Origin of the sequence: Streptomyces sp. NPDC005263 (assembly GCF_042872365.1) — a bacterium.
GTDB lineage: Bacteria > Actinomycetota > Actinomycetes > Streptomycetales > Streptomycetaceae > Streptomyces.
Genome location: NZ_JBIAKJ010000009.1, coordinates 226,548 through 284,218, shown reverse-complemented (window position 1 = coordinate 284,218; position 57,671 = coordinate 226,548). Strand labels below are relative to the sequence as shown.

The 57,671-nt window shown below is 71.1% G+C and carries 47 protein-coding genes, 2 pseudogenes and 1 riboswitch (2 of these 50 cut by a window edge); of the genes and pseudogenes, 24 read left to right on the top strand and 25 right to left on the bottom strand.

All coding sequences use genetic code 11. From position 1 onward, the window contains the following. Both ACFYRY_RS34135 and ACFYRY_RS34130 read right to left on the bottom strand, forming a co-directional pair. Positions 1 to 641, bottom strand: the 5' portion of a protein-coding gene (locus ACFYRY_RS34135) for an ABC transporter permease (protein WP_389154584.1). 1,927 nt of this gene lie to the left of the window's left edge; 641 of the gene's 2,568 nt are visible here — the first part of the coding sequence; the start codon lies at positions 639 to 641; its stop codon lies beyond the left edge, outside the window. 4 nt (positions 642 to 645) lie between these two features. After that, positions 646 to 1,479, bottom strand: coding sequence for an ABC transporter ATP-binding protein (locus ACFYRY_RS34130; RefSeq protein WP_389154581.1), 834 nt, complete (start codon positions 1,477 to 1,479; stop codon positions 646 to 648). Between the two features lie 251 nt (positions 1,480 to 1,730). Between ACFYRY_RS34130 and ACFYRY_RS34125 the strand changes: the two genes are divergently transcribed. Beyond that, entirely contained in the window at positions 1,731 to 1,955 is a 225-nt protein-coding gene (locus ACFYRY_RS34125) for an antitoxin (RefSeq protein WP_356770380.1), read from the top strand. Beyond that, the gene (locus ACFYRY_RS34120; protein ID WP_389154578.1) at positions 1,952 to 2,326 is read left to right on the top strand and encodes a fic family toxin-antitoxin system, toxin component; all 375 of its coding nucleotides are present in this window, start codon (positions 1,952 to 1,954) and stop codon (positions 2,324 to 2,326) included. Before ACFYRY_RS34125 ends, ACFYRY_RS34120 begins: the two co-directional genes overlap by 4 nt. Here ACFYRY_RS34120 and ACFYRY_RS34115 read toward each other — a convergent pair whose 3' ends face one another. The 4 genes from ACFYRY_RS34115 to bioB all read right to left on the bottom strand — a co-directional run bounded on the left by ACFYRY_RS34115 (position 2,327) and on the right by bioB (position 6,537). Continuing rightward, complete coding sequence (locus ACFYRY_RS34115) at positions 2,327 to 3,034, bottom strand: class I SAM-dependent methyltransferase (RefSeq protein WP_389154575.1); 708 nt, start codon at positions 3,032 to 3,034, stop codon at positions 2,327 to 2,329. It lies immediately after the preceding gene. 180 nt (positions 3,035 to 3,214) lie between these two features. Further along, the gene (bioD, locus tag ACFYRY_RS34110; protein ID WP_389154573.1) at positions 3,215 to 3,931 is read right to left on the bottom strand and encodes a dethiobiotin synthase; all 717 of its coding nucleotides are present in this window, start codon (positions 3,929 to 3,931) and stop codon (positions 3,215 to 3,217) included. 109 nt (positions 3,932 to 4,040) lie between these two features. Further along, complete coding sequence (locus ACFYRY_RS34105) at positions 4,041 to 5,345, bottom strand: adenosylmethionine--8-amino-7-oxononanoate transaminase (protein WP_389154570.1); 1,305 nt, start codon at positions 5,343 to 5,345, stop codon at positions 4,041 to 4,043. Further along, complete coding sequence (gene bioB / locus ACFYRY_RS34100; protein ID WP_389154567.1) at positions 5,338 to 6,537, bottom strand: biotin synthase BioB; 1,200 nt, start codon at positions 6,535 to 6,537, stop codon at positions 5,338 to 5,340. Before bioB ends, ACFYRY_RS34105 begins: the two co-directional genes overlap by 8 nt. A 208-nt stretch (positions 6,538 to 6,745) precedes the next feature. Here bioB and ACFYRY_RS34095 point away from each other — a divergent pair, with 208 nt between their 5' ends. Further along, the gene (locus tag ACFYRY_RS34095) at positions 6,746 to 7,873 is read left to right on the top strand and encodes an 8-amino-7-oxononanoate synthase (RefSeq protein WP_389154564.1); all 1,128 of its coding nucleotides are present in this window, start codon (positions 6,746 to 6,748) and stop codon (positions 7,871 to 7,873) included. Positions 7,874 to 7,923: 50 nt separating this feature from the next. Here the strand turns inward: ACFYRY_RS34095 and ACFYRY_RS34090 are convergent, their stop codons facing one another. Together ACFYRY_RS34090 and ACFYRY_RS34085 are read right to left on the bottom strand one after the other, a co-directional pair. After that, positions 7,924 to 8,151, bottom strand: a complete 228-nt coding sequence (locus ACFYRY_RS34090; RefSeq protein ID WP_389154561.1) for a DUF397 domain-containing protein — start codon at positions 8,149 to 8,151, stop codon at positions 7,924 to 7,926. A gap of 9 nt (positions 8,152 to 8,160) precedes the next feature. Further along, positions 8,161 to 9,021, bottom strand: coding sequence for a helix-turn-helix domain-containing protein (locus ACFYRY_RS34085; RefSeq protein ID WP_389154558.1), 861 nt, complete (start codon positions 9,019 to 9,021; stop codon positions 8,161 to 8,163). A gap of 213 nt (positions 9,022 to 9,234) precedes the next feature. Here ACFYRY_RS34085 and ACFYRY_RS34080 point away from each other — a divergent pair, with 213 nt between their 5' ends. Next, complete coding sequence (locus ACFYRY_RS34080) at positions 9,235 to 9,693, top strand: ATP-binding protein (protein ID WP_389154555.1); 459 nt, start codon at positions 9,235 to 9,237, stop codon at positions 9,691 to 9,693. Between the two features lie 69 nt (positions 9,694 to 9,762). Here the strand turns inward: ACFYRY_RS34080 and ACFYRY_RS34075 are convergent, their stop codons facing one another. The 6 genes and pseudogenes from ACFYRY_RS34075 to ACFYRY_RS34050 form a co-directional block, all read right to left on the bottom strand. Beyond that, positions 9,763 to 10,236, bottom strand: coding sequence for a C40 family peptidase (locus ACFYRY_RS34075; protein ID WP_389154552.1), 474 nt, complete (start codon positions 10,234 to 10,236; stop codon positions 9,763 to 9,765). Between the two features lie 3 nt (positions 10,237 to 10,239). Further along, positions 10,240 to 10,431, bottom strand: a riboswitch (cyclic di-AMP (ydaO/yuaA leader). Positions 10,432 to 10,796: 365 nt separating this feature from the next. Then, on the bottom strand, positions 10,797 to 11,102 hold the full coding sequence (locus tag ACFYRY_RS34070) for a hypothetical protein (protein WP_389154550.1): 306 nt from the start codon (positions 11,100 to 11,102) through the stop codon (positions 10,797 to 10,799). Positions 11,103 to 11,108: 6 nt separating this feature from the next. Then, entirely contained in the window at positions 11,109 to 11,744 is a 636-nt protein-coding gene (locus ACFYRY_RS34065; RefSeq protein ID WP_389154548.1) for an ATP-dependent Clp protease proteolytic subunit, read from the bottom strand. Between the two features lie 428 nt (positions 11,745 to 12,172). Beyond that, the gene (locus ACFYRY_RS34060; protein ID WP_389154545.1) at positions 12,173 to 12,799 is read right to left on the bottom strand and encodes a hypothetical protein; all 627 of its coding nucleotides are present in this window, start codon (positions 12,797 to 12,799) and stop codon (positions 12,173 to 12,175) included. A 16-nt stretch (positions 12,800 to 12,815) separates the two neighbouring features. Further along, the gene (locus ACFYRY_RS34055) at positions 12,816 to 13,598 is read right to left on the bottom strand and encodes a hypothetical protein (RefSeq protein WP_389154542.1); all 783 of its coding nucleotides are present in this window, start codon (positions 13,596 to 13,598) and stop codon (positions 12,816 to 12,818) included. A gap of 83 nt (positions 13,599 to 13,681) precedes the next feature. Beyond that, a pseudogene (locus ACFYRY_RS34050) lies at positions 13,682 to 13,864 on the bottom strand (transposase); the annotation flags it as partial. A 593-nt stretch (positions 13,865 to 14,457) separates the two neighbouring features. Between ACFYRY_RS34050 and ACFYRY_RS34045 the strand changes: the two are divergent. The 4 genes from ACFYRY_RS34045 (at position 14,458) to ACFYRY_RS34030 (ending at position 20,661) form a co-directional block, all read left to right on the top strand. After that, complete coding sequence (locus ACFYRY_RS34045) at positions 14,458 to 16,071, top strand: MBL fold metallo-hydrolase (protein ID WP_389154539.1); 1,614 nt, start codon at positions 14,458 to 14,460, stop codon at positions 16,069 to 16,071. Between the two features lie 59 nt (positions 16,072 to 16,130). Further along, positions 16,131 to 16,934: a thioesterase II family protein gene (locus ACFYRY_RS34040; RefSeq protein WP_389154536.1), complete on the top strand. Its 804-nt coding sequence runs from the start codon at positions 16,131 to 16,133 to the stop codon at positions 16,932 to 16,934. Positions 16,935 to 17,119: 185 nt separating this feature from the next. Beyond that, positions 17,120 to 18,916, top strand: a complete 1,797-nt coding sequence (locus tag ACFYRY_RS34035) for an amino acid adenylation domain-containing protein (RefSeq protein ID WP_389154533.1) — start codon at positions 17,120 to 17,122, stop codon at positions 18,914 to 18,916. A 23-nt stretch (positions 18,917 to 18,939) separates the two neighbouring features. After that, a complete protein-coding gene (locus ACFYRY_RS34030) occupies positions 18,940 to 20,661 on the top strand; it encodes an NAD(P)/FAD-dependent oxidoreductase (protein WP_389154530.1) in 1,722 nt (573 codons plus the stop codon). Positions 20,662 to 20,720: 59 nt separating this feature from the next. On the opposite strand, the gene ACFYRY_RS34025 is transcribed toward ACFYRY_RS34030, so the two are convergent. Then, positions 20,721 to 22,034, bottom strand: coding sequence for a cation:proton antiporter (locus ACFYRY_RS34025; protein WP_389154527.1), 1,314 nt, complete (start codon positions 22,032 to 22,034; stop codon positions 20,721 to 20,723). 473 nt (positions 22,035 to 22,507) lie between these two features. Between ACFYRY_RS34025 and rsgA the strand changes: the two genes are divergently transcribed. Further along, positions 22,508 to 23,581 carry a ribosome small subunit-dependent GTPase A gene (rsgA, locus tag ACFYRY_RS34020; RefSeq protein WP_389154525.1) on the top strand — a complete coding sequence of 358 codons (1,074 nt, stop codon included), beginning with the start codon at positions 22,508 to 22,510 and terminating at the stop codon, positions 23,579 to 23,581. Positions 23,582 to 23,760: 179 nt separating this feature from the next. Further along, entirely contained in the window at positions 23,761 to 26,220 is a 2,460-nt protein-coding gene (locus ACFYRY_RS34015) for an amino acid adenylation domain-containing protein (protein ID WP_389154522.1), read from the top strand. A gap of 34 nt (positions 26,221 to 26,254) precedes the next feature. Here ACFYRY_RS34015 and gntD read toward each other — a convergent pair whose 3' ends face one another. From gntD to ACFYRY_RS34000, 3 genes are read right to left on the bottom strand one after another with little or no spacing between them, the layout of a single operon-like run. Continuing rightward, on the bottom strand, positions 26,255 to 27,298 hold the full coding sequence (gene gntD, locus ACFYRY_RS34010; RefSeq protein WP_389154519.1) for a guanitoxin biosynthesis L-enduracididine beta-hydroxylase GntD: 1,044 nt from the start codon (positions 27,296 to 27,298) through the stop codon (positions 26,255 to 26,257). A gap of 42 nt (positions 27,299 to 27,340) precedes the next feature. Beyond that, on the bottom strand, positions 27,341 to 28,975 hold the full coding sequence (locus ACFYRY_RS34005; RefSeq protein ID WP_389154516.1) for a condensation domain-containing protein: 1,635 nt from the start codon (positions 28,973 to 28,975) through the stop codon (positions 27,341 to 27,343). Positions 28,976 to 29,007: 32 nt separating this feature from the next. After that, complete coding sequence (locus ACFYRY_RS34000) at positions 29,008 to 36,108, bottom strand: amino acid adenylation domain-containing protein (protein WP_389154513.1); 7,101 nt, start codon at positions 36,106 to 36,108, stop codon at positions 29,008 to 29,010. A 196-nt stretch (positions 36,109 to 36,304) separates the two neighbouring features. Here ACFYRY_RS34000 and ACFYRY_RS33995 point away from each other — a divergent pair, with 196 nt between their 5' ends. Next, a complete protein-coding gene (locus ACFYRY_RS33995) occupies positions 36,305 to 37,141 on the top strand; it encodes a putative nonproteinogenic amino acid hydroxylase (protein ID WP_389154510.1) in 837 nt (278 codons plus the stop codon). On the opposite strand, the gene ACFYRY_RS33990 is transcribed toward ACFYRY_RS33995, so the two are convergent. The 5 genes from ACFYRY_RS33990 to ACFYRY_RS33970 form a co-directional block, all read right to left on the bottom strand. Next, positions 37,117 to 38,718, bottom strand: a complete 1,602-nt coding sequence (locus ACFYRY_RS33990) for an amino acid adenylation domain-containing protein (protein WP_389154507.1) — start codon at positions 38,716 to 38,718, stop codon at positions 37,117 to 37,119. The genes ACFYRY_RS33995 and ACFYRY_RS33990 overlap by 25 nt on opposite strands. Beyond that, entirely contained in the window at positions 38,715 to 39,803 is a 1,089-nt protein-coding gene (locus ACFYRY_RS33985) for an ornithine cyclodeaminase family protein (protein WP_389154504.1), read from the bottom strand. Before ACFYRY_RS33985 ends, ACFYRY_RS33990 begins: the two co-directional genes overlap by 4 nt. Positions 39,804 to 39,819: 16 nt before the next feature. Next, positions 39,820 to 41,613 (bottom strand): ABC transporter ATP-binding protein, encoded by a 1,794-nt coding sequence (locus ACFYRY_RS33980; RefSeq protein WP_389154501.1) that lies wholly within the window; start codon positions 41,611 to 41,613, stop codon positions 39,820 to 39,822. 49 nt (positions 41,614 to 41,662) lie between these two features. Further along, entirely contained in the window at positions 41,663 to 43,354 is a 1,692-nt protein-coding gene (locus ACFYRY_RS33975; protein ID WP_389154498.1) for an ABC transporter transmembrane domain-containing protein, read from the bottom strand. 117 nt (positions 43,355 to 43,471) lie between these two features. After that, positions 43,472 to 44,230 carry a thioesterase II family protein gene (locus ACFYRY_RS33970; RefSeq protein WP_389154496.1) on the bottom strand — a complete coding sequence of 253 codons (759 nt, stop codon included), beginning with the start codon at positions 44,228 to 44,230 and terminating at the stop codon, positions 43,472 to 43,474. A 600-nt stretch (positions 44,231 to 44,830) separates the two neighbouring features. On the opposite strand from ACFYRY_RS33970, the gene ACFYRY_RS33965 reads away from it, so the two are divergent. From ACFYRY_RS33965 to ACFYRY_RS33950, 4 genes are read left to right on the top strand one after another with little or no spacing between them, the layout of a single operon-like run. Beyond that, positions 44,831 to 45,625 (top strand): SDR family NAD(P)-dependent oxidoreductase, encoded by a 795-nt coding sequence (locus ACFYRY_RS33965; protein WP_389154493.1) that lies wholly within the window; start codon positions 44,831 to 44,833, stop codon positions 45,623 to 45,625. A 25-nt stretch (positions 45,626 to 45,650) separates the two neighbouring features. Then, the gene (locus ACFYRY_RS33960; protein ID WP_389154490.1) at positions 45,651 to 46,127 is read left to right on the top strand and encodes a GNAT family N-acetyltransferase; all 477 of its coding nucleotides are present in this window, start codon (positions 45,651 to 45,653) and stop codon (positions 46,125 to 46,127) included. A 58-nt stretch (positions 46,128 to 46,185) separates the two neighbouring features. After that, positions 46,186 to 47,889 carry a carbamoyltransferase N-terminal domain-containing protein gene (locus ACFYRY_RS33955; protein WP_389154488.1) on the top strand — a complete coding sequence of 568 codons (1,704 nt, stop codon included), beginning with the start codon at positions 46,186 to 46,188 and terminating at the stop codon, positions 47,887 to 47,889. Further along, positions 47,886 to 48,518: a hypothetical protein gene (locus tag ACFYRY_RS33950; RefSeq protein ID WP_389154485.1), complete on the top strand. Its 633-nt coding sequence runs from the start codon at positions 47,886 to 47,888 to the stop codon at positions 48,516 to 48,518. The genes ACFYRY_RS33955 and ACFYRY_RS33950 overlap by 4 nt, the downstream gene beginning before the upstream one ends. A gap of 81 nt (positions 48,519 to 48,599) precedes the next feature. Here ACFYRY_RS33950 and ACFYRY_RS33945 read toward each other — a convergent pair whose 3' ends face one another. Together ACFYRY_RS33945 and ACFYRY_RS33940 are read right to left on the bottom strand one after the other, a co-directional pair. Further along, entirely contained in the window at positions 48,600 to 49,391 is a 792-nt protein-coding gene (locus tag ACFYRY_RS33945; protein WP_389154482.1) for a methyltransferase, read from the bottom strand. Positions 49,392 to 49,709: 318 nt separating this feature from the next. Continuing rightward, positions 49,710 to 49,882 (bottom strand): annotated as a pseudogene (locus ACFYRY_RS33940) (IS1380 family transposase); the annotation flags it as partial. Between the two features lie 99 nt (positions 49,883 to 49,981). On the opposite strand from ACFYRY_RS33940, the gene ACFYRY_RS33935 reads away from it, so the two are divergent. The 9 genes from ACFYRY_RS33935 to ACFYRY_RS33895 all read left to right on the top strand — a co-directional run. Then, positions 49,982 to 50,407 carry a hypothetical protein gene (locus tag ACFYRY_RS33935; RefSeq protein ID WP_389154479.1) on the top strand — a complete coding sequence of 142 codons (426 nt, stop codon included), beginning with the start codon at positions 49,982 to 49,984 and terminating at the stop codon, positions 50,405 to 50,407. Between the two features lie 665 nt (positions 50,408 to 51,072). Further along, complete coding sequence (locus ACFYRY_RS33930; protein WP_389154476.1) at positions 51,073 to 51,351, top strand: type II toxin-antitoxin system Phd/YefM family antitoxin; 279 nt, start codon at positions 51,073 to 51,075, stop codon at positions 51,349 to 51,351. Between the two features lie 489 nt (positions 51,352 to 51,840). After that, positions 51,841 to 52,143 carry an urease subunit gamma gene (locus tag ACFYRY_RS33925; protein WP_389154474.1) on the top strand — a complete coding sequence of 101 codons (303 nt, stop codon included), beginning with the start codon at positions 51,841 to 51,843 and terminating at the stop codon, positions 52,141 to 52,143. Positions 52,144 to 52,157: 14 nt separating this feature from the next. Continuing rightward, the gene (locus ACFYRY_RS33920) at positions 52,158 to 52,469 is read left to right on the top strand and encodes an urease subunit beta (RefSeq protein WP_389154471.1); all 312 of its coding nucleotides are present in this window, start codon (positions 52,158 to 52,160) and stop codon (positions 52,467 to 52,469) included. Beyond that, positions 52,462 to 54,183, top strand: a complete 1,722-nt coding sequence (locus ACFYRY_RS33915; protein ID WP_389154468.1) for an urease subunit alpha — start codon at positions 52,462 to 52,464, stop codon at positions 54,181 to 54,183. The genes ACFYRY_RS33920 and ACFYRY_RS33915 overlap by 8 nt, the downstream gene beginning before the upstream one ends. A 12-nt stretch (positions 54,184 to 54,195) precedes the next feature. Then, positions 54,196 to 54,870 carry an urease accessory protein UreF gene (locus ACFYRY_RS33910; RefSeq protein WP_389154466.1) on the top strand — a complete coding sequence of 225 codons (675 nt, stop codon included), beginning with the start codon at positions 54,196 to 54,198 and terminating at the stop codon, positions 54,868 to 54,870. Between the two features lie 120 nt (positions 54,871 to 54,990). Continuing rightward, the gene (gene ureG / locus ACFYRY_RS33905; protein ID WP_389154463.1) at positions 54,991 to 55,668 is read left to right on the top strand and encodes an urease accessory protein UreG; all 678 of its coding nucleotides are present in this window, start codon (positions 54,991 to 54,993) and stop codon (positions 55,666 to 55,668) included. Beyond that, positions 55,665 to 56,435, top strand: coding sequence for an urease accessory protein UreD (locus tag ACFYRY_RS33900; protein ID WP_389154891.1), 771 nt, complete (start codon positions 55,665 to 55,667; stop codon positions 56,433 to 56,435). The genes ureG and ACFYRY_RS33900 overlap by 4 nt, the downstream gene beginning before the upstream one ends. Before the next feature lie 128 nt (positions 56,436 to 56,563). After that, on the top strand, positions 56,564 to 57,671 hold the 5' portion of the coding sequence (locus ACFYRY_RS33895; protein WP_389154460.1) for an alpha/beta hydrolase. 497 nt of this gene lie beyond the right edge of the window; 1,108 of the gene's 1,605 nt are visible here — the first part of the coding sequence; the start codon lies at positions 56,564 to 56,566; the stop codon falls past the right edge of the window.

Here is a 57,671-nt window from a genome sequence, read left to right as displayed (position 1 = left end):
ATGCTCGTGGCGGCCTTCGGGTCACCGAGCAGCTTCGTCTGCGCGGTCGGGGTGTCGAGGAAGACCAGCGCGGCGCCGGGGTTGGTGGTGGTGAAGGTGGCGATCCCGACGACCTTGACCTTGAACGAACCCGGTCCCGCGATCACGGTGAGCGTGTCCCCGATCCGCACGCCCTTGCGGTCGGCGGACTCCGAGTCGAGCAGTGCCTCGGCCGGCCCTCGCGGCGCGTGGCCGGAGGTGAGCTCGACGGGGCTGCGCTGGTCGGGGCTCCAGTCGGTGCCGATGGTGGGGGCGCCGGTGGTCGGTCCGACGGACTCGTTCTCGCTGTCCACGACGGTGATGTTCTGCACCTCGGCGTCCGCGCGCGCCGCGGCCACCCCGTCGACCTGGGCCACCCGCCGCGCGAGCGCCGCCGGCAGGGTGGCCGTCATGCCGGACGGCACCGCCTCGTCGAGGTTCTCCTTCGGACTGACGGTGACGTCGGGCGCGGTCGAGGCGAAGAGCCGGTCGAAGGTCCGGCTGAGCGTGTCGGAGAAGATCAGACTGCCCGCGACGAACGCCACGGACAGGACGACGGCCAGCGCCGAGAGCAGCAGGCGCCCCTTGTGGGCGAGGAAGCTGCGGAGCGTCGCCTTCAGCACGAGGTCAGGCCTCCTTGTGGAAGGGATCCTGGCCCTCGGCCTCGGGGGCCGGGTCGAACGGGGCGCGGGTCACGTCGAAGCGCTTCATGCGTTCCAGGACCGCGTCCGCCGTCGGATGCTCCGTCTCGTCGACGATCCGTCCGTCCGCCAGGAAGAGCACCAGGTCGGAGTGGGCGGCCGCCCCCGGGTCGTGGGTGACCATCACCACCGTCTGCCCGAGCTGGTCCACCGCCTCGCGCAGGAACCCGAGGACCTCCAGCCCCGCCCGCGAGTCCAGGTTGCCGGTCGGTTCGTCCGCGAAGATCAGCTCGGGCCGGGAGGCCAGCGCCCGCGCGCACGCGACCCGCTGCTGCTGGCCGCCGGAGAGCTGGGACGGCCGATGCCGCAGCCGGTCGCGCAGCCCGAGCGTGTCGATGACCTGGTCGAGCCACTTCTCGTCGGGTTTCTTGCCCGCGATGTCCATGGGCAGGGTGATGTTCTCGGCCGCGTTCAGCGTCGGGATGAGATTGAACGACTGGAACATGAATCCGATCCGGTCCCGGCGCAGCCGGGTCAGCTCGCGGTCCCTCAGCCCCGTGATCTCGGTGTCGCCGAGCCACACCTGTCCGGCCGACACGGTGTCGAGCCCCGCCAGGCAGTGCATCAGCGTGGACTTCCCGGAGCCCGACGGCCCCATGACCGCCGTGAACCGGCCACGCGCGATGTCCACGTCCACCGAGTCCAGGGCCAGCACCGTCGTCTCGCCCGATCCGTACGCCTTGGTCAGACCGCGGGCACGGGCCGCGACCCCGTCGGCCGACGCCCGGCCCGGTACATGCTGAGCAGCAGGGGTGGACAAGACTGCCTCCTCGCTTCTGGACGTGGACTCTGCTTCAGGGTGACTGTGAGGTGGGACTTTCCCGGCGCTTTCGGGACGTACGACGTGTTCGTCCGGCCGAGCCTAATGTGACCCGGCCCACAGTCGGTATCCCCCGTGGGTCCCGGGTGTTCTCCACCCCAGGTCGGGCCCCTGGTATCGGTGTAAGGGGCACTCTCCACCTCTGGGGGGAGCACTTGCCGGTGCTAGCGATTCGGCGCTAGCTTCTGAGTATGGCGAAGACCCAGCTGAACGTGCGCGTGGACGAGGGCACGGCCCGCGCGGCCCGTGAGCGTGCCCTGGCCCGTGGCCTGAGCGTCAACCGCTACATCGAGGAACTGGTCAAACAGGACACCGGCGAGGTGGGCCACACCTTCGTGGAAGCCGCCGCCGACTTCATGAAGCAGTACGAGTCCGTCTTCGCCGAGGAGTTCGGCTCGGAGCGCGAGGGCCGTTGAGCGATCTGAGCATCGACCTCGCCTGGCTCCTGATGCTCGCCGAGCAGAAGACGCCGGGGGACCCCCAGGTCACCGACTGGGGCGCCCTCGTCGCCGCCGTGGCGCGCCACGAGGCCGAGATCTTCGAGGTCCCGGTCTACGACAGCCCGCACGCGCGTGCCGCCGCGCTGCTCCAACTCCTCATTCACGTCCCCGCGTTGGAGCGCTCCAACGCCCTCTTCGCGGTCGCGGTCGCCTACGCCTACCTGGTGGCCGGCGGACTCAAGGTCACGACCTCACCCGAGCGGGTCCGCGACCTCGCCCGGCTGGTCAAGGGCGGGGAGGCCTCGGTCCACGAGATCGCGGACGAACTGCGCCGGTGGACCCGCTGATCACCGCCCGTCGGCGGGCGCCTCGGTCGCCGGACGCCACGCGGTGCCCAGCACGCAGTACGACACGGGCAGCCTCGGACCGTTCTCCGGCATCGACATCCGCCGGTAGGGGCCGAGTTCGAACCCGGCGTCGCGCAGCGCGGCGACCGGGTCGCGGGCCAGATGACAGCCGCCGCTCAGCGCCGGCCACACCGTGCGGTCGAGCGCCCGCTGGGTGAACCGCATGGCCGGCCCGCCGCCCCTGCCGTGCTCGAAGAACCGCACCTCGCCACCGGGTCGCAGCACCCGGCGCGTCTCCGCGAGGGCACGTGGCAGATCCCGGACACTGCACAGCACCAGCGAGATCACCACCGCGTCGAAGGCCTCGCTCTTGACCGGCAGCGCCTCCGCCGTGCCCGGCACCACGTCGACGGGCATCTCGCAGCGCCGGGCGGACTCCACCGCCAACCGTCGCAGCAGGCGCTCCGGTTCGATCGCCACGACCTCCGAGACGGCGCGCGGATAGTGCGCGAAGTTCAGGCCGTTGCCCGCGCCGATCTCGATCACCCGCCCCGACAGCCCGGCGAGCATCCGCGCGCGGATCCGGCCCATGCCCATCCTGGTCTCGGCGCTCACACTGGCCCGGGCGTAGTACCGGGCGAACAGCGGGTGGTGGACGGGATCCGGGGACACCTTGCCGGAGCCGGTGGGCCGAAGCTGTGGCGGCATGGCGACCTCCCTCGCGAGCGGGCCTCACCACGATTCTCCCCCGGACGGGCCCGCCGCACCCCCGCGCCACCCGGAGCGACCGCCGATCGCCCGGACGGGCCACCGAGGGCTGCCCTCCACGCACGCACCTGACGCCGCGCGGCCACCCTTCGGGCGACGACGGGAACGGTCAGACAGGACCTACGGAGCCTCACGCCCCCCAAACGCCTCCGCGTCCCAGGTGCCGTCCAGCCGCGGCGCCAGCCACCCCGGCGCCGCCGCGCGGAAGTCGGCGGGGGTGAGGCCGCCGGCCCCGGCGGGCAGGGCGCCGAGCAGGGGTGCGCCGGACACCTCCGGCAGGTCCGCCAGATTGCAGCGCGCGGCCAGATCAGGCACCTCGGGCCAGCTGCCGATCACGAGTCCGGCCAGCTCGAGGCCGCGCCCCCGGAGCTCACGTGCCGTCAGTTCCGAGGTGTTCAGCGTGCCCAGGCCCGCCGACACCACCACCAGCACCGGCGCCGCCAGCAGCTCGGCCGCGTCGGCCAGCGTCCCGCCCGCCGCGTCGAACCGGACGAGCAGCCCGCCCGCCCCCTCGACCAGCACCAGATCGTGCTCGGTGGCCAGCTTGGCGGCGGCCTCGGCGATGTCCTGCGGGCGCACCGGAGCCCGCCCGGCCCGGCGGGCCGCCGTCGCGGGCGCCAACGGGTCGGGATACCGGGCGAGTTCGGCCGACGTGACGGTACCCGCGAGCCGGGTCACCTCCTCGGCGTCTCCCGGTTCGCCCGGCCGTAGGCCCGTCTGCGCGGCCTTCAGCACGGCCACCGACCGCCCGGCCGCGAGACCCGCCGCGGCGACGGCGGCGGTCGTGACCGTCTTGCCGATCTCCGTACCCGTGCCCGTGATCACCAGGACCGGCATGCCATCACTCCCACTCACCCGTGCCGTTCAACGCACCCATCCCACGTCCGCGGCTCAACGCGCCCACGCCACCCGCACCACACCAGGCCCCCACGCCACGCAACCCCGTTCACCCCTCTCGCGCCGCCGCGCACACCGCCCGAGCGATCCGAGCCAGGTCCGCGTCGCCCGTGACGTACGGCGGCATCGTGTAGACGAGGTCGCGGAACGGGCGCAGCCACACGCCCTCACGCACGGCGGCCGCCGTGGCCGCCGCCATGTCGACGGCGTGGTCGAGCTGGACGACACCGATCGCGCCGAGGACCCGGACGTCCTTCACCCCCGGCAGCTCGGACGCCGCGGCCAGCTGGTCCCGCAGCCCCGCCTCGATCCGTTTGACCTCCGACAGCCAGTCCTGGCCCAGCAGGAGCTCGATGGAGGCGCAGGCGACGGAGGCCGCCAGCGGGTTGCCCATGAAGGTGGGGCCGTGGGCGAGCACCGGGACCTCGCCGCGCGAGATGCCCTCGGCCACCCGCGCGGTGCACAGCGTCGCCGCCAGCGTCAGATAGCCGCCGGTCAGCGCCTTGCCCACGCACATCACATCCGGAGTGACCGCCGCGTGCTCCGCCGCGAACAGCGCGCCCGTGCGCCCGAACCCGGTCGCGATCTCGTCGAACACCAGCAGTACGTCGTGCGCGTCGCACGACTCGCGCAGCACCCGCAGATACGCGGGGGAGTGGAACCGCATCCCCCCGGCGCCCTGCACCACCGGCTCGACGATCACCGCGGCCAGCTCGTCGGCGTGACGCGCGATCGTGGAGCGCAGCAGCTCGGCGTACGACTCCTCGTATGCGGCGGGCGGCGCGTCCACGAAGACCTGCCGGGGCAGCACCCCGCTCCACAGCTCGTGCATCCCGCCCTCGGGATCGCACACCGACATCGGCTGCCAGGTGTCGCCGTGGTAGCCACCGCGCCAGGTCAACAGCCGTCGCTTCGCGGGGCGGCCGAGCGAGCGCCAGTACTGCAGGCACATCTTGACCGCGACCTCGACCGACACCGAACCGGAGTCGGCGAGGAAGACATGCTCCAGACCGTCGGGCGACATGTCGACAAGGAGCTTGGCCAGTCGTACGGCGGGCTCGTGGGTGAGCCCGCCGAACATCACATGGCTCATCCGCCCGAGCTGCGCACGCGCGGCCTCGTTCAGCACAGGGTGGTTGTAGCCGTGGATCGCCGACCACCAGGACGACATCCCGTCGACGACCTCGGCATCCGCTCCGTCGGCCGCCCGGATGCGCAGTCGCACCCCGCTCGCCGACTCCACGACGAGCGGTTCCTGCCGCCCGGGCATGGGGCCGTACGGATGCCAGACGTGTCGCCGGTCCAGCTCCAGCAGCTCCGGCACGGTCAGCCCGGCCACCGGCAGGTCAGGCATTGGGCGCGAGGTCCGTTCCGGCACCACGACGGCGTACGGCGACCAGATCCGTCCGGGGCTCGCCCGAGGTGGCCGCGGGGGCGGTACCGCACACTCCGCCGCCTCCGTGCGAGCCGCAGCCCGCCTCCTCGTGGGACCCGCACCCGGCGCCGTCGGTGTCGTGCGACCCGCAGCCGCCCCGGGCCGTCACCCGGTGCTCGGGGAGGGTGACCTGGTCGGCGCCCTCCACCTCGAAGCCGGCGTCCGCGATCATCTCCAGGTCGGCCTTGCCCGCCTGACCCTCGGTGGTGAGGTAGTCGCCGAGGAAGATCGAGTTGGCCAGGTTGAGAGCGAGCGGCTGCATGGTGCGCAGATGGACCTCGCGGCCGCCGGCGATGCGGACCTCGACGTCCGGGCAGACGAACCGGACCATGGCCAGGATCCTGAGGCAGCGCTGCGGGGAGAGGTTCCACTCCTTGGCCAGCGGGGTGCCCTCGACCGGGATCAGGAAGTTGACCGGAACCGAGTCCGGGTCCAGCTCGCGCAGCGAGAACACCACGTCCACCAGGTCCTCGTCCGACTCGCCCATACCGGCGATCAGACCCGAGCAGGCCGACAGGCCGGCCGCGTGCGCCTTGGTGACCGTGTCCACCCGATCGGCATAGGTGTGGGTGGTCGTGATGTCCCCGTACGTCGCCTCGGACGTGTTCAGGTTGTGGTTGTAGGCGTCGGCGCCCGCCTCACGCAGCCGCTCCGCCTGACCGTCGGAGAGCAGCCCGAGACAGGCGCACACCTCGACGCCCTCGTTCTGTTCCTTGATGGTCCTGATGGTGCCCGCGACCCGCTCCACGTCCCGGTCGGTGGGCCCGCGGCCGGACGCCACCAGGCACACCCGTTTGGCGCCTCCCGCCAACCCGGCCGCGGCCGCCTCGGAGGCCTGATCGGGCTTGAGCCAGGTGTACTTGAGGATGCCGGCGGTGGAGCCGAGCCGCTGGGAACAGTAGGAGCAGTCCTCCGGGCACAGGCCCGACTTCAGGTTGACGAGGTAGTTGAGTTTCACCCGTCGGCCGAACCAGTGCCGGCGTACCTTGCCGGCCGCGGCCACCACATCGAGCAGGTCGTCGTCGGAAGTGGCGAGGACGGCGAGTGCCTCCTCGCGGCTCGGCACCTCGCGCCGCAGCCCCTTTTCCACCAGCGTGTTCAGCAGGTCCATGAAAGCCGATCCTGTCCTAAGGAGCCGTCCGGGGCCAAGGAGAGTTCGCACAACGAAGGCGCTCGGCGGTGTGGGTATCGCCACATAGGGGGTGCCCGGTTGTCCCGCTAGTGTCTGTGCACTGCCTACAAATACGGTCTGTGCACTGGCCTGCCCAGCACTGCCCTGCACCGCACTGCCTACACAAGCCAAAAGCCCTGGAGGACCGATGGCGTTCGGCTGGATCGACGAGGAGGCGGACCGGCGCCGCCGCGCCGGGCTCGTACGGACGCTGCGGCCCCGCCCCGCCGACTCGCCGGTCCTCGACCTCGCGAGCAACGACTACCTGGGCCTGGCCCGTCATCCGGAGGTCACCGAGGGCGCGGCCCGGGCCGCCCGGACCTGGGGCGGCGGCGCGACCGGCTCCCGGCTGGTCACCGGGACCACCGCGCTCCACGCCGAACTGGAACGCGAGCTGGCCGACCACTGCGGCTTCGAGGCAGCCCTCGTCTTCTCGTCGGGCTACGCCGCGAACCTGGCCGCGGTCACCGCGCTGGCCCCGCACGGCTCGCTGATCGTCTCCGACGCGGGCAACCACGCCTCGTTGATCGACGGTTGCCGGCTGGCCCGGGGTACCACCCAGGTCGTCGGGCACGCGGACCCGGACGCCGTGGGCAAGGCCCTGCGCACGCACGAGGGCCCCGCGGTGGTGGTGTCCGACACGGTCTTCTCGGTGGACGGCGACGCGGCCCCGCTGGCCGCCCTGGCCGCGGCGTGCCGGGAGCGCGGCGCGGGGCTGGTGGTCGACGACGCCCATGGACTCGGCGTCCTGGGCGACGGCGGCCGCGGCGCCCCGCACGCGGCCGGTCTCGCGGGCGCCGACGACGTCGTCGTGACGGTCACGCTGTCCAAGTCGCTCGGCAGCCAGGGCGGCGCCGTGCTCGGCCCCGCCCGAGTGATCGACCACCTGGTCAACGCGGCCCGGACGTTCATCTTCGACACCGGCCTCGCCCCCGCGGCGACCGGCGCGGCCCTGGCGGCGCTGCGGCTGCTGCGCCGGGAGGCGCACCGGGCGGCGCGGGCACGCGAGGTCGCGGGTGAACTGCACGCACGCCTGACCGCCGCGGGGCTTGAGGCGGTACGCCCGGACGCCGCGGTGGTCTCGGTGCGCGCGCCGTCCCCGGAGACGGCGGTCGGCTGGGCGGCCGACTGCCGTACCGCCGGGCTGGCCGTGGGCTGCTTCCGACCTCCTTCCGTGCCCGACGGCATCTCACGGCTGAGACTGACCGCCCGCGCGGACCTCTCCGCGGGGCAGATAGAACGCGCTGTACGGGTGATCGACGAGACACGACCATGAGTCGGCGTGACACGGCCGTGCGCCGCGCCCCGATGGACGGGGCGGTCTGATCAGGACTGGATCGCGGCCGTGAATCCCGCCCAGCTCCCGGGGGAGAAGAGCAGCGCGGGTCCGGCCGGGTCCTTGGAATCGCGTACGGCGAGCAGACCGGCCCAGCGGCCGGTCTGCGGCCGGGCCGTCTCGACGCAGTTGTTCGCTCCGGTGCTGTAGCTGCTGCGCAGCCACCGCACGTCGGGCAGATCGGTAGTGGAAGGTACGTGCCGAGGCAGTGCGGTCATGGTGCCTCCTTACGCGCCGTCACCTATCGCGGCGATGTAATCCAACGAGTCCTCGGGCGAAAGGGCGTGGAACTGAAGGGCGTTGAAGGCCTCGGTGTAGGCCTGAAGGTCTTCTTTCCCCTCGAGATAGAGGCTACTCGTCAAGTGGTCGAGAACAGCCACATCCAGATCAGATGTGCTCGAAAATGAGAAGATAACGAAAGGCCCGGTGACACCGATGTGAGCTCCGGCCGCGAACGGAAGGACCTGCAACCGCACTTGGGGCAGTCGCGCCGCCTCCAGGAGGCGCTCCAGCTGCCGCTCCATCACCTCGGGGCCGCCCACCTCGCGCCGTAGCACCGCCTCGTCCAGCACGGCGTCCAGCTCCAGCGGCGGTTGCGATCGCAGCACGTCCTGCCTGGCCAACCGCACCTCCACCAGGGCGTCCACCCGCTCCTCGTCCAGCCCGTCGACCGCCGCCCTGGTCACCGCCCGGGCGTACTCCGCCGTCTGCAACAGACCCGGCACCACCGAGGTCTCCAGCGTGCGCATCGCGCTCGCCTGCGACTCCAGGCTGATGAAGTCCCGGTAGGTGGGCGGCAGCACCCCGCGGTACGCGTGCCACCAGTGATGCCGCCCCGCGCTGTCGTCGGACCCCGCCAACACCAGCAGCAACTCCCGTAGTTGGGCGTCCCGCACCCCGTAGGCGTCCAGCAGTAATCGCACGTCGGCCGGTTTCACCCCACTGGCGCCGGTCTCGATCCGGCTCACCTTCGACTGGTGCCAGCCCACCAACCGGGCCGCCTCACCACTCGTGAGCCCGGTACCGCCGCGCAGGGAACGCAGTTCCGCCCCCAGTTTCCGGCGGCGCACCGCAGGACCGTGCTGCATGGGTTACTCCTTACTCCGACCGAGGCACCCAAATATGCTCTGTCGTCATAGAGTTCACCGCTTCGAGCGACAGATATATGCATTACTTGGCCGATCGCCTCCCGTGACCGCCGCGGTAATGGCAGTCTGGCGACGAAGCACCAGTCCGGGACCGTACTCGAACCATCCGCTCCGTGTCGGACTGCGGGCCCCTGGGAAAGGGACGACGTCGCCATGGCAGACCATCTGGAAGCATCCATCACTCTGCCGAGCGTTCCCGCCTCGGTCTCCGCGGCCCGCACCTATGTGCTCAGCACCCTGGCGGAGTGGGGACTCGCGGCGGACACCGACATCGCCGACAGCATCCGGCTGATCGTCTCCGAACTCACCACCAACGCCGTACAGCACACCTTCGGACAGTCACCCACCTTCACGGTGGACCTCGAGCTCGACCGAGACGAACACCTGCGCATCGGTGTCACCGACAGCCACCCGCGATTCCCCAAACGACTGCCGGCCGCCGTCCAGCAGGACAACGGCCGGGGCATGGTGATCATCCGTTGGCTGGCCGCCGAGTGCGGCGGCAAACTGAGAGTCAGACCCACCCGAGAGGGCGGCAAGACGGTCTCCATCGAACTGCCGTGGTCCGTTCCGGCCGCGCCGGTATCGGCGGCGGGACAACAGGAGCCGTAGCGGACCCCTGTCGCGGGACGGACGCGCGGGGCGACGGCGGGTCAGCTCGCCGTCGCCCCGCGCGGAAGGTCACTTGACCCGGCCGTACCAGACGCTCTTCGTCCAGATCTTCTGCAGCTTGACGACGTCCCCGGTCTTCGGGGAGTGCCAGAGCTTGCCCTTCCCGGCGTAGATGCCGACGTGGTACACGTTCGAGCCCGAGTGGAAGAAGACCAGGTCTCCCGCCTTGCGGCTCTTGGAGGAGATGTGGCGCGTCTTGTTGTACTGCTGGGCGGCCGTGCGGGGCAGTTTCTTGCCGGCCTTCTTGAACGAGTACATCGTCAGCCCGGAGCAGTCGAACCTCTTCGGCCCGGTCGCCCCGTACTTGTACGGGGAGCCCTTCTTGGAGGCCGCGACCTGAAGTGCCTTCGTCGCCGGTGTGGCGGCCGCGGCGTCGGAGGCGACCCCCGGGACCACGATCGAACCGCCGACGGCGGCGATGGCGAAGGCCGAGGCCGTACCGGCCCGGACCATGAGCGACGGGACACGATTGAGCGCAGTCATGCGCAACCCTTCGTCAGCCGCCTGTGAAGGATGACCTGTCGGATTCGGGCTGACAAAGTTGCCCGGCCGCTGACGCGGCTTCACCCCAAGGGCTGCTCGACCCGGCGCCTCCTGTACGGAGACGGCCGTTCCGGCGACCCGTCGTGCTTGGGTCCTCCACTCCTGCCGATCCACTCCTGTCGACCGGTCATCCGAGCGGCGGCAGGACTCGGCGCCCGCCCGGATCGCCCCGCCGCTGTGGCGGGGTCTTGTCGTCAGTCAGGGATCTTGGCTCACGGATGTCCGAAAAACCCAATGGAACCGGGGGTTTGTGTTGTTACTCACCACTCACCCGTTCGGGTGGACACCCTCCTGTTCGATGAACTGTCGAGGGGCCCAAGGGGGCCCGGACCAGCATCGGAACGTCCTATTTCGTTCCCCGGCTACGCGCGTTGCGCAACCGGAACGGGACGATAAAAGCAGCTGTGTCTAGTCCGAACAGCGGTACCCCGTTTGGTCCGTTTCGGCTCCGGCCCGGACGCTCGGCGGTTCGCGCCGCGTCCGGACCGGCTGGGAGAGCGTCAACTGTCGGAGCGCGGCGGCACGGTGACGCGGGCCGTGCGACGCTCCCCGTCCAGCACGCGCAACGCACGCGCCAGCGTGTCGGCGTGCAGTTCGGTCTCGCCCCGACGGTGCATCAGCTCCAGCGCGTCCCGCAGGGCGGCCGCCTTGCCGACCAGTGCCTGCGCGGCACGCAGTCCTTGGTACGTGTCCCCGTGCTGTGCCGGATTGATCCGGCCGAGCAGGTCGACCACGTCGAGGTAACGGTCGATCACCTCACCCTCGGCGCGGGTGAGGGCGGGCAGCGGAGGCAGATCGGGCAGCATCGCGGCTCACCTCGCGCCGGGTGCCGGACGCGAGGCCTTGCGGCTCGGGACGAGCCGGTCCACCAGCCCGTACTCCACGGCTTCCTGGGCGGTGAGGATCTTGTCCCGCTCGATGTCCGCGTGCACCTGCTCCGCGGTCCGCCCGGTGTGCCGGACGAGCAGCTCCTCCATGCGGCTGCGTACCCGCGTCAACTCGTCCGCCTGGATGGCCAGATCGCTGGCCTGCCCCTGGACCGGCTCGATGATCGCGGGCTGGTGGATCACCATCCGCGCGCCCGGCAGCGCGGAGCGCTTGCCCGGCGTGCCCGCGGCGAGCAGCACCGCGGCCGACGAGCCGGCCTGGCCCAGGCAGAACGTCTCCACGTCGCACGTGACGTACTGCAACGTGTCGTAGATCGCCGACATCGCGGTGAACGAGCCGCCGGGGGAGTTGATGTACAGCGAGATGTCCCGGTCCGGGTCCTGGTGTTCGAGGTACATCAACTGGGCCATCACGTCGTTCGCCGAGATGTCGTCGATCGGCGTCCCCAGGAAGACGATCCGCCCCTCCAGGAGCTTCGAGTACGGGTCCATCGTCCGGTACCCGGAGCTGGTGCGTTCGGTGAACTCGGGCAGGACGTGGCGGGCGGACGGTCGGGTCATCGGTACCCCTCCTTCGGCGTCTGTAAAGAATGTACAGGACGTACGTGACGTTATGATGGGGACGGATTCTAGTGATCAAGGTAAATGCCCAGCTCAGAGGCGCTTTTTTGCTCCTTGTGGGGATCGTGTCTCACATTCCTGTCACTGATTGCCGGGGGGCGTCGTCGCCCTCACCTCCGGGACCTCCCCGGTTGTCCCCCCCCGATGTCGCTGGCCACCCTGATCTGCGAGCTTGTCGCGACTCGCCGCGGTAGGAGTGTCCGTCAATGAATGTGGGCGGCCCGGCTCTTCACCGTCGTGCGTCAGTCGACCAACTGGATCCGCAAGGAAGGCCTCCAGAGGGCCGATTGGAATGCCTGAGCCTTAACGGGCCCGTTGCTGCATGGTGGTCGTCGGAGATCGGGTGGGTACCCCCGATCCTGAGAGCCCTACCGTGCCCCCGGTGGCAGCACGACGAGCGTCGGCACACGACGCTGCAGCCACGGTGTTCTCCGATCGTTTCCCCGCCGCAGAGGCCTCCGCTCCGGCCGCCGAGCCGACTGTGGTGCTTCGGGCTCGCGCCGTCTCTCCTGGCGCGGCGCCCCCCAGGGACCAGGCAAGGGGGAAAGATCGCGCAGCGGATCGTCCCCCACACCCTGCGGCCTGATGCGCTGCGCGGAGATCTCGTCGAGCTCGGGGATGCGTTTCGTGCTTATCAGCAGCGCACGGAACCTGACCTCTTGCTTCTCGCCACACTGCACGAGCGCAAGGCCCGCGCTTTCGCCCAGTGGGCCGACGTCGTAGGAGCAGGCCAGCGCGGCCATCCGCTTGCGGCAGTTCTTCTCCTCGGACGCGAGGCGAGTGCGGAAGACGCCCCGTCCGCGCTTCTTGCCCGCCGCCGTTTTCGCGGTGTCCGGCCGCAGCGCGTCCGGTCTCATCACGATGCCTTTGGCGTCGGCGGAGAGCACCAGCAGCACCTCACTCGTGGACGGCACCCGGGTGCGCGCCGTAGAGAAGGCGGCCACGTCCACCGCGGCGGCCCTGACCAGTTCCTTCAGCTGCCGCTTGCCGGCCACCTGCCCGCACCGCGCTCTATGGCCCGGTGCGCGTCGTCGTAGGAGCCGCGAGCCGCCTCGAGAACCGCCAGGCGGCGAAGGCCGAGGCTGTGCCGGGTGAGCGGGAGCGCCAGGGCGTCATCGGCCGGGTAGATGTTCGGCTTCCCCGAGCCCTGAAGGCCAGGCGGCGCACGGTGACCGGGCCCACCACCGTGGCCAGGGCCCGCCCGTGGCCCCGTTCGACGCGCGACCGCCCGGCCGCCACCGCAGCGGCGGCATGATCGGCTTCCTCCCACAGGGCACGCAGGTCGAGGTGGTCCTGCAGCAACCGCCGCATCAGCTGTCTGTCGCGCTCGGTGAGCAGGTCTTCCAACTCGTCGTGGGTGAGCCGGCCCGCCCCCAGGGAGCCGAGCTCTCCGGTTAACTCCTCAAAGAGATCGTCGCGCGGGCAAAGGGGCCAGCTGCCAGAGCAGAGGCTCTTCTTCCGGGCGCATCGATTGGTCGCACTTTTGATGCCCGCCTGCCACGGCCGCACCGTCAGCACCCCGATCGGCGAGCCGGCGGCGGCCCCGGACTCCTGCCCGACCTGAGCCGACGATTCTCCCGCATCAGCGCCTTCGACCGGGGCCGGGCCGAAGATCTCCGTGACCGTCTCCCGAGTGATCACAAGACGCGACAGCGTCGCTTCCTCGTACTCGATCGCCTGCGTCAACTCGACGACCTGACACCGCAGTTCCTCGATCCGTGCACGGGATGCGGCCTCCCGCGCGTCCAGTTCCTCGAACAATGAACCCATCGCCGCCCCCAAGGTCGTGGCCACACCGTAGAAGCAGCATTCCCAAGACCGCAGCTCCAGCGCCGAACTCCCAGCTCACCCCCTCCCTACAGAAGAGCCGCACCCAATCCGGATCCGAAGCCCAGCCCTTGGGTCAGGTACTCCCACTGGATGCCGGTGTGCAGCAGGAACAGGATCCCGCACAGCGCCTGCCGGTCCGGGACCCGCGGTCTGCCCTCGACTCGTTTCGGACCTGGCTTGGACAACAACGGCTCGATGAGCGACCAGAGTTCGTCCGAGACGATCCACAGCCGTGACTCCCTCTTCCCCACGACAAGACCAACGGGCAAAAACCAGGCCGACAGTCACATGATCATCAAGGACGCCGTCGTCGACACCGTCAGCTCACGGGCCCGTGTCAGGCCGCGCCGCACGGCGGGCGACGGACGGCTTGCGGGGCCGTACCTGTAGGTGAGGCGGCCGAAGTGGCCCAGTCAAGCACGAGCGCGCGGCCCCGCCCCATGTAATCCATGTCACTATGCGTTCACTTTGGATCACTCGGGGGATCGTAGTTAGAGATGCATCAGCGCGTGATCGATTCCCAACTGGGCGCCAAAAGTGCCGGATTGATGAAACTGGGCACTGTGATAGACATGAACGGAGCTGCGAAGCAGAAGGCTGACCCAACCGCATACAGGGCACCCCACCGCCACTGACTCGGTGACCCGTCTCCTTCGAACCGGGTGACACCACCGTTTCGACCCCTGGTGACACGACCGTCTCAACCGGGGCCAGGACGGGCACCCCGAGCCTTGCCCCCCTCCTCGACGACAGGCGCGCGCACGCACGCCCATGCCGCGAACCATCCCCACCCACCGACATCATCGACAGTGAGGGAAGCAACGTGCCGGCACACCAGAAGCTCTACCTCCGCCCGTCCGTGGTCGCCCAGCCCCTGCTGCACCGCTGGTACGCGTGGCCCTATCTCCTGGCTCCCCACACCGGTGCGCTCAATCTGCGGGACCGTCTTCTGCCCATCGTGGACAGCTACTTGAAGGCCCCGCACATCCATGACTCGGTCACCGCGGACCCTCACCGCTACGGCGCCCCGTTCCTCGACCCTCAGGGCGCCGGCCAGGACGAGGTCCAGGCCGCCCGCGAAACCATGGCTAAGGACGGCCGGGCCAAGCTCCAGCTCGCCGACGACATCGACCAACTCCGGTCCCTGCTGCGGGAGAAGGCGCTCGGAGGAGCGATGGAGCCCCTCTACCCCCAGGTCCCGGCATCGCTCCGCGGCCGCGTCGAGCTCGTCTACGACACTGCCCACCGGCCGACCTTCCGGTTCTTCGAGTCGCTGATGTACTCGTCGCCGGCCTTCGAGCGGCACGGGCAGTGCGTGTCCCTGATCGCCGCGCCGAAACCCCAGCCGTTCGTGTACAGCAGCCCCGTGCTGCCCAGCGCCGACCGCTTGGACATCGACGTACCGTTCGACTCCCCGCTGTGGGACGAGCTGTTCGCGGCGCGCCTCGCCCCCGTCGACGTCCCGGACCTGGCGGAGCGCCTCGGCATCGACGACGCCGATCTCCCCGCCTTCACCGCCCTGTTCCACGCGACCCCGCCGCCGGCCCACACCCCGCCCCCGGCCGGAGACGTCCGGGTGCGCTACCTCAACCACGCCTCCGTGCTCATCGAGACGGGCAGCACCTCCGTGCTCCTGGACCCGCTCATCGGGTACACCGAGGACGGGCACGAGCACTTCACGATCGAGGACCTTCCGCAGCGCATCGACACCGTTGTCATCAGCCACTTCCACTCGGACCACTTCTCGCTGGAGACGCTGCTCCAACTGCGCACCCGCATCGGCACGATCCTCGTCCCGCGCGCCTCCGGCGGCTCGCTCGCGGATCCCAGCCTCAAGACCATGCTCGAAGCGCTCGGCTTCCCGAACGTCCAGGAGCTCGCCGAGATGGACACCCGCGCAGCGGGCGAAGTCGAGGTGACCGCCCTCCCCTTCGTCGGCGAACACGCCGACCTCGACATCCGCACCAAGATGGTCCCGCTCGTCCGGGCGGGCGGCCGCAGGTTCCTCTTCGCGACCGACATCACACCGCTCGAACCCGCCCTCTACGACAACGTCCCCGGGCTGACCGAGACACCGCTCGACGCCCTCTTCATCGGCCTTGAGTGCGTCGGAGCACCCCTGGGCTGGCTGTACGGGCCGCTGCTGGAGGGGAAGCTCTCCCGCGAGCACAACAAGGGCCGCCGGCTCAAGGGCAGCGACGCCGCGCAGGCCGACCAGCTCGCCCGGCAGCTCAACGCTCGCCACGTCTACGCCTACGCCATGGGCCTGGAACCTTGGCTCAAGCACCTCACCGGCTCCGAGTACGAGGCGGACGCCGAGCCGGTCCAGCAGGCCGCAGTCCTCAGCGGGCTCACTGCCGAACGCGGCGTCACCTCCGAGCTCCTGCGTGACCGGGCCGAGCGCACCTGGCCCACGGTCGCCCCGACGGACCAGTAGGCGCCGAGCGGTACCCCGTCTCGCTGTGCCCGTCGTAGAACCTTTTGGGTGGTGCGTACATGCAGAGCAACGCCGGGCAGGGCGGCGCGCCGCTGCGCCGCTTCGGTCCGCCGCCTTCGCCTCCGGTCGGTCCGCCGGCCCCGCCTCCGACGTCGACTCCGGATCCGGGCACGGCCGATGCCGACCGTGCCACGCTGGTCTGCTTCCCGTGCGCGGGCGGGGGAGCGACCGGCTTCGCGCCCTGGCGGCGCCTGCTGCCCGAACACCTCGCCCTCTACGGCCACGTGGGCCCCGGCCGTGAGGAGCGCGGCGGAGAGGCGCCGCTGTCATCCGTGGACGAGCTGATCGCCGACGTACTGCCGGGTGTCCTCGCGCTCCCGGACCCGCTGGTCCTGGTCGGACACAGCTTCGGGGCCGCCCTGGCCTACGAACTGACGCACCGTCTGACACTGTCCGGGCGACCGCCGCTGCACCTCGTCGTCCTCGCGGCGGTCGCGCCGGGGGTGACGGCCCTGGAGCCGCCCGGCGACGACCACGAGATCGAACTGCTCTGGAAGCGGCTCGGCGCGAGCACCGCGGGCCTGAGCCGGCCCGGTTTTCGCGAGTGGCTCTTCCCGGTGCTGCGCGCGGACTTCACCGCGCAGGCGGCCTACCGTCCGCCGTCCGCGCGCTCGCACGTCACCACCGCGGTCACGGTGATGTACGGCGACGAGGACCCGGTGGTGACAGCCGACGAGGCGGCGAGCTGGCGGGCGCTGTGCGCGGGGCCGTTCGAGGTCGTGTCCGTGCCGGGGGGCCACTTCTTTCCGCAGACGGCACGGGCCGAAACGACCGGCGCACTCCTCCGATCCCTGGAACGTTAGGCCGCACGACCGCCGAACCGGTCTTTCGTGGCCGGGTGTTTCGGCATACGTCCGGCCCCGAAATGACAAACCGGCCTAGTTCGCCGCGGCGGCTACAGAAGCGCTAATTGGCCCCCTTGATCACCCGATCGGCGGCGGCTAGGCTACTCGAACTGAGGATTCAAGTTAATTCTGCAGGGGGATGTTTGTCGACGAACCGAGACGACCCGAAGACCCTGACTTCCCTTTTCGAGGAACGCGTACGAGCGGCCCCTGAAAGTGTCGCCCTGGAATTCGAAGACGAGTTATTGGCCTACGGCGAACTCAATCGCAAGGCCAACAAACTGGCCCACCACCTGCGCGACAACTGCGGAATACGCCCCGACGACCGGGTTGCAATCCTGGTCAGGCGCCCGCCGGACATGATTGTCGCCATGCTCGCCGCCCTCAAGGCCGGGGGCGCCTATGTCCCCCTGGACCCCGACAATCCGCCCGGTGTGACCCAGCGGATCATTGAGGACGTGGCACCCGCAGCCATGGTGATCGAGTCATCTACGGCCGCGGGCGCGGTGTTCTTCGGCGGCGAACTGTTCGTGCTCGACGTCATGGGCCCGGGTCTGGCCACACCGGAGTCCGACCCGGCGCCGGTGGCCACGCCCACCGACCTCGCGTACGTGGTGTACACGTCGGGCACCACCGGAGCCCCCAAGGGCATCGCCGTCGAGCACCGTTCGATCGTCAACACGTTGACCTGGCGCAACGCCTACTACGGATTCGGCCACGACGACGTGACCCTGGCGATGCCGCGGCCGTCGTTCGACAGCGCCGTCGCGGACACTTTCTGCGCCCTCACGTCCGGCGCACGCCTGCTCCTGCCGCGCTGGGACCGGATCACCGACCGGTCGTACCTCACCGGCCTGATGGAACACCGTGGTGTCTCCCACTTCCTGATCACACCCGCGCTGTACCGGCGCCTCCTGGGCGGGATGGCGGCGCAGCGGCTGAAATCCCTGCGCAGCGTCACGATCGCCGGAGAATGGTTCACGACGAAGGTGATCCAGGAACACTTCCTGCGGCTTCCGGACGTGCTTCTGTTCAACGAGTACGGCCCCGCGGAGAACGCCGTCTGCTCCACCGTGCACGCCCTCGCGGCCACCGACAAGAGCGTGCTCATCGGCAAGCCGATCGACAACACTGAGGCATTCGTCCTGGACGAGGACGGCGCTCCCGTGGCACCCGGCGGGATCGGCGAACTCCATCTCGCTGGAGTGGGCCTGGCCCGCGGCTACCTGGGCAACCCGGAGCTGACCGCGGAACGGTTCTTCACGCCGGCCACGGAGCCGGCCGCGGGCAAGCGCCTCTACCGCACCGGGGACATCGTCCGGCAGTTCGAGGGCGGTGACCTGCAGTTCGTCGAGCGGCGGGACGGGCAGGTCAAGATCCGTGGCCGCCGCGTGGAGCTGGGCCATGTGGTCCAGGTCCTCTCGAAGGAGGACGGGGTCCGCCACGTCCACCTCCTGCGCCGAGACTCGGATGCCGGCACACCGCTCCTGATCGCCTTCGTGGAGGGTCCCGCGGCCCATGACGTCGACCGGCTGCGGGCGTTCGCCCAGGACAATCTGCCCGGGTACATGGTGCCTTCGGCGGTCATCCCGGTCGACTACCTGCCGCTCACCGCTCACGGCAAGGTCGACGAGGTGGCGCTGGGCGTCCGCTACGGGGAGTTCGTCGGCCGCACCGGCCCCGGTTCCGAGCCCGCGACGCGGGTGGAAACCGTCGTCCTGGAGATCTGGCAGAAGCTCTTCGCCCCCCACGGCATCGGCCTCGACGACGACTTCTTCGACCTCGGCGGCGACTCCCTCAGCGTGATGGACCTCGTCGCCGGAGTCGAGGAGCGGCTCGGCGTCCAGCTGGACAACTCGGCTGTCTACACGGACCGGACCATCCGGAGTCTGGCCCGAACCATCGAGAACCGACACAGCGACAAGGCGGGTACATGTTGAGCGGAAAACGCGGTACAGGATCCATGTTCACCGGTGTCGACTACGACGTGGTCGTCGCGGGCGGCGGACTGGCCGGGCTCTGCCTGGCCAAGCAGCTCAAGGACGCGCACCCATCGCTCTCGGTCCTCGTGTGCGAGCGCGAGCGCTCGCCGATCCCGCTGTCGGCGTTCAAGGTCGGCGAGTCGTCCGTCGAGGTGGGCGCGTACTACTTCGACACCGTCATCGGCCTGCGCGACTACCTCGACGAACACCAACTGGAGAAGCTGGGCCTGCGGTACTTCTACGGGGACGGCGAAGGGCTGCACCAGGAGACGGAGTTAGGCGTCAACCGGTTCCTGCCCGCGAAGTCCTACCAGCTCAACCGCGGCTCCCTGGAGGAGCACCTCAGGGTGGTGGCCGAGGACGCCGGAGCCGTCCTGGAGCAGGGCGTCAAGGTCCTCGACATCGAACTCGGCGAGCAGGACACACCGCACCGGGTCACCTACCAGTCCGACGGCGAGGGCGAGCCCACCACTGTCACCTGCCGCTGGGCGGTCGACGCGACCGGGCGGCACCGGCTGCTGCAGCGCAAGCTCGGCCTGACCAAGCGCTATCCCAGGCCGCACAACTCGGTCTGGTTCCGCCTCGAGGGCCGCCTCGACACCGACGAGGCGGTCGGCGCCGAGCACACCGACTGGCACGACCGGATCACCGAGCCGCGCTGGCACTCCACCAACCACTTCATGTTCAAGGGCGGTTGGGTCTGGGCGATCCCGCTGGCCCCCGACCACACCAGCGTGGGCATCGTCGTCTCCGACGACCTGCACCCCGTGACGAAGTTCAACCGCATCGAGAAGGCCATCGACTTCGTGGTCGAGCGGGTCCCGGGCTTCGCCCCGGCCATCCGTGAGCTGCCCGTCCTGGACTTCCGTGTGCTGAAGAACTACAGCCACTCCTCGCACCAGGTGTTCTCGCAGGCCCGCTGGGCGTGCGTCGGCGACGCCGGAGTCTTCGCCGACCCGTACTACTCGGTCGGCTCCAACCTGATCGGCTACGCGAACAGCTTCGTGACCGAGATGGTCGGACGCGACGCGAAGGGCGCCTTCGACGAGGGCTTCGTGCGCTACGCCAACCGCTGGTTCCTCTCGCTCGCCGAGGGGCTCACCAACAACATCCAAGGCTCGTACGTCTTCCACGACAACGCCGTGATCATGTCGCTGAAGACGATCTGGGACTACTACGTCGGATGGTCCTTCTCCGACCCGCAGTTCTACGGGAAGACCTTCCTGGACGAGTCGGCGAGTACGACGCTCAGCTCCCTCGGGGCGCACGCGATCGCGACCCAGGGCAACATCATGAACCTCTTCCAGAGCTGGGCCCGCACCTACCGCGGTGTCTTCGAGTTCGACTACATCGACTACTTCGACGACGTGCCGACACTCGCCCGGCTCTTCGTGCAGAACCTGCCTGGCGCCGCAACGCCCGACTACGGCACGGTCCTCACGAGCGTGCGCGAGGGCCTGGAGCGCATCGAGGAACTGGCCCACGTCATCTTCTACCTCGCGCTGGAGGACGCCCTGCCCGAGCGTCTGGAGGAGGTCAGGGCCCGCGGCTGGCTCAACGTCGCGGTGCTGAGCCTCGAGCCGGAGCGCTGGGAGAAGGACGGCCTCTTCGCGCCGAAGAGCCGCCCGCGCCTGGACCAGGTCAAGGCCCTGGAGGAGGAGATGCGGGCGCTGTACCGCACTCCATCGTCTGCGAAGGGCTGACGCACAGCAGGAACGGCGGAGGCGGACATCCCCTTCGCCCTGTTGTGCTGCCCCGCAGGTCAGGCTGGCTTGTGGCCGGCGCCCACGGTCATCTCGGCGTCGCCCGGGGCGCCGCCGGCGTCCTGGCTCCCGGCTGTGTCGTCCTTCTTCCAGACGCGTTGCACCAGGACCAGCAACGGCTGGGTCAGGAGCGTGGTGGTGATGGCCATCAGCACCAGCACGGTGTAGAGCGGACCGCTCAACAGACCGGCCTCGTAACCCGCGTTGAGAGCGATCAGCTCGGTCAGGCCCCGGGTGCTGAGCAGGACCCCGATCGTCATCGACGTCCGGTTGTCCAGCTTGGACATCCGGGCCGCCAGCGCGCTGGGCACCACCTTGACGAAGACCGCGAGCACCGTGACCGCCATGAGGACGGCGATCGCGGTGCCGTCCAGGGATCCGACGGAGACGCTCCGGCCCGAGATCACGAAGAAGAACGGCAACAGCAGGGACCCGATGCCGTCCAGCGAGCGCACCAGGTCCGGGCTGAGCGTGCCGTCCGGCTCCCGCGGCGTCACTACCCCGGCGAGCAGCGCGCCGAAGATGACGTGCAGTCCGAGGGCGCTGGTCGCCCAGGCCGCGGCGAACGCGAACCCGACCAGTACCGAGAGGCGGGCCGCCGAGGACACGCCGGGCGAGCGCATGAGCAGGCGCAGCAGCAGACGCGCGGGCCAGACCATCACCACGACCAGCACGGCGAGCAGGACCAGACGCACCGAGAGCGACATGCCCGGGCCGTCGCTGTCGTCCATGACGGTGCCCAGCAGGACCGACCAGCCCACCACGTCGATCAGACCGGCGGACGACACGGCGACGACGCCGGGCACGGTACCGGCCAGGCCGTTCTCCCGCACCACGACGATCAGCACCGGAACGGCCGTGATGGACAGGGAGACGGCGAGGAAGACCACCGAGCGCGCCGACATGTCCTCGGGGAGCCCGAGCTCGTGCAGGGTCCCGCGGAAGAGCATCGCGGCGCCCGCGCCCACCACCATCGGCACCAGGAAGCCCGCCATCGCGACGGACAGCGTGGACCGGGAGCGGCCGTGCAGCAGGCCCAGATCCAGCTCGTAGCCGACGAAGTAGAGGAAGAGGACGAGCGACAACTGGCCCAGGGCGGTCAGCATCGGTGCGATCTCGGCCGGGAAGAGGGTGTTGCCAACGGAGGACGGGAGTTGGGACAGCAGGCTCGGCCCCAGGGCAATTCCGACTATCAACTGGCCTATTATGGAGGGTTGTCCGAGTTTACGTGCCAGCATGCCCGCCCCGTGGGCGGCCGCCAGGATCACGGCAATCGCGCCCATGAGATGGGTGATGGTCTCGTCCGGGCTCACAGAAATCCCCCTGATATCGGTTTACGCAGGAGTGGAGTTGAGTCGGGATCGTGGGACGGGACGCCCGGTGGTCGTTGGTGGGATCGGGACGTTCGCACTGATGTGGGTGATTGCCCTCGGCTGGATGGAACTCGACGCGCGTGCAACGGGAATGGCGCACACTCTATCCGAGGATGATCTCCGATGGCGGGAACTTGCCCTCTTTAACGAGAAGTTCAAGCCGTTCACCATTGAGTGTGTTGCGGGTCGCTCGGGCCTGTCGTAGCGTCGACGGCATTACATGTCTGGTGCGTCGGAGTCGGACAAGGCCGGGGCGGCCATTTGCCGCCACCGCCATTGCGGCGTCCCTGCAAAGTAGCCCACCCCTCCGTCTCCTTGTCCAGCCGCCGATGCAATCCCGACTTGCGTCCACCCGGCCAAGAACGCCTCCCGAAGGGCTCATCGCGTTGCGTCACTCATCTTCTTCGGCCGAAGTGAACTACCCGCGGCCGCTGGAGGCCTACGGATGGTCCCCTGAGCTCGACGACCACTTCACGTCCGTGGCGGACGCCTCGTGGGTGCCGGGCCGGGTCGTCCGCGTCGACCGCGGCCGCTGCGACGTCATGATCGCCGACGGCGACTCCGAGGTGACCGTGGTGCACGCCGACACCGGTCCGGTGTCGGACCCCGACCCGATGAAAATGCCCTGTACGGGCGACTGGGCGGCAGTCTCGGTCAGCGCAGCCGGCACCTATGTCCAGGCGCTGATGCCGCGGCGCACGGCCATGGTCCGCTCCAGTGCCTCCCAACGCTCTGAGGGCCAGGTACTCGCCTCCAACGTCGACACCGTGGGCGTCGTCGTGCCGCTCGACACCGAGCCGGACCTCGGCAGGATCGAGCGGTTCCTCGCCCTCGCCTGGGAGAGCGGCGCCCAGCCCCTGATGATCCTCACCAAGTCCGACCTCGCGGAGAACGCGGAAGCCGTCCGCGAGACGGTCGAGCAGGCATCGCCCGGAGTGGACGTGCTGGTCGTCAGCGCCACCACCGACGACGGGATGGACATCCTCTCGGCACTCCTGACCGGGACGAGCGTCCTGGTCGGCCAGTCGGGCGCCGGCAAGTCCACCATCGCCAACGTGCTGCTCGGCCGGTCCGCGATGGAGACCCGGCAGACCCGCCGCGATGGCAAGGGCCGCCATACCACGACCACCCGCGAGCTGATGCCGCTGCCCGGCGGCGGCGTGCTCATCGACACCCCCGGTATCCGCGGCGTCGGCATGTATGACGCCACCGACGGTCTGCAGCAGACGTTCTCGGAGATCGAGGCGCTCGCCGAGGAGTGCCGGTTCCGCGACTGCGAGCACGTCGCCGAGCCCGGCTGCGCGGTGATCGCGGCCACCGAGGACGGCCTGCTGCCCCAGCGACGCCTGGACAGCTACCGCAAACTGCTCCGCGAGAACGAGTGGATCGCCTCGCGCAGCGACGCGCGCCTGCGTCAGGACCGCCTCAAGGCACTGAAGGCGCATGGCAAGGAAGGCATGGCCAACATGAATGCCAAGCGCGCCTGACGCGAGGCAGGAACCCGCGTGCCGTCCCGGTGAGGGGGGCGCCCGCACGCGCCCGGCGCGGCATCCACAGCCGATCACGGCGGACGCGTCACGAGACCCATGGCGGCGCGCCGTGCGCCGAACGCCGCCGTGTCGACAGGCAGTTGTCTTGATCGATCCCAGAGCAAGGGAATGCGCCAGTGACATCTGACTTTGCTGTGCCCGCCACCACGATCCGCCCGCGACGCCGGGGCGCCCCGCAGCCCGCGCGGGCCCATGCCAGGCTCCCGCTGACCGCCGGTGCGGCCGACGGCCTCGCCAGGGTGTCCGGCGGACGCCCCCTGGAGGAACTGGTCGCCCTCACCGCGGCAAGCACGGTCGTGGTTGGTTCGGCGGAACACACCGACGAGCCCGCGGTGGCCGTGTCGGGACCGGCCGGCCCGGTGCTGTGCGGCGTCGGCCTGACCGCGCTGCCCACCGTCGCGCACCTGGTCCGCGCCGTGGACGCCGCGCTGCGCTCGGCGTCCACCCCGGCCGACGTGACGGCGGCCCTCGGCGGAGTCCTTCTGGTCCGCTCCGCCCGGGTCGGCGAGACCCCCGCCGAGCAGGCGCCCGAGCGGGACACCATTGAACTGACCCTGACCGCGCCCGCCGCCGACGGCAGCCGTGAACTCGTTGCCGAAGCCGGCCCGGAGCGCGCCGAGGCATGGTTCCTGGAGATCCTGCTGCGGTCCGTCTCCCAGACGCTGACCGGTTTCACCGAGCCGCACGGCGCCGTCGCGGAACTGGCACCGGCCGCTCCCGACGACATCGCGACGGCGATCGGATTCGGCCGCAGGACCTTCGTGCCGGTCGGCGTCACCACGACGCTCACCGCGCCGATCGAGGAGGCCGTCCGCGCGCATGCGGACCGCCCGGCGGTCGTCGCGGGTTCCGACACCCTCACGTACCGGGCGTTCTGGCAGGCCACCCAGGCGGTGGCCGCCCGGCTGCACGCGTCCGGCATCGGCCGGGGCGACCGGGTCGCGGTACTCACCGGCAAATCGGTCCACGCCGTATGCGCGATCACCGGCACGCTGCTCGCCGGCGCGGCCTACGTGCCGCTCGACCCCCGCTCTCCGGCGCCTCGGCTCGCCGAGATCCTCGACGACGCCGCGTGCTCGGCGGTGCTCGCCGCACCCGAGCTGCGCGCGATGCTGCCCGCCGGACTCACCGCCCCGGTCGTCGACATCGGCGCCGCGGCCGACTCCCAGGCCGACGCCACCGTGCCGGCGACGACCAGGCCGCGCCCGGACGATCTCGCGTACGTCGTCTACACGTCGGGTTCGACCGGCAAGCCCAAGGGGGTGGAGGTCCGGCACCGTGCCATCGCGAGCTATGTGCACTGGAAGGTGGGCAACCACCGGTTCGACGCCGACACCCGCCTGCTGCAGTTGCCGTCGCTGGCCTTCGACAGCTCGGTGGCCGACCTCTTCCCGGTGCTCGCCTCCGGCGGCCGACTCGTTCTCGCGGACACCCACAAGCTGCTGCCGCGACAGCTCGCCGAGCTGGCCGAGCAGCACCGCGTCACCCATCTGACGACCGTCCCCAGCCTGTACCGGGTGCTCCTGGACGACCTCGCGGGCGCCGCCGGCTCGCTCCACGCCATCACCGTCGCGGGCGAGGCCACCACGGCCGACCTGGTGCGGCGTCACCACGAGAGGCTGCCCGGCGTCCGGCTCATCAACGAGTACGGCCCGACCGAGAGCTCGGTGGGCGCCACCGCCTTCGACCACGGCACGGACGCGGGCCCCGGCCTGCCCATCGGCCACGTCATCGGCAACACCGTCGCCACCGTGACCGGCGCCGACGGCCGCGCCCTGCCGGTCGGCTTCGTCGGGGAGCTGAGGCTGGCGGGCCATGGCCTGGCCGACGGATACCGCAACCGTCCGGAGCTGACCGCCGAAGCGTTCGTCGCCGACTCCGAGGCGCCCGGCGGGCGCAGCTACCGCACCGGCGACCTGGTCTGGTGGCGGCCGGACGGCATGCTTGAGTTCGCCGGCCGGGCCGACGACCAGGTGAAGATCCGTGGCCACCGGGTGGAGCCGGGCGAGGTGGAGAGCGTGCTGGCGCTGCTGCCGGGGGTCTCGCAGGCGGCGGTCGCCGTGGTGCCGGGCCCCGACGGCGCCCCGTCGCTCGCGGCTTGGCTGACCGTCCTGGACACCACGGTGGAGGAGATCAGGGCCGGTGCCGTCGCCGCGCTGCCGCCCGCGATGGTGCCCAGCTCCCTCACCCTGATCGACGACCTGCCCCGGATGGTCAGCGGGAAGATCGACAGGGGAGCGCTGGTCCGGCTCGCTGGGACGGCGGTGCCCGCGCAGCGGTACGCCGAGCCGGTCACCGGATCCCCGGCAGGGACACCCGCCCCGGCGGCGTCCGGCGGCGACGAGGTGACGGCGACGGTCGCGGCCATCTTCGAGGAGGTCCTCGCCGCCGGGCCCGTCGGTCCTGACGCCGACTTCTTCGACGAGGGCGGCCACAGCCTGCTCGCCATCTCCGTCCTGGACGCCATCGAGAAGCAGCTGGGGGCCGGTGTGAACCTCGACGACTTCTTCCGTACGCCCACGATCCGCGAGGTCACCGAGCTGGTCCGCAAAGCCGCGCCGGTCCCGCAGGAGTAACCCGCTGTGGACCGCGCACGGCGGTGGCGGCCCGCTAGCCGATGAGGCGGGAGCTGGGGGACCGGCGCATGGCACCGGACTTGCGCAGGTCGTGGGTGACGTTGACGCGCTTCAGCCAGCGGTCCGTCCCGTCGTAGCGCGCCTCGAAGGCGGTACGGCTGTGAACCACCCGGTGGTTGTTCATGAAGACGCAACTGCCCGGCTCCAGCGCGCAGTCGGTGAGGTGGGCGTCCAGCAGCTCGGCGGCGGCCGCGAAGGCCCGCACGGCCTCGGCGTCCTCCGGCGGCGCCGACATGTGCGTCGCGTCGAAGCACAGCAGCGGACGGGACCGCGAGCCGGACAGCACCGGCACCAGGCCGAGACCGCCGACGAGCCGCGCGATGTTCTCGAACACCAGCCGGTCCTCTTCGGTGCGCACGGTGTTGTTCTCCGGCAGGTGCGAGGTGTCGGGGACGATGCGGAAGCGGCTCTGGAACAGCACGTCGACGACGTCGTCGGGCAGCATCGAGAAGTCCGCCTCGGCCACGGTCACCGGCACGGAGTCCGGGTTGCGCAGCGACGACAGCAGGATGTAGTCGGCGCGGTAGGGGTGGAAGGCGTCCTCGGTGTGCAGGGTCAGCGGCGTCCTGCTGCCGGTGCCGAGCAGCGCGCGCTCGTACTCGCGTATCGGGAAGACGTCGTTGACCAGGTGCCCGTCCTGCTGGGTGGCCCAGCCGAACGGCTCGCCGAGCAGCGAACCGTAGAGCAGGACGAGGATCTCCTCGGGCAGCTCGTGGTGGATCCGCCGCTCGTCCTTCCAGTGCGCGGGGGTCGCGCCGATACGCTCGTCGTCCACGAGGTGCCCGCTGACCGTGCAGAAGCCGCAGGCCTGGTCCAGTGAGAAGGCGCGCAGGAACCGCCGGACCCGTTCGGGCAGGTCGCCGGTGTGCAACGGCAGGTCCTGCAGCAGCCGTTCGTCATCGGCCGCGGGATACTTCTCGGCCAGGCGCAGGGTCAGTTCGGACACCTGCCGGGCCTCGTCCTCGGTCAGCCGCAGCTCGGTCACGGTCCCGGTATCAGGGGTGATGGACGTGGTCATGGTCGTTCTCCTCTGGTGCGGGGCTCGGGTGCCGGGGCCGGATCAGGCGTCGAACTGGAAGCCGCTGAAGGTCTGTTGCGTGGGCTCCGCCTCGAGCACGGGCTCCGCGGGGTCCCGCAGCAGGCGTGCCACCTCGTCGACGAGTCGCTGGACCATCCGCTCCGCCGTGTCGGGGGCGTAGCGCAGGGTGTCGTATTGGAGCACCAGCCGCATCCCGTCCGCGTGCTCCACGAACTGGAACGACAGCTCGAACATGCCGACGCGCAGCGGCGTCGGCCCACCGCTCAGGGTGATGCCGTCCGGCGGACGCGGGCCGGTGTCGATGTGCGGGTACAGCGCCACCCAGACGTCGAAGAACGGCGGGCGCCCGGGGGACCGGGGCGGGTCGAGCGCCGCCACGAGGGTGTCGAAGGCCACCTCGCTGTGGTCCACCGCGTCCATGGTGCGCTGCGCGACGTGGCGGACCAGGTCGTCCGCGGACATCCCGTCCCGGACGTCGAGCCGCAGCGGGACCGTCGCGACGTGGAAGCCGACCGCGTCCTCGGCGCCGAGCAGCGCCCTGCGATCCACGGGCGTGCCCAGACAGATGTCCGTGCTGCCGGTGATATCGGCCAGGGTGCGCGCGACGGCGGCGGTCAGCGGCGCGAAGGGACCCGCGTGATGTTGTCTGCCCAGGTGCGTCAGCCGGCGCAGGATGTCCGGGCCGATCTCCCGGGCGGCGATGGCGGTGGTCGCGCCGGCCGGTTCGACGCGCGGTCCGCGCACCGGCAGGGGCAGCGGCGCCGGGGGCGGCAGGAGGACACCCTGCCAGTGGGCGAGCGCGACCTCGGGATCCCTGGGCCGGACCGCGGACGGTCCCTGCGGCACCGCGTCGCCGCGCCGCAGGACGCCCGAGGACGACGGGTCCGCGTAGGCCGTCACGAGCTGCCTCGCGAGGATCTCCAGGCTGCGTCCGTCGCACACCAGGTGGTCCGCGAGCAGCAGCAGCAACCAGCGTTCCCCGGTGCGCAGGAACAGCGTGGCCCGGATGAGCGGGCCCGTCGCCGGGTCGAACCCCACCGCGATCCGGTCGTCGACCAGCGCGTCGAACCGGGCCTCGCTCAGCTGCCGCGCGCCCAGGTCCACCACCTCCAAGGGTGGCTCGTCGTCGGTGAGCACCGCCCGCGGCTCGCCCCGGGCCTCGACGAAACGCGTCCGCAGCGCCGGATGACGCCGGGCCAGGGTGGCCAGCGCGGCCGCCAGCCGGTCGGGGTCGACGAGGCCCTCGCCGTGCAGCAGGCAGGGCACCGTGTACGCGCCGAAGTCGCCCTCGCCGCGCTGCCGTTCGAGCCACAGCCAGCGCGTGCCGTCGGCGACCGGGGTACCGGGCAGCGAGGAGTCGGGCGTCGGGGCGTCCCGCGGCGCGGCTGCGGGCCGCTGCACGGGAGCGGAGGTCCCCGCCGCGTCGGGGGAGAGTTCCGCCAGCCGGGCGGCGAGGAGCTCCGGGGTGCCCGCCTCGAAGACGTCCCGCACGCGGACGCGTACGCCGAAGGACTCCTCCGCGGAGACGGCGAGGGCCAGCGCGGACAGGCTGTGCCCGCCGGCCAGGAAGAAGTCGGTGTCCGGGGTGACGTGGTCGAGTTCGAGCGCCTCGGCGAACAGCGTGCACAGGCGCCGCGTCGGGTCCAGGTCAGCCACGGCGGCCCCGTCCCGGGCCCATGCGGGCGATGTCAGAAGTCATAGTGTGTGTCGCTCCAAACAGGGCCGGGTGCCGACGGGTTCGGGCTCGCGGACGGTGGCGGGGGGCCGGGCGGCGACGCGGCGCGGCCGGTGGTCAGAGCACGTAGCGCGTCGACGACGTGATCGGCGTAGCCGCCTGCCTCCGCAGCGTCGAGCAAGTGGTCGTCGTAGGTGAGGTCGAGGTGCAGGTCGTCGCCCTTGATACGGGCGTACAGCCACAGGTCGCTGGTGGCGGGCAGATGGTCGGCCAGCAGGTCCTCGACGATCTGGCTCTCGGCGCGCAGGCCCGCGTTCTCCCAGCTCACCCCCAGGTTGAGCAGCAGGCTGCGGCCCGGGGCGGCGCGCAGGGCGAGCCGCTCGGCCAGCACGTCGAAGGGCAGTCGGGAGTGCTCGTACGCCTCGACGATCCCGCTCTGCACCCGGGGGAGGAGATCCTTGCCGGTCATCGTGTCGTCGAAGGTGATCCGCAGTGGCACCGCGTTGACCAGGTAGCCGATCAGCGCGTCGGCCTCGGGCCGGTGCCGCAGGCCTGCGGCGAAGCCGATGACGAGGTCGGTGGCCCGGGTGTGCTGGTGCAGCGTGACCGAGAACGCGGTCACGACCTGCGCGAACGGCGTGGCGGTGGCCGCGCCGAGCAGGGCCGCGGGCACGGACCGGTGGACCAGCCCTGTCCGGCCGCGGCGGCTGCGTCGGCGGGCGGGGTCCACGGGGTCGGGGCCGTCGGTGACGCCGCGCAGCCGCTCCCGCCAGAACGCCACCTCGCGCTCGGCCTCGGGCCCGGCCAGCCACTCCTGCTCCTCGCGGATCCACTCCTGGTAGGTGTAGGCCAGCGGGGGCAGTGCGGGCGGCGCGCCCGCCATGACCTGGTCGTACGCGGTGAACAGGTCGCGCAGCAGCACGTCGACGCTCGCGCCGTCGTAGATCAGGTGGTGGGCCGTGACGGTGAGCAGATCACCGCCGGCGGGCCCCGCGAGCAGCCGCACCTCGAACAGTGGAGCCCGCGTCAGGTCGAAGCCGACCTGCCGGGCGTCCCGCAGCGCGGCGGCCACCTCCGGGCCCGCGGGGTCCGCGCCGGGCAGGTCCACGACGACCAGCGGGGGCCCCGCCGGCAACCGGTCGAGGACGGTCAGCTCCGCCTCCGCACCCCGGGGCAGGACCTGGGCCCGCAGCATGTCCTGCCGCGAGACGACGGCCACGAGGGCGGTGTGCAGCGCGTCGGCGTCGATCCGGCAGCCCAGCCGTACGAGGTCGGAGATGAGGAAGGTGTCCGACCCCGCCCAGCGCGAGGTCAGCCAGACGCGGCGCTGCGCGTGCGACAGCGGCAGGAACCCGCTCGGCGGGGGCGTGCCGACGGCCGGGCGTCGCGCGGCGGCGCTGCTCGCCGGCCGGTCGGCCCGCCTGGTCCGCTCGGCCAGCGCCGCGGTGAGCGTGGCCACGGTCTGGTACGTGAAGACGGTGGCCACCTTGACGCCGAGGGCGTGCGCGATGCGCGCGGCGGCCAGACTGTGGCCGCCCAGCTCGAACAGGTTCGCGTCCGGGTCGGTGACCGGACGTTCGAGCACCTGCGCCCACACCTTGGCGACGGGCCGCTCGGCCGCCGTGAAGGGACGTGCCGGGGCCGGGGAGTCGACGCCGGCCAGCGCCTCCTCGGGAGAGGGCAGCGCCCGCCGGTCGAGCTTGCCGCCCGCGGCCACGGGAAGCGCGGACAGGTACACGAACGCCGCGGGCATCATGTACGCGGGCAGCCGTCCGGTCAGGTGCCCGCGCAGCGCCGCCCGGTCCGCCTCGCCCACCACGTAGGCGACGAGCCGGTGTTCGCCGTCCGGCCCCGGTGCGGGAAGTACGGCGGCCGTGCGCAGGCCGGGGTGTTCGGCGAGGACCGCGGCCACCTCGCCCGGCTCGACCCGGTTGCCCCGGATCTTGAGCTGGTCGTCGGTGCGCCCCAGGAACTCCAGGCGCCCGTCGGGCAGTCGGCGGGCGCGGTCGCCGGTCCGGTAGGTGCGTTCTCCGGGCCGGACCCGGCTGGACACGAAGCGGGCCGCGGTCAGCTCCGCGTCGCCCAGGTACCCGCGGGCCAGGCCCGCCCCGCCGACGCAGAGTTCACCCGGGGCGCCGAGCGGCACCAGCTCGCCGTGCGCGTCGACCAGGTCCACCCACTTGCCGGGCAGCGGACGACCGATCGACGCGTCGCCGGACGCCGTGTCCGGCGCACCGGGCGCGGGCGCGGGGACCACCTGCTCCACAGTGGTCAGCACGCTGTCCTCGGCGGGACCGTACTCGTTGAACAGCTGCACACCGGGCAGGAGATCGGCGTGCCGGGCGGCCAGTGCGCGGGTCACCCGCTCGCCGCCGAGTACGACTTCGCGGACCGCGCGGAACGCCGGTCCAACCTCGTCGAGCAGCACCTGGTAGAGGCTCGGCACGAGCAGCACGTGCCGGATCGGGTGCCGGCGGATGGCCGCGGCGACGTCGGCCGGGGTGAGCAGTTCGTCGCGGGAGACGATCACCATGGGCGCGCCCGACCCGAGCGCGCTGAACACGTCGACGATGCCCGCGTCGGCATGGATCGGGTCGACCTGGAGGACGGCGCCCTCGGCGTCCAGTCCGTAGTGACCGATGCGGAACAGCACGGAGTTGACGATGCTGCCGTGCTCCACCATCACGCCCTTCGGCGTTCCGGTGGAGCCGGAGGTGTAGACGACGTACGCGAGGTCGGCGGGGCCCGTGGTGGGCGGCTCCGCGTCTGATTCCGGGGCCGGCTCCGGCGTGCCCCCGTCGCCGAGGACTACCGCGGGCAGGCCCGCGTCCGCCGCCGTGCCGGTGAATCGCGCCGACGTCACGGCGGCCACCGAGCCGCTGTCGCCGAGCACGGCCGCAAGCCGGGTCGGCGACTGCTGCGGATCGAGGGGCAGAAACGCCGAACCCGTCTTGAGCACGGCCAGCAGCGCCACCGGCATCCACTCGGAGCGGTCGCAGAGCACCGCGACGACGCGGTCGGGCCCGGTCGGCGCTGCGGTCGCGATCCGGGTGGCCAGGGCGTCGGCCCGGCGGTCGAGCTCGCGGTAGGTCAGGACGCGGTCCCCGCAGACGACGGCCCGGCCACCGGGCGCGCGCCGCACCTGGGCGAGAACGACGTCGAGCAGGGTGCCCGCCGGGTGCGGGGCGGGCAGAGCCGGCCCGGTGCCCGCCGCGATGAGCGCGTCGCGCTGGTCGGCGGGCAGCGCCGGGACCGTGCCGACGGGTGCCGACGTGTCGGCCACGAGGGCGGTCAGGAGGTGGACGAACTGTCCGGCGATCCGCTCCGCGGTCGCCGCGTCGAAGACGTCCTCGCGACATGTGACGGCCACCTCGATCGGGCGGCCGGGGCCGGGCTCGGTGAAACTGAGGGAGAGGTCGAAGCCTTCCGCGCCGCTGTCCAGCCGGATGTGCTCGGCCGCCGGGCCCTCCTCGGTGCCCAGCGGGTCGATGCCGGAGACGGCGGCCTCGACCAGCACGTCGAACAGTGGGTTTCGCCCGGTGATCCGCTCGAGGCCCAGCGTCTCCACGAGGTTCTCGAAGGGGAACTCCTCGTGGGCACGGACCTCTCGGGCGTGCCCGGCTACCGCCGCCACCAGGTCGGCGAAACCGCGCTCGGGGTCGACCGCGGTGCGCAGCGCCACCGTGTTGACGAACAGCCCGACCGAGTCCGCCAGTTCGGGCCGGTCGCGGCCCGAAACGACGGTGCCGAGCACCACGTCGTCGGCTCCGCTCCAGCGCAGCAGCAGGACCCGGACGGCGGCCACCATCGCCGTGAAGGAGGTGGTGCCGAGGTCTCGGCACAGGTGCTGTACGGCCCGGCTGGTGTCCGCGCCGACCGTGCGGCGGACCGTGCACGCGGCCGAACTGCGTTCCGCGGGACGGGCGCGGTCCAGCGGCAGGTCCGTGCCGGGCGCGTCTTCCAGGGTGCGCCGCCAGAACGTGATGGTCTCCGGGGCGTCCGGGAGGCCGTGCCGCGCGAGGGTGTACGCGCCGTACTGCGTGGGTTCCGGCAGTTCACGGGTGCCCTTCAGGAACCGCTGGAGGTCGCGCAGGATCACGGCGAACGACCAGCCGTCGCAGACGCTGTGATGGACGGAGAGGAGGAGCGTGCCGCCGGAGCCGGAGCCCTCACCCGTGGCTGCGTCGTCGGCGAGCCAGTGGGCGCGCAGCAAGGGGCCTTCGGCGGGGTCGAAGACGTGGCGCTGCTCCGCCGCGGCGATCCGCCGCAGAGTTGCGTCCGTGCCCTCGGGCCCGACCCGGTGGATCTGGAGTTCGGGCCGGGCCCGGTCGGGCGTGCGCACGACCTGCCGCAGACCGTCGGGTTCCGCGCGGAACACGGTGCGCAGGGCCTGGTGGCGCCGGACCACCTGCTCGAGCGCGGTCGTGACGTCGGCCGCCGTGGGGGAGCCGGGCAGCCGGAAGGCCTCCACCATGTTGTACGGGCGCAGCTCACCGCCCTCGTACTGTTCGAGGAACCACATCCGGCGCTGGGCGTTGGACGCGTGGACCGGGTCCGGGGTCTCGGGCCAGGGGGCCTGCCCGGCGGGGGCGGTCGGCCCGTCGGCCGCGGCGCGGCGCAGCAGAGCGCACAGCCCCTCGGGGGTACGGGCGGTGAACACGTCGCGGACGGTGATCTCACCGCCGCCGTCTGCGGCCCGGCCGAGCCGGCCCGCGAGGACGGCGGCGGTGAGGCTGTGGCCGCCCGCGGCGAAGAGGTCCTCGTCCCCGGCGCGCGGCGGTGCGCCCAGCACGTCGGCCCAGATGCGGGCGACGGTCCGACCGGTCGCGTCGGTCGGCTGCCAGCCCTGTCCGTCCCGGCCCACAAGGTGCGCGAGGAGGGCAACGCGGTCGACCTTGCCGTGCAGGGTGACGGGCAGTTCGTCCAGGCGCAGGATGCGGCCCGGGACCATGTACTCGGGCAGTCCGAGCTGCAACTGGCCGCGCACGTCGTCCGGTTCGGTGCCTTCGTCCGAGGTGTAGACGGCCGCGAGCGCGGGCGGCCCCGAGGTGTCGGTGAGGGGCAGGACCGTGGCGGCGACGACGCCGGGCACCGCGCTGAGGGCGGCTTCCACCTCGCCGAGTTCGACCCGGTTGCCGTGGATCTGGATCTGGTTGTCGCGGCGGCCGAGGAAGACCAGCTCGCCCTGGTGGTTCCAGCGGCCGAAGTCGCCGGTGCGGAAGGCCCGGACGCCGGGGTGCGCGGGCAGTTCGCAGAACCGGCCGGGTCCGGTCGGTTCGTCGTCGAGATAGCCGCGGGCCACGCCGGGGCTCAGTATGTGGATTTCGCCGGGGACGCCGGGCGGCGCGTGGTCCCCGTGCGGGGTCAGGACGAGAACGCCGAAGCCATCCGAGGGCCTGCCGACCGGGACCGTGGTCAGCTCGGGGAAGGCGGATCCGGGGCAGGTGAAGGTGGTCGCCTCGATGGTGGCCTCGGTGGGCCCGTACAGGTTGGCGAAGGTGCCCACGCGCAGCCGGTCCGCGAGCCGGGGAAGCAGCCCCGCCGGGATCTCGTCGCCGCCGAGCAGCAGGATGCGCACGTCCTCGGCGGCGCCCGCGGGCAGCCCCTCGGCCATCACGGCGAGCAGGGAGGGCACGCAGTTGAGGACGTTCACGCGCAGGCGCCGCGTCGTGGCCCAGAACTGCACGGGCGAGAGCGCCTGCGGGGAGCCCATGGGCACGACGCAGCCGCCGGCCGCGATGGTGGTGAACACCTGGTACGTCAAGGCGTCCGAGGTCACCGCCGAGAGCAGGGCGCACCGGACGTCCTCGTCGAACCCGACGAGGCGCCCCGAGGCGAGCGCCTTGTACGCGAGTTGGCGGTGGGTGAGGGCGACGGGGCGGGGGAGCCCGGTGGATCCGGAGGTGAAGAAGAGGATCGCCTCGTCGTCGGGGCCGGGCGCGGTCGTGACGACGTCGGCCGCGTCGGGGGCGGCGGCGAGCGTCTGCGGGGAGAGCACCGGGAGGTCCACGTCACCGGGGAGTTCGGCAGACGCGGAGATGACGCACGAGGCCCCGCTCAGGCGCAGTTGACGGGCGACCCGCACCGGCGGGTGCGACGGGTCGAGGGGGACGAACGAGGCGCCCGTGCGTAGCACCGCCAGGATGGCAAGGACCAGGTCCGGTCCCTTGGGCAGCAGCAGCGCGACCCGATGGCCCGGCCCCAGCCCGTGGTCCCGGGCGAGGGACCGGGCGAGGGACCGGGCCGCGCGCCCCGAGCGCACGGCGAGTTCGCGGTGGCTCCAGGTCACGGTGCCGTCGGCGACCGCCTCGTGGTCCGGGAAGCGGGCTGCGGCGTCGTCGACGATGCCGGTGAGGGTCGCGGCGGGGAAGTCGGACGGGACCGGCAGGCCCGACCACCGCTCCAACTCGGCGCGCTGCGCGGGGCCGAGGACGTCGAGGGCGCCGGCCGGCTGTCGGGGCGCGTGGCCCAGGCTCGCGAGGGCCGCCGCCGTGCAGCGCACGAGGGCCGTCGCGGCCACCGGCGGTTCGCCGCCCGCTTCGGCGGTCAGCACCAGCCGGTCGCCGGTCCGCCGCAGGGTCAGGCACAGGTCGACGGGATCGAGAAGCTTGCCGCCCGCCTCTTCGCAGACGACGCCGAGCCGGGACAGGGCACGGCCCGCGGGCAGTCCGGCGAGCCGCAGGCGCGTTGCGACCGTCTCCCGGTCGGGCCAGGCGAGGGGCAGCGCGGATTCGAGTTCGGTGTGCAGCGCCGTCAGGAAGGCGGCGGCGGGCGCCTCGCGGTCGAGGGGGGCGCAGAGGGCGAGTTCCCCCGGTGCGGTGTCCGTCGCGGCGCTGTCGCCGTTCCCGCTTGTGAGGGTGGGGGCGGGTACCAGGACGATGTGCCGGGACGCGTCGTCGAGGGCGGCCAGGGCGAGCCGCGCCGCGGCGACGGTCAGCAGCAGCAGGCCGGTCGCGTCGCCTCCCGTCAGGGCGTCGAGCCGCTCGGTGGCCGCAGGCTCGATGGGGCACTCCGGGGTCCCGTTCGCCGGGGACACGACGTCCAGGAAGGGGACTCCGTGGCCGGCCGCCAACCGGGGGAGCCAGGATTCACTCAGGGCATTGCCAATCAGCATTTCTCCCTCTCACCCAATCCATCGAAGATTCTGACGAACATGACGGCACCGTAAGATCCTGCGCAAGAGAAATAGTTCTTGTCAATCATTCGTCCGGGACGCGAAGTCGATCGTTGCCCTTCTGCTTGTCAACCGTTACGATTGCCGATCATCGGCGTCCGGTGCCCTGTGCACCCATCAATCGACGGGATCCCGCATGCTCAAGTCGCAAAGGCTTGCCACGCTTCCGATCGACTCCTACGATTTGAGTGAAGAGCTTTCGATCATCGATTCGAACGACGCCGGGGGCGAATACGACGCGTTTACCTTCGGGTCCTGGTCCGCGCATATTCTTGCCAATTCTGGGGGCAGTGACGAGGACACCTCGTTCCGGCCTTACGAGGGGCATCTCACCCAGACTGAGCTGGGGCTTAGGCTTCCCGGGGTCATGTCGATCGTCACCGACAACTTCCCGCTCGAAAGGTTGCAGTGGGTTCGTGTCTTCAGTCTCAGTGATGGAATTCTCGCCCCGCATGTCGATTTCCTCGAATTCTCCGAGCCGGGTACGCGACTTCAGATTCCGCTGCGCACGGACGAGGATTCTCTGCACTCCGAGGAAGACATTGTGTATCACCTCCGTCGCGGTGAAGTCTGGAAAATACACACGACTGTTCCGCACTCGGCCCAAAGTGTCTCGCCTTTCCCTAGGCTCTCGCTGTGTCTCGATTTCTCCGGAGCCGATGAGCCGATCGAAATCATGAACTCAATCCCGGCCGATTCACCCGTCCGTCTTATGGAGCGCCCGCCGGTCTCGGACGCCGAGGTGGAGGAACTGCTGTCCTCTTCGGCCGAGCTGACCGCGACCACCCTGCGCGCCGCCTTCCGGCGCTTCGCGGCAGTCCACTTCACGCGGCAGGCCCACGCCACGGCGGCCTTCGACTGGTTCGTCGAGGCCGCCGCGCGCACCGGGGACGACGCGCTGGTCGACAAGGCCAGGGCGTTCCGTACGTACTGCATCGACAAGCGCGGTTACCGCGAGGCGTTCGAGTGGTGAGGGACGAGGGACAAGGGCTGCGCGTCGGGCCCGGGCAGGGCCTTGCGGTCCAGCTTTCCGTTGGGTGACACCGGCAGGTCCTCCGCGAACCACCAGCGCACCGGCACCATGTAGTCGGGCAGCACGGCGAGCAGCGCGCGGCGCAGTTCGGGGGCCGACGGCGGATCACCGGTGAGCACCGTGTGCAGCTCCACCGCCCCGTCGGCCCGCACCACTGGGAACGCCGCCGCGTCCCGCACCCCCGGGAAGTCCGTGAGACGCGCCTCGACCTCCCGGGGCTCCACGGCGTTGCCCCGGATCTTGATCAGGTCGTCCATCCGACCCAGCAGCTGCAGGGTCTGGTCCTCCCGCCACACCCCGCGGTCGCGGGTGCGGTACAGGCGGGCGCCGGGGCGGAACGGATCGGGCACGAACGCGGTACGGCTCAGCTCGCCGTCCGTGTAGCCGATGGCCACGCCCACGCCGCCGATGAAGATCTCGCCCACCTCCCCGTCCGCAACGGGCTCGCCGTGTTCGTCCAGCAGGTAGACGTAGGTGTTCCACACCAAGGACCCGACCGGCGGCCGCGGTTCCAGGTTCCCCGCCGCACCGCTCACCGAGTGGCTGGCCACCATGTGGTTCTCGGCGGGGCCGTAGTGGTTGTGCAGGGTGATCTCCGGCCGGCGGGTGAGGAGCTCCTCCAGGGCCCCGGTCACCCGTACCGTCTCGCCCGCGCTGATGATGTGGCGCAGCTCCGTCGCGTGCTCGAAGTTCGTCGGCAGCGACATGACCACGTCGATGAGCGACTGCGGGAAGTCCACGACCTCGATGTGCTCGTCGACCACATAGTCGATCAGATCCCGCGGATCGCGCCGCACATGCGGCTCCGGCACATACAGGCACCCGCCCGACGCAAGGGTGTAGAAGATCTCCTGCACCGATACGTCGAAGGTGAGGGGAGCCACCTGGAGCACCCGGCGCCCGTGTCCGAGACCGGAGCCCTCCACCTGCCAGGAGATGAAGTTGGCCAGGCATCGGTGCGTCTGGACGATGCCCTTGGGGACGCCCGTGGACCCGGACGAGAAGATGACGTACGCGGGATCCTCCGGCGCGGGCAGGGCGCGGGCGCCGGACCCGGCGGGAGTGCCCGCCGGGTCCGGCGCCACCAGATCCGCGAGACCCGTCGTCCGCGCCGCCGGCGACCCGGTGCCCGCCGCCCCGGCGTCGGCCGTCACCAGCAGCGCCGCGCTGCTCGCGCGCATAATCTGCGCGACACGCTCGGGCGGGTACGTCGTGTCCACCGGCAGATACGCGGCTCCGGCGCGCAGCGTGCCCAGGAGCGCTACGGTGAAGTCGGCCCCCGCCTGCGCGGCGATGAGCACGACGTCACCGCGGCCGATCCCGAACTCCCGCCCGAGCCGGCCGGCGACGGTGTCCGCGAGCCGGTCCAGTTCCGCGTACGCCACCATGCGGCCCGGCTCGCGCACCGCCGGGGCCTGCGGATGCGCGGCCACCTCGCGGTCGATCAGCTCCAGGACCGTGGTGACACCGATGTCCACCACCGGCCCCGCGTGTCCCGGCGGCGCCGCGGCTGTCATCGCCGCGCCCCGGACTTCTCGGCCAGGGACCGGGTGACCTCCGGGGGCAGGAACGAGTACGGGTCCTGCGGGTCTTCGGCCGTCGCCTCGACGCAGATGCGGTGTCCGACGCCGAGGTCGCGCGCCAACTCCTCGAACACCTCGACCATGACGAGATCCTGGAGCGCGAGGCCCGTCGAGTCGTACACGGTGGTGACCGGCGACAGCCTGCGGTGCGCGTCCGGGTCATGCAGCAGGTCGGGGAGCGGGGCCCCGATCTCCTCGGGGGCGAGCTGCTGGCATTCCCCCTCGGCCCGTGCCTGCTCCACGTGGTCGGGGCAGACGACCGCCGCGCGCAGCAGCTCCAGCGGCAGCTCCGTCTTGCCCGGCATGTCGGAGCCGATGGTGTTGATGTGCACCCAGGGCTTGAGCGACGTGCCCCGGATGACCGGCCCCTCGTGGGGGCCGACCGAGGTGGCGGTGCACAGTACGTCGGCCCGCTCCTCCACCTCCGAGAGCGGCGCGACCCGCACCAGCCCCTTGGGCATCCGGGCCCGCGCCGCGAAGGAGTTCTCCGCCCGCGCGTCCTTGTCGCAAACGAGCACCTCGGAGAACGAGAAGACCCGCGCCAGGGCGTGTAACTGTGTCACGGCCTGGGCACCGCAGCCCACCAGGCCGAGCACGGCGGAGTCCGGGTGTGCGAGCACCCGGCTGGCCAGCGCGGACGCCGCGCCCGTACGGACGGCGGTGGCGAACGTGCCGTCGACGACCGCTCGCAGGTGGCCGCTGTCCGTGTCGAAGGCGCACAGCGTCGACAGGATGGTGGGCAGTTGGTTCTTGACCGGATTGTGCGGGTTGTAGGCGACCATCTTGATGGAGACCGTGGCGCCCTGGCGGACCGCCGGCATCCACTCGAGCAGGCCTAACTGCGGTGTCTCCAGCAGGAAACCGTCCCGCTGCCTCATCTCCACCGGCGCGCCGGATTCACCGGCGAGAACGGCCTCCATGCGGGCGATGGTCAGATCGTAGAGTTGCCCCAGTCCCACCTTCGTGACGATGGTGGCGATGGCTTCGGCGTCGACGATGTGCGTGCGCTCAGCTTGCAAGGGTCTCTCCCGGCGCTCAGTGTTCAGGCTGGTTCAACGGGGTCGAAGAGGCAGCGGACTTCGAGGAGGTCGAGGGGCCGCGTCCGTGCCAGGACTCCCACAGGCCGGCATAGGTGCCGTCGGCCGAGACGAGCTCCGTGTGCGGGCCCTGCTCGGTGATGCGGCCCTCCTCCATCACGACCACACGGTCCGCGTCGTGTGCGGTGTGCAGCCGGTGGGCGATGGCGATGACGGTGCGTCCGCGCAGCACGCCCGCGAGCGAACGCTCCAGGTCGCGCGCGGCCCGCGGGTCCAGGAGGGAGGTGGCCTCGTCCAGCACCAGGGTGTGCGGATCGGCCAGTACGAGTCGGGCCAGGGCCAGTTGCTGGGCCTGAGCGGGTGAGACCGGCATCTCGTCGGTGCCCAGCTGGGTGTCGACGCCGTCGGGCAGTGCCTGGACCCACTCGTCGGCCGCCACGGCCGCCAGGGCCGCCGTCACTTCGGCGTCGGTGGCGTCCGGCGCGGCCAGCACGACGTTGTCGCGCACAGACCCGAGGAACACGTGGTGCTCCTGCGTGACGAGCGCGACATGGCGGCGCAGCTCCTCCAGCGGCAGTTCGTGGACCGGCACTCCGCCGAGCGTGACCGAGCCGGTGCGCGGCTCGTCGATGCCGGCGAGGATCCGGCCGAGCGTGGACTTGCCGGCGCCCGAGGGGCCGACGATGGCGACGCGCTCACCGGCGCCGGTGCTCAGGTGCACGTCCTTGATCACATCATGGCCGGGCCGGTAGGCGTAGGCGACGCCCTCCGCGGTGAGCCGGTCGTCGGCAGGGCGGCGGTCGGTGGTCTTCTCCGGTCCCGCCGCCGACTCCACGCCGATCAGACGGGCCAGCGAGGCGTCGCCCACCTGCAACTCGTCGAGCCAGCCGAGGAGTTCGTCCAGCGGGTCGATCACGGCCCTGGTGTACAGGGTCGCGGCGGTCACCTCGCCGAGGCTCACCCAGCCCTCGATGTAGAACAGACCGCCGAACAGCAGGGTCGCGGCGACCGGCAGGATGTAGCCGAAGTCCATCAGCGGGAACCAGACACTGCGCAGGAACAGCGTGCGCCGCTCCGCGCCGTTGGCTCGCTCGATGTCCTCGTCCGTGCGGCGCACGCGCGGACCGGACCGGCGCAGCGACTCCACGGTGCGGGCGCCGGACACGGTCTCGTTGAGCCCCTGGGTCAGGTCGGAGTAGCTCGCCGCTTCGGCGAGGTAGGCATCCCGGGCCCGCTTCAGGTACCAGCGGGTCGACCAGACGATGACTGGGACGGCGACCAGGCAGGGGAGAACCATGATCGGACTGGTGACGATCAGCGCCACCAACGTCAGCGCCACCGAGAGGCTCGCGACCAGGATCGAGGGCGCGCCCATGCGCACGGCGCGGGACAGCGAGTCCACGTCGCGGGTGCTGCGGGTCAGCAGGTCACCGCCGCCGGCCTTTTCCACGGTGTGCAGTGGCAGCGTCAGGACCCGGCGGATGAACCCCTCGCGGATGTCGGCGAGGATCAGCTCGCCGAGGCGGGCGCCTTCCAGACGGGCGGTGCGGGTGAACACGCCCTGGAGGATCAGGAGTCCGGCGATCACCAGCACGGTGACGTCGACCCGGGTGGTGGTGATGCCCTTCTCCACCTGCTCGACCAGATCACCCAGCAGGGCGGGGACGACCAGGCCGCAGGCGGTGGCGAGGACGAACCAGAGCACGGTGCGGGTCAGCAGGCCGGTGTGGCTGCGCACCAGACCGCGTACGTGACGGCGCACCGTCTTCGCGTCGGCTACCGGAAGACTCACTGTGCACTCCTTGGTGGGCGGCTGTCGGAAGGAACGGGGACGATGACGTTCACGTCTCCTCCCGCATCACCACGGCGGCGTACTGGGACGCGCCGGAGGCGAGTTCACGATGCGTTCCGGTCATGACGACCTTGCCGTCCTCCACGAAGGCCACCTCGTCGGCCCGGTCGAGCAGCAGCGGGCTGTTGCTCACGACCACTGTGGTCAGCTCCGACCTGGAGGCGTGGAGTCGTTCGGCGATGACGGACTCGGTGTGCGCGTCGACAGCGCTGGTGGGGTCGACGAGGACGAGCACCGGGGGCTGCGCGGCCAGAGCGCGCGCGAGCCGCAGCCGCTGCTGCTGGCCGCCCGAGAAGCTGGCTCCCCCTTCGGAGACGACGGTGTCCAGGCCGTCGGGCAGCGCCTCGACGATGTCTTCGGCGTTGGCGTCGTGCAGGGCCCGCGCCCGTACCTGCTCGGAGCGTCCGCCCAGGTCCTCGGCGAGGACGCCCGAGAAGAGGGAGTCGTCGTTGCGGGCCACCAGGACGAGGTCGCGCACCTGCTCCAGCGGCAGGGTCTCCAGCGGCACGCCGCCGACGGTCACCTGGCCCTGGGCGTACCGGCCGAGCCGTTCGGCGATCTCGGCGCCCTCCTCCGGGGTGGCGGCGGCGATCGCCGTCATCACGCCCGGCCGCACCCGCAGCCCCGATGTCGCGTCGTACAGGTCGGGCGCCTCGGAGATGTCGGCCATCGCGGTGTCGGCGGTGGGGTCGGGCTCCAGGGACAGGACGCGTACGACCCGCTTGGCCGCCACGTCGGCGCCGACGAACGACTGGACCGCCGAGGTCGCCGTACGCATCGGCAGCATGAGGAAGGCGGCGTAGCCGTAGGCCGCGACGAGGTCACCGGCGGTGAGGTCGCCGCTGACGGCCAGGCGGGCACCGATCCAGATGACCGCCACCACGAAAATGCCGGGCAGCAGCACCTCGGCGGCGGGCAGCACCGACTCGATCTTCGCCACGTGGACGCCCGCGTGCCGCACGCGCTGCGAGTCCTTGCGGTAGCGCTCGCCGAACGTGGCCTCGCCGCCGATGCCGCGCAGGACGCGCAGGCCGGACACGATGTCGCCGGCCCTGTTGGTCAAGTCTCCTTGCAGGTCACGGTAGTTGCCGATCCGCTTGTGCAGGGGGCTGAGCAGTGGGCCGGTTCCCGCGAGCAGGGCGGGGACACCGATGAGGACGAGCAGGCCGAGGGTGACCGACGTGGAGAGCAGCACCACGGCGACGAGCACGACGGTGACCACGCTGCCGATGCCGCGGGCGAGGGCCCCGGGCAGCGCGCCGATGCGGGTGATGTCGGCCGTGCCGATGGCGACCACCTCGCCCGTGGAGACGCGCTTGGGCAGCGTGGCGCCGAGGCGGGTGGCGTGCGAGGCAACGAGGCGGAACGTCATGTAGTTGGCCTTGAGCCGGCCGATGGTGTCACAGCGGTGCCGCAGCACACTGCCGACGGTGGTGACCAGGGCGAGCCCGATGATGACGCCGGTCCAGGCCCACAGACGGCCGGTGTCCTTGTCCGACACGGCGTCGATGGCCCGGCCGATGGCGAAGGGGGTCAGACCCATGCTGGCCATCCACAGGCAGCCCCAGAACACCCCGAGGAACAGTGTGCTCGACTGCCTGCCGATCAGCCATCGGAGATAGCTCCTGGGCGAGCGGAGATCCGGGTCTCCCAGCTCGGGCAGCGGATTGTTGCTTGGCAATGCGGGTTCCTTCGGGGTCGTCCCGCCCCGGACGGCCGGGGCGGTCAGGGAGACTGAGAGGTTCTGCGGGTGCGGGCGGTGCGCGGTGCAGGTCGTGAGGGCAACCGGGGTAGCCCGTCAGTTGCGCGTGGGCAGCAGGTCCGTGACGAACGTCCTCAACGCGGCCGTCACCTGACGGGGAGCGTCCAGGTGGTAGAAGTGGTTGCCCGGGAACGTCCGTACGGTGCTGGGGCAGGTGGACCACTCGCCCCACTTGCGGATGTGTCCGTCGGTCACACCCTTGTCGTCCTGCCCCCGCCACGCGCCGAGCGGGCAGGGCAGGAGAGGGTCCGTGCGGGGCGGGGTGTATGTGTCGCAGATGGCGCTGTCGCCGCGCAGGGGTCGCGTCACCGCGGCGGCAAGACGGCTGTTGGCGCCGACGGCCGTCGGCACGACGCCGTCCGCGACGAGTTCGGCCACGAGCTGCTCGTCGGTAAGCCGCTCGGTGCCCGACGGTTCGCCCTGGTCGTCCGGTGCCCGGCAAGCCGAGACGACGAACCCGCGGGGCCAGCTCCCCTGTTGACGTCCCAGGCGGCGGGCGAGTTCGTACCCGATCAGCCCTCCCATGCTGTGGCCGAACACGTAGTAGGGGAGGTCGAGGCGGGCCGAGAGCCGCGGGGCCAGTTCGTCGAGCACCTCGGCCATGCCAGTGGCGGGTTCCTCGCGCCAGCGGTTCTCCCGGCCCGGCAGCTGTACGGCGAGGAGCGCGATGTCCGGGCCGAGCATCTCCTGCCAAGGGCGGAACTGAAAGGCACCGGAACCGGCGTGGGGGAGGCACACCAGCAGCGCCGTCGCCGTGCGTGGCGGGTCCCACTCCACCAGGGGGCCCGCGGTCATGGGCGCCAATCTACGACGGGCGGGTGAAGGTGACGCTTCTGGAGGGCAGACACACTGTTTCCCTTGTCAGTCGAAGGTGACGTTCAGAGGTAGGGAACGGGCCGTGCTCGGCGGCCGGATATGGCAAAAACGGCGGACGCGGTATCGGAAGTTGAGGGTTGGGGGCGGGCCCTGCTCGACGGGTGCGACGTCAATCGTAAATACGCATGCCTCCAGCACGTTACCAACATTCCTATCACGGAAGGGACTTGGAATGGCAAGGGCAAATATCGCCCGTCCGTTGTGTCCGTGTCCTGGCCCAACGGGAGGATGCTCCCGTTGGGTGATGGTGTATCAAGCTGTGTTGTACGTCACATAGTTGAGCGGGTGTCGGCACGTGCTTCACTGGCTAGGAATTTACGGGTCAGTGGTCAATCCGACCTGGTGCCTTGCCGGCGGGGGATGCTCGACGTAAGGAGGCGTACCTCCGGTCGGCCAGCGTGCACGGAGACCCCAATGCCGCTGAACAGGTGTCCGGAACCCTGCCCCCGACCAGGGCGCTGGGTGAACGCGTCAAATCCTCGTGCCAATACAGCGCGACGGGGACGAGGGGATGTGTGCATGACGCAGGACGAACGTGGCGTAGCCGTGGTTTCGGGTGCTTCGTCGGGATTCGGCGAGAGAATTGCACAAGTGCTGTCCCGACAGGGCTACTTGGTTGTTGCACTGGCACGCAGGGCGGATCGGCTGAAGGCTCTGGCGGAGCAGGACCCCACCGGCGCGATATTACCGGTGGTCGCCGACGTCCGGGACCGCGAGGGTCTGGGCCGGGCCCTGGATGAGTTGCCCGAGGACTTTCGTGACATCTCGGTGCTCGTCAACAACGCCGGCCACTCCCGAGGGTTCGGACCGCTTCAGTCGGGGCGGGACGACGCCTGGCGCGAAATGATCGACACGAACATCACCGGTCTGCTCAACATGAGCGGCCTGGTCCTTCCCCGGATCGTCGCCCGCGGATCGGGCCATGTGGTGAACATAGGCTCGATCGCGGCGAGTTACCCCTACCTTGGTGGCAACGTGTACGCCGCCACCAAGGCATTCGTGCATCAGCTCTCGCTGAACATGCGCGTCGACCTCCAGGGCACGGGCGTCCGGGTGAGCTGTGTGGCGCCCGGCATGGCGAAGACCGAGTTCGCCAGGGTGCGTTACGACGGTGACGAGAAGCAGGCGGACGCGCTCTACGCGGGACTGGAACCGCTCACCGCCGAGGACGTGGCGGAGGCGGTGTCGTGGTGCCTGGCGCAGCCCGCCCGCGTCAACGTCAACATGATCGAACTGATGCCGTCCGAGCAGCACTTCGGACTCGGCTTCGCGGGGAGCTCGCCCGCCTCGCCCGGCGGCACGGATGGCGCCTGAGTCGGTACGGACCGCTCCCCGGCGCGTGAGCACACGGGACGGCCTCGGCGCACGACCGGCACGCCCCGGGGAAGCGGAACAGATCGCGTCGCTCTCTGCCCCCTTCGTCGAGAAGAGGCTGCTGATACACCGCACGACGGCCGAACTGGCCCAGAAAATCGAGGAATTCGTAGTCGTCTGCGAAGGAGACCGGCTGGTCGGGTGCGCCGGGATGGCGCCGGTCGGCGCGAGCTTGGTCGTCTACAACCTCTGCATCGCGGCCGATTGCCAGGGCAGAGGAATCGGCCGGCAATTGGTCGGCCTGGCCGCGAGTATCGGCAAAGAGCAGGGGTATCAATCTCTGCTGGCTCTGACCCGATACGGCGGAGAATGGTTCGGGAGGCTGGGGTTCTCGAATGTCCCGGCAAGCGAGACCCGTGATGAATGGCGCACTCTATTCCGTCCCGGCCGCAGGTCGAGCCTCTATCGGTTGAGACTTGCCTCCGACTCGTTCCGTGGCTGAAGCATGCCCGATGCCTGCTCAAGCAGACCTAGGAGTGACATAGTTGATAATCTGCGGGTTGAAACTCACGCATGACGGTGCCGTCGCCCTGCTCGACGACGACCGCCTGATTTTCAGTGTCGAGATGGAGAAGCTGGGAAACGGTCTGCGCTACAGCACCATCGCCGACTTCAGCCTGATCCCCGGAATCCTCTCCGACTTCGGCTACAAGCCCGAGGACGTCGACGAATGGGTGGTCGACGGCTGGGACGGCGACGTGTCCGGCACGGTCTCCCTGCTCGACCAGGGTGCGCCCACCGAGATCGTGGTCGGCCCCTACCGTGAGTCGGCGGCCTGCCCGGCGCTGGACGTGCCGAGCGTCTCGGGCACCTTTCCCATGGACGGCGCGGCCTACTCGTACACCAGCTTCCCGCACGCGGCGGGACACGTGTCGAGCGCCTATGTCTCCAGCCCCTTCGCCCGGTGCGGCGAGGCATCGTTCGTCCTCGTCTGGGACGGCGGACTCTTCCCACGCCTCTACTGGGTCGACCCGCGCGAGGGCGTGCAGAACCTGGGCGAGCTCTTCCCGGTCCTCGGTCACGCGTACGCCATCGCGGGACACCACTTCGGCCCCTTCCGCAAGACGGTGCAGTCGCTCACCGTCGACGACCTCTCGGTGGCCGGCAAACTCATGGCGTACATCGCGATGGGGCAGCCGGACGACGCCGTGATCGCCGTGCTGCGCGAGGAGTTCCACCGCGTCTTCGAGAGCGACGAACCGGCTGCGGTGGAGTACCGGGCGACGGTCGGCGGGTACGGCAGCCTCTTCGAGCAGTCCGTGCCGCCGGTGCACGAGTTCTTCTCCGCGGTGCGCGCCCGGGTGTCGGGGAACGGCGTGAGCGACGAGGACGTGCTCGCCGCCGTGCATGTCTTCTTCGAGGAGCTCCTCGTCGAGCGGATCACTGCCAAGGTCCTCGCCGCCAAGGGCGAAGGCCCGTGGAACCTCTGCTTCGCCGGCGGCTGTGCGCTCAACATCAAGTGGAACAGCGCGCTGCGCGCGGCGCCCGCCTTCCGCGACGTGTGGGTCCCGCCCTTCCCCAACGACTCGGGATCCGCCATCGGCGCGGCCGTCCTCGGTCGGGCGCAGCACGCCGGTCTGACGGCGCTCGACTGGAATCCGCGGCTCGGCCCGGAGCTGACCCCGTCACCCGAGCTGCCAGCCGGCTGGTCGACATCGGCCTGCACCCCGGAGGAACTCGCCGGGATCCTCCACGAGACCGGGGAGCCCGTCGTCGTCCTGCACGGCCGCGCCGAACTCGGCCCCCGCGCGCTGGGCGGCCGCAGCATCCTGGCGGCGCCGGTCAGCACATCGATGAAGGACGAGCTGAACCGCGTCAAGGACCGTGAGCCCTACCGGCCCGTCGCTCCCATCTGCCTGGAGGCGGAGGCGCCGAAGATCTTCTCGCCCGGCACGCCAGACCCGCACATGCTCTTCGACCACGACGTACGGCCGGACTGGGCGGAGCGCATCCCCGCGGCCGTCCACCTCGACGGGACCGCGCGGCTTCAGACGGTCGGCCGGGGCGACGACGACTTGCTCTTCACCGTGCTGTCCGCCTACCACCGACGCAGCGGGGTCCCGGTGCTCTGCAACACCAGCGCCAACTTCAACGGGCACGGCTTCTTCCCCGATGTGGCGTCCGCCGCGCGGTGGGGCAGGGTCTCCCGGATCTGGAGCGACGGGACGCTGTACCGGCGGACCGACGGTCGCACGGAGGCGTGAGACCCCGGGAATGCTCGGCGGCCGCCGCCCACGGCACGGCCGCGTCTCTCGTCGCCACGCTGCCCCGGCTCAGGGAACTCCACGGCCGGACGGTGGTCGTGGTGGCGGGCGACCACGTCCTGGCCGACAAGAAGCTGCGGCACGCGTTCTGCGGCGACATCGGGTTCCTGCGGTATAGCGGGGTGCGCCCGCCCGACGACCCGGCCGCGCTGCGCAGGCACGTCGCGGGACACGTGCAGCGCGGGCTGGTCGGCAGCCTGGGCGACCACACCACGCTGGCGGTCGGCATCACGGGGGAGGACGGCCGCACCCTGGTGCTGCGCGGCGAGGCGGACGTGCAGGTCGATCCGGGGGTGGTCCGGCTGTTCCTCGACACCGGCCGCATCCCCATAGTGTCGAGCGTCGCATACGACTCCGGCGGGGGCATCCAGCTCCTCAGTGCGGTTCTCGCGGCCGTCGCACTCGCCGCCACGCTGCAGGCCGACCTGGTGCTCCCGACGGGAACCGAGGGCACGTTCCCCGCGACCGCGGCTGTCGTCGACATGTCGGTTCCGCACGCCGTGCTGAGGCATCTCTACCGCCTGGACGACGCCGGCGAGTCCGGCCTCGGGACGGCGCTCGGCGGGTGACGCGGACGCGATCGGCCCGCCTCACGCGGTGCGCCGGTCCCGCAGCTCCGGGGGCCGGCCCACCGGCCCGTCCTCGTCGACCTACGACGGGCTGGGGGTCGGCAGGTCCCGCGAGACCGCGTAGGGCGGCCCGGGCTCCCTGCCCAGGAGGAGGGTGACGAACCCGAGCGTGCCCCGGTAGCCGTGGAGCCAGGCGGCGCGGTGCGCGGCCGCGGCATTGAGGGCCTGGACGTGGTCCGGGTCTCCGGGGTGATCCAGGGCCCACCGGGAGAGGGAGCCGGTCCAGGACCACTCGTAGTCGTCCCACTCCTGGAGGGTGCTCACGTGTCCGTACAGAGGCACCCAGCCCTCGGCCACCACCCGGTCGACGGTCGTCGCGAGGTCGTCGTACTCGTCCGCGGCGAAACCGGAGTCGAGGGTGCCGCGGTCGGGCTCGTGCTCCCAGAAGCAGTCGCCGACCAGAACTCTGCCGCCAGGGACGAGGTGGCTCTCGGCTGCCTTCAAGGTGGGGAGCATGCCGCCGAAGGCGTGGCTGGCACCGATGCTCAAGACCAGGTCGTAGCGGTGCGGTGAGCTGAACCCGGCGGCGTCCTGCGCGTAGAAGGCGACCCGGTCGCCGAGTCCGGCCGCGTCGGCCGCGGCACGGGCCGCCACGAGGGCGTCGGCGTCGTTGTCGACACCGTCGGCACGCAGGTCCGGGCGACCGGCCTGCGCGCGCAGCAGCCAGGTGCCCGATCCGCAGCCGAGATCGAGGAGCCGGGCTTCGCCGTCGGGGACGGCCCGGTCGAGCAGCGTCCGCACGGACGCGGCGCTCAGCGGCGCGGCGATGGGGTGCAGGGTGTGGGCGATGGAACTGATCTGTCGGCGGTGCATGGAGGCATCCTGCCTGCCGCCCGCCCCCGGGCTGCTGAGGCGCCCCGCGGACGAGCGTCGGTCGACCCGATGGTGTGCGGTGCGGTCATCGCTGTTCGCAGACGAGCGGGATGTGCCGCGGCCGGCTCCGGTGCCGGCCGCCCGCAAGGCGGTCAGGGCTCGCCAAGCCGAGGAGAGGCTCGCAACCGTGAGCGACTGTCTCAACCGAATCCGTCCGAGCGACTACTACAGCATCACTGGCACGAACATCGCCACCGGATCACAGACCAAGGTTGAGCAGCACCACCACAACAACGCCTTTGACCCCACGGCGAGCCGCGCGGCTTCGAGGTGGTCCGCGGCGGTGTCGCTGCCCGCGTTCCCGGGCCGCAGCGGTCCGGCCACCGGCGCCCCGGACCCGCCCCGGCCGTGGTCGGCGAACCCCATCAGCGGGTGGTGCCCGAAGGTCTTCTTCCAGGCCCGGCGGCCGCATCCTGCTTCTCGGAATGCGCGGCCTGTGGACGACCCGGCCGGCCCGACGGCCATCTCGCCCGTGCCATCGCACGGCGGCGCCAAGCTGCCCGCCCCACCTCCCAGTCCCAGGAGCACCCGTGACCATCCCGACCGGCCCCGACAGCCATCTGCGCACCCGCATCATCGGCAGCCGGCAACTGGTCGCCCTGATCGAAGAACTCACCGAGGCGCAAAAGGCGCTGGACGAGGCCCGGACCCCCAGCGCCGCCCACGTCGGCGAAACCGCGGCCGCGCTGCAGGAACAGCTGACACTGCTCGCCCAGCAGAGGGCAGGAGCAGAGATCAACCGTGGCACGCCCAGCGTGACGTCCGCAACCACGCAGACCAACTCCGCAAAGCCGAGCAGGGACAGGCAGGACTCGTCGGAGAGGTCCTTCACGCGCTGGCCGCCGAGGAAGACGTCACCGGCGTCGGCCTGCTCGACCAGATCGACCTCGACGACCAGACCCGAGACAGGTGGGAAGCCGCCCCCCTTCACCCGTGGCGCGACGCCGTCTGCATAGCGCATACCGATCTGCCCGTCGCTCTCACCGCACTGAACGCTCTGCCCGGCGCAGTCCTGATCGCCGAGGACCCGGACCGGACCGCAGCCACCACCTCGCCCACCGGCCGCGAGACCGCGTGGCCGGCGGGGATCCGCTCGGCGCCAGAACCGGCACGCCAGTTCCTGCACGCCCTCGCCGCCCAGACCGAATGGACCCAGGCAGCCCCCGCACTCCAGCGTCGACGTTCTCGGCGTCCACATCGTCGGATCCTTCCCCAACCCGACCGTCGGGCGGGCCGCCTTGTGCGCCCACCCGTGCGCCCGCCACGACGAGGCCCTGCTCAGCCAGCAGAAAGCGGAGAAACTCCTCGAGCATCTCGCACGCCGTACCACTCTCGCCGAGGCCGAACTCAAACGGGCCCAGGCCTTCGAAGCCCTACCGCAACTGCTGCAAGGCCACCGCGAAGCAACCGACCGCCTCACCCACAGGCGCCCCACACTTCCCCGGGTTACAACTGGTGGAGCGGGGCGTTCCGCCGCGCCGGAGACCCGCCAGGGCCGCACCTTGTCTCACATTTTTCTCACAGACGAGAGCGCACGGGAGCACGCGAGAGCCCCTGACCTGCACATTTGACGTCGTCACAGACCACGGTGAACCAGATGGACGCCCCGTAAGCTAGGGATATGGCCTACGAGATTCCGGTGACGCAAGCGAGGGCTGAACTCGCCGACCTGATCAACAAGGTGGTGTACGGCGGGGAGAGGGTGGTCGTGACCCGGCACGGCAAGCCCCTCGTCGCCCTGGTGTCCGCCGCCGACCTCGAACGGCTGGAGCAACTCCAGGAACCCGCGGAGGAGCAGGTGGTCAGCGCGGTCTCCAGCGTCCGCGAGGTCGCTTCCGCTCCGCGCGAACAGCAGCGCTTCGGGATCGCGGCGCATCACCGGGGGGCCGGGCCCGGCTGACGAAGTGGCGGCGGGGGCGCTCGGCGACGTCGGGGGCGGCGGGGCAAGGACCCTTCGAGGCCACCTACGCCCCACGCCCCCACGCCCCTGCGCCGACGAGGCCGCCGCGCGGGACGCCGTGCAGGAGCGGACCGTATACGGCGAGGGCCTCGTCACCGCCGAGGGTCCCGAACCACTGACCGCGCCCGGCTCGCGACCTCGCCGCTCGCGCCGAATCCGGGGTGGACTCCTCGGACCCTTCGGAGCCGGGACGGTCCGTCCTCGCCCTGGCTCCCGCCTGCGCTCTTGCCCTCGTCCTCTTCCTTGTCCTCGCCCTCGCCCCTCGGCCGGCTGGTGGGTGCTGTCCTGAGCCGGGCCTTCGCCCCGCGCGGTTAACGTGGTGGAAACCCAGCCCAACTAGCCTGCACCCTCCACGCCACCAGGGTCTTTGCCCCGGGGCAGCGGCAACCGGACCCCGCACGGTCCGGAGCGAGGACTGTGAGGTGGGACGTGCAACTGACCCCGCACGAGCAAGAGCGACTGCTCATCCACGTGGCGGCCGAAGTGGCCGAGAAACGCCGGGCCCGCGGACTCAAGCTGAACCACCCCGAGGTCGTCGCGCTCATCACGTCGCACATCCTCGAAGGCGCCCGTGACGGTCGTACGGTCGCCGAACTCATGGCGTCCGGGCGCAAGCTGCTCACCCGGGACGACGTCATGGAGGGCATCCCCGAGATGATCCACGACGTCCAGGTCGAGGCGACCTTCCCGGACGGCACCAAACTCGTCACCGTCCACGACCCGATCGTCTGAACGGAGCGGCCGCCATGATTCCCGGAGAGATCCTGTTCGCGGACGACGCGATCGTCTACAACGAGGGCCGCGAGGTCACCCGGCTGACCGTCCTCAACGCCGCCGACCGGCCCGTCCAGGTCGGCTCCCACTACCACTTCGCCGAGGCCAACCCCGGGCTGGACTTCGACCGCGGTGCCGCCCGAGGCAAGCGCCTCGACATCGCCGCCGGCACCGCGGTGCGCTTCGAGCCCGGTATCCCCGTCGAGGTCGGACTCGTCCCGCTGGCCGGCGCCCGTGTGGTGCCCGGCCTGCGCGGGGAGACCGGAGGTGCCCTCGATGCCTGAGATCTCTCGTGCCGCGTACGCCGACCTGTTCGGCCCGACGACCGGCGACCGTATCCGGCTGGCCGACACCGATCTGCTGATCGAGATCGAGGAGGACCGTTCCGGCGGGCCGGGGCTGGCAGGTGACGAGGCCGTCTTCGGCGGCGGCAAGGTCATCCGCGAGTCCATGGGCCAGTCGCGGGCCACCCGCGCGGAGGGCACTCCCGACACCGTCATCACCGGTGCCGTGATCGTCGACCACTGGGGCATAGTCAAGGCCGACATCGGCATCCGCGACGGGCGGATCACCGGGATCGGCAAGGCGGGCAACCCCGACACCATGGACGGGGTGCACCCCGACCTGGTCATCGGTCCGGAGACCGAGATCATCGCGGGCAACGGGCGGATCCTGACCGCGGGCGCGGTCGACGCGCACGTCCACTTCATCTGTCCGCAGATCGCCGACGAGGCGCTGTCCGCGGGCGTCACCACACTGGTCGGCGGCGGTACCGGACCTGCCGAGGGATCCAAGGCGACCACCGTCACGCCCGGTCCGTGGCATCTGGCCCGGATGCTGGAGGCGATGGAGCAGTACCCCCTGAACATCGGCTTCCTCGGCAAGGGCAACACCGTCTCCCACGAGGCGATGCTGTCCCAGATCCGCGGCGGCGCGCTCGGTCTGAAACTGCACGAGGACTGGGGCTCCACCCCGGCTGTCATCGACGCCTCGCTGACCGTCGCCGACCGGACCGGCATCCAGGTCGCGATCCACACGGACACCCTGAACGAGGCCGGGTTCGTGGGTGACACCCTCGCGGCGATCGCCGGCCGCGGGATCCACGCGTACCACACCGAGGGCGCCGGCGGCGGGCACGCGCCGGACATCATGACCGTGGTCTCCGAGCCGCACGTGCTGCCGAGCTCGACCAACCCGACCAGGCCGTTCACCGTCAACACCGCCGAGGAACACCTCGACATGCTGATGGTGTGCCACCACCTCAACCCGGCCGTACCGGAGGACCTCGCCTTCGCCGAGTCCCGTATCCGGCCCTCCACCATCGGCGCGGAGGACATCCTCCACGACCTCGGCGCCATCTCGATCATCTCCTCCGACGCGCAGGCCATGGGGCGGGTCGGCGAGGTCGTCCTGCGGACCTGGCAGACCGCGCATGTGATGAAGCGACGACGGGGGGCGCTGCCGGGTGACGGGCGCGCGGACAACCACCGGGTACGGCGGTACGTGGCCAAGTACACGATCAACCCCGCCCTCGCCCAGGGCCTCGCCCGCGAGATCGGCTCCGTCGAGTCCGGCAAGCTCGCCGACCTGGTGCTGTGGGAGCCCGCGTTCTTCGGCGTCAAGCCGCACCTCGTGATCAAGGGCGGGCAGATCGCGTACGCGCAGATGGGCGACGCGAACGCCTCCATCCCGACTCCGCAGCCGATCCTGCCGCGTCCGATGTACGGGGCGATCGGGCGGGCGCCCGCCGCCAACTCGTTCAACTTCGTTGCACCGCTCGCGATCGACGACGGACTGCCGGAGCGGTTGAACCTGGGCAAGCGCTTCGTCGCCATCGAGTCGACGCGGGGCGTGACCAAGGCGGACATGCGCGAGAACGACGCCCGGCCCCTGGTCCGGGTCGATCCCGACAGCTTCGCCGTGCACATCGACGGGGAACTCGTCGAGGCGACTCCGGCCGCCGAACTGCCCATGGCTCAGCGTTACTTCCTCTTCTGAGACGCGGATCCCATGTCACGAGCAGCACTTCTGGTCCTGGCCGACGGCCGCTTTCCCGCCGGGGGACATGCGCACTCCGGCGGGGCCGAGGCGGCCGTCAAGGCGGGTCGGGTCACCGGGGCGGCGAGCCTGGAGGACTTCTGCCGGGGGCGGTTGCAGACGACGGGGCGGGTCGCCGCAGCGCTGGCCGCGGCCGCCGTACTGGGCGCGGATCCCGTGGAGTTGGACGCGGCGGCGGACGCGCGGACGCCGTCGCCCGCCTTGCGGGGCGCCGCGCGGAAGCTGGGCCGCCAGCTGATGCGGGCCGCGCGGGCGACCTGGCCGTCCGAGGAACTCGACGCGCTGGCAAGGGAGTTCCCCAAGGGGGCGCATCAGCCGGTGGTGCTGGGGCTCGCGGCTCGGGCGGCGGGGCTGGGGCCTGTTGATGCGGCGTACTGCGCGGCGTACGAGAGTGTGAGCGGGCCGGCGTCGGCGACGGTGCGGCTGCTGAGTCTGGATCCCTTTGACGCGACGGGGGTGTTGGCTCGGTTGGCACCGGAGGTGGATCGCGTCGCGGATGCGGCGGTGGAGGCGGCGCGGTCGGTTCTCGACGCAGGGGTCGAGGCGTTGCCCGCGGGGTCGGCGCCGTTGCTGGAGATCTCGGCTGAGGTGCATGCGGCGTGGCCGGTACGCCTGTTCGCCTCCTAGGAGGGTTTCGCCCCCGCCGCCCCTACCCGTCCCATCCCCAGGGGCTCAGCCCGGGCAGGGACTACGCCCGCACCACCCCCCAGGGCTGGTACCACCACACCACTTGTAGAGGAGCCGTACATGCATCTCGACCACTCCCACGACAGCCACGCCGCCGTCAGTGCTGATGCTCGTCGTCCTGATGGCAGGCGGCGGGCCCTGCGGATTGGGCTCGGGGGGCCCGTCGGGTCGGGTAAGACCGCTACCGTTGCCGCGCTCTGCCGGGTGCTGCGGGACGAGTTGTCGCTGGCCGTGGTGACCAACGACATCTACACGCGGGAGGACGCCGAGTTCCTGCTGCGGGAGGCCGTGCTGCCGCCCGAGCGGATCACCGCCGTGGAGACGGGAGCGTGCCCGCACACCGCCATCCGGGACGACATCTCCGCCAACCTGGAAGCTGTGGAGGACCTGGAGGACGAGGTCGGGCCGCTGGATCTGATCCTCGTCGAGTCGGGTGGGGACAACCTCACGGCGACCTTCTCCAAGGGGCTCGTCGACGCGCAGATCTTCGTCATCGACGTGGCCGGCGGAGACGACATTCCGCGCAAGGGCGGTCCCGGTGTCACCACCGCGGACCTGCTCGTCGTCAACAAGACCGACCTCGCCCCCTACGTCGGCTCCGACCTCGGGCGGATGGCAGCGGACGCCAAGGCGCAGCGGGCCGAACTGCCAGTCGTGTTCCAGTCGCTGAGGAGTGGACCCGGCGTGACGGACGTCGCCGACTGGGTGCGGGCGCGGCTCGCCGCGTGGACGGCATGACCGCGGGCGGGACCGGAGTGCGGGCGACCGCGCGGATCCTCGCGCGGGGCGACGGCCGGGGCGGGACGTCCCTGCCGGTACTGCAGGGCGACGGGCCGCTGGCCCTGCGGCGGACCCGGGGGAGCGGCGACGAGGCGCGGGTCATGCTCGTCGGCGCGATGAGCGGGCCGCTCGGCGGCGACCACTTCACCGTGGAGGCCGCCGTGGAGAGCGGGGCCCGGCTGCGCGTCGGATCGGCCGCCGCCACCATCGCCCTGCCGGGCCAGGCCAAGGGCGAGGCCCGCTACGACGTCCGGATCACCGTCGCCGACGGCGGTGAACTGCACTGGCTTCCCGAGCAGTTGATCTCGGCCGGGGGCAGCGACCTGTCCGTCACGACCCGTGTCGACCTCGGGGCCACGGCCCGGCTCGTGCTGCGTGAGGAGCAGGTGCTCGGGCGGGCCGGGGAGGAGCCCGGGCGGCTGGGCAGCCGGCTGACCCTGCGTGTCGCGGGACGGACCGTGCTCGACCAGGAGCTGGCCTGCGGCCCCGGCGCCCCGGGCGGCTGGGACGGCCCCGCCGTCCTCGCCGGTCATCGGGCCGCCGGGCAGATCGTCGTGGTACGGCCGGAGTTCGCGAGTGAGCCCGTCCCGGCGCGGGTACTGGGGGACGGCGCCGCGGTCCTGCCGCTCGCCGGGCCCGCCGCCCTGGTGACCGCCGTGGCGCCGGACGCGCTCAGACTGCGGCGACTGCTGGACGAGGCCATGAAGGACCTCGGCCGCAACTGAGAGTCCGCCGAGCGAACGGTGTCGTCCGCTTATCGGATTGGCAAAGAAAGTCCGGCCACCCCTGTTCTCAGGCGCCTCACAGCCGAGAGGATCCCCGTACTCATCAACAACGTACGGGGAGGGCCCCCTTGAGGGACAAGAGAGTGACGCGGCGCACGGCAGCGTTCGGTTCCGCCGGAGTGCTCGTCACGGCGACGCTGATAGCCGGCGCCGTGGCCGCGCCCACGGCGAGCGCCAGCGGGGAAGCGGGCCACGGCGGTCAGGACCGTGCGGCCCGCGGCGCGGCGATCGCCGCCGCCAAGGCCGAGAAGGCCGGTATCGACTGGCAGGACTGCCCGGCCGACTGGGGCCTGGAGAAGCCCATCCAGTGCGGCTATGTCACCGTGCCGCTCGACTACGCCAAGCCGTACGGCAAGCAGATCAAGCTCGCCGTCGACCGCATCGGCAACACCGGTACCAAGAAGGAGCGTCAGGGCGCGCTCATCTACAACCCCGGCGGGCCGGGCGGCTCGGGCCTGCGGTTCCCGCGCCGGGTCACCACCAAGGCCCCCGTGTGGGCCAACACGGCCAAGGCGTACGACTTCGTGGGCTTCGACCCGCGCGGCGTCGGCCACTCCGCGCCCATCTCCTGCGTCGACCCGCAGGAGTTCGTGAAGGCGCCCAAGCTGGACCCGGTGCCGGACTCCGAGGCCGACAAGCGCGCTCAGCGCAAGCTCGCCCGGGAGTACGCCGAGGGCTGCTACGAGCGCAGCGGCGAGATGCTGCCGCACATGACCACGCCGAACACCGCGCGCGACCTGGACGTGATCCGCGCCGCGCTCGGCGAGAAGAAGCTCAACTACCTGGGCGTCTCCTACGGCACCTACCTCGGCGCCGTCTACGGCACGCTGTTCCCGGGCCATGTCCGCCGGATGGTCGTCGACAGCGTCGTCAACCCGTCCCGGGACAAGATCTGGTACGAGGCCAACCTCGACCAGGACGTCGCCTTCGAGGGCCGCTGGAAGGACTGGGAGGACTGGGTCGCCGCCAACGACGCCACCTTCCACCTCGGCGACACCCGCGCCGAAGTCCAGGCGCAGTGGCTGGAGTTGCGGGCCACCGCGAAGAAGAGCCCGATCGGCGGGGTCGTCGGACCGGCCGAACTGCTCAGCTTCTTCCAGGGCGCCCCGTACTACGACTCCTCGTGGGTCCCGGTCGCCACGGTCTTCAGCAAGTACGTCGCAGGGGACACCCAGG

Coding starts and splice junctions, on each gene's coding strand:
- ACFYRY_RS34125 (WP_356770380.1), top strand. CDS start 1,731: ATGGCGAAGACCCAGCTGAACGTGCGCGTGGACGAGGGCACGGCCCGC.
- ACFYRY_RS34115 (WP_389154575.1), bottom strand. CDS start 3,034: ATGCCGCCACAGCTTCGGCCCACCGGCTCCGGCAAGGTGTCCCCGGAT.
- bioD (WP_389154573.1), bottom strand. CDS start 3,931: ATGCCGGTCCTGGTGATCACGGGCACGGGTACGGAGATCGGCAAGACG.
- ACFYRY_RS34105 (WP_389154570.1), bottom strand. CDS start 5,345: ATGCCTGACCTGCCGGTGGCCGGGCTGACCGTGCCGGAGCTGCTGGAG.
- bioB (WP_389154567.1), bottom strand. CDS start 6,537: ATGGACCTGCTGAACACGCTGGTGGAAAAGGGGCTGCGGCGCGAGGTG.
- ACFYRY_RS34095 (WP_389154564.1), top strand. CDS start 6,746: ATGGCGTTCGGCTGGATCGACGAGGAGGCGGACCGGCGCCGCCGCGCC.
- ACFYRY_RS34090 (WP_389154561.1), bottom strand. CDS start 8,151: ATGACCGCACTGCCTCGGCACGTACCTTCCACTACCGATCTGCCCGAC.
- ACFYRY_RS34085 (WP_389154558.1), bottom strand. CDS start 9,021: ATGCAGCACGGTCCTGCGGTGCGCCGCCGGAAACTGGGGGCGGAACTG.
- ACFYRY_RS34080 (WP_389154555.1), top strand. CDS start 9,235: ATGGCAGACCATCTGGAAGCATCCATCACTCTGCCGAGCGTTCCCGCC.
- ACFYRY_RS34075 (WP_389154552.1), bottom strand. CDS start 10,236: ATGACTGCGCTCAATCGTGTCCCGTCGCTCATGGTCCGGGCCGGTACG.
- ACFYRY_RS34070 (WP_389154550.1), bottom strand. CDS start 11,102: ATGCTGCCCGATCTGCCTCCGCTGCCCGCCCTCACCCGCGCCGAGGGT.
- ACFYRY_RS34065 (WP_389154548.1), bottom strand. CDS start 11,744: ATGACCCGACCGTCCGCCCGCCACGTCCTGCCCGAGTTCACCGAACGC.
- ACFYRY_RS34040 (WP_389154536.1), top strand. CDS start 16,131: ATGCAGAGCAACGCCGGGCAGGGCGGCGCGCCGCTGCGCCGCTTCGGT.
- ACFYRY_RS34030 (WP_389154530.1), top strand. CDS start 18,940: ATGTTCACCGGTGTCGACTACGACGTGGTCGTCGCGGGCGGCGGACTG.
- gntD (WP_389154519.1), bottom strand. CDS start 27,298: ATGACCACGTCCATCACCCCTGATACCGGGACCGTGACCGAGCTGCGG.
- ACFYRY_RS34000 (WP_389154513.1), bottom strand. CDS start 36,108: ATGCTGATTGGCAATGCCCTGAGTGAATCCTGGCTCCCCCGGTTGGCG.
- ACFYRY_RS33995 (WP_389154510.1), top strand. CDS start 36,305: ATGCTCAAGTCGCAAAGGCTTGCCACGCTTCCGATCGACTCCTACGAT.
- ACFYRY_RS33990 (WP_389154507.1), bottom strand. CDS start 38,718: ATGACAGCCGCGGCGCCGCCGGGACACGCGGGGCCGGTGGTGGACATC.
- ACFYRY_RS33970 (WP_389154496.1), bottom strand. CDS start 44,230: ATGACCGCGGGCCCCCTGGTGGAGTGGGACCCGCCACGCACGGCGACG.
- ACFYRY_RS33965 (WP_389154493.1), top strand. CDS start 44,831: ATGACGCAGGACGAACGTGGCGTAGCCGTGGTTTCGGGTGCTTCGTCG.
- ACFYRY_RS33945 (WP_389154482.1), bottom strand. CDS start 49,391: ATGCACCGCCGACAGATCAGTTCCATCGCCCACACCCTGCACCCCATC.
- ACFYRY_RS33930 (WP_389154476.1), top strand. CDS start 51,073: ATGGCCTACGAGATTCCGGTGACGCAAGCGAGGGCTGAACTCGCCGAC.
- ACFYRY_RS33920 (WP_389154471.1), top strand. CDS start 52,158: ATGATTCCCGGAGAGATCCTGTTCGCGGACGACGCGATCGTCTACAAC.
- ACFYRY_RS33915 (WP_389154468.1), top strand. CDS start 52,462: ATGCCTGAGATCTCTCGTGCCGCGTACGCCGACCTGTTCGGCCCGACG.
- ACFYRY_RS33910 (WP_389154466.1), top strand. CDS start 54,196: ATGTCACGAGCAGCACTTCTGGTCCTGGCCGACGGCCGCTTTCCCGCC.
- ureG (WP_389154463.1), top strand. CDS start 54,991: ATGCATCTCGACCACTCCCACGACAGCCACGCCGCCGTCAGTGCTGAT.
- ACFYRY_RS33900 (WP_389154891.1), top strand. CDS start 55,665: ATGACCGCGGGCGGGACCGGAGTGCGGGCGACCGCGCGGATCCTCGCG.